The organism is [Clostridium] scindens ATCC 35704 (genome assembly GCF_004295125.1).
Classification (GTDB): Bacteria; Bacillota; Clostridia; order Lachnospirales; family Lachnospiraceae; genus Clostridium_AP; species Clostridium_AP scindens.
On record NZ_CP036170.1, the window covers coordinates 1,124,102 to 1,181,772 of the forward strand.

General features: G+C 43.2%; 54 protein-coding genes, 1 tRNA gene and 3 pseudogenes (1 of these 58 cut by a window edge). 19 read left to right on the forward strand and 39 right to left on the reverse strand.

Annotated elements, in window-relative coordinates; genetic code table 11:
* Positions 1 to 40: 40 nt before the first annotated feature.
* The 6 genes from HDCHBGLK_RS05775 to HDCHBGLK_RS05815 all read left to right on the forward strand — a co-directional run bounded on the left by HDCHBGLK_RS05775 (position 41) and on the right by HDCHBGLK_RS05815 (position 4,844).
* Positions 41 to 226, forward strand: a complete 186-nt coding sequence (locus HDCHBGLK_RS05775; protein ID WP_004607970.1) for a cysteine-rich KTR domain-containing protein — start codon at positions 41 to 43, stop codon at positions 224 to 226.
* Complete coding sequence (gene rlmN, locus HDCHBGLK_RS05780) at positions 227 to 1,216, forward strand: 23S rRNA (adenine(2503)-C(2))-methyltransferase RlmN (RefSeq protein ID WP_004607971.1); 990 nt, start codon at positions 227 to 229, stop codon at positions 1,214 to 1,216. It begins immediately after the preceding gene.
* A 536-nt stretch (positions 1,217 to 1,752) separates the two neighbouring features.
* The gene (locus tag HDCHBGLK_RS05790; protein WP_009255547.1) at positions 1,753 to 2,184 is read left to right on the forward strand and encodes an RNA polymerase sigma factor; all 432 of its coding nucleotides are present in this window, start codon (positions 1,753 to 1,755) and stop codon (positions 2,182 to 2,184) included.
* Entirely contained in the window at positions 2,165 to 2,425 is a 261-nt protein-coding gene (locus HDCHBGLK_RS05795) for a helix-turn-helix domain-containing protein (RefSeq protein WP_002590583.1), read from the forward strand. Before HDCHBGLK_RS05790 ends, HDCHBGLK_RS05795 begins: the two co-directional genes overlap by 20 nt.
* 414 nt (positions 2,426 to 2,839) lie before the next feature.
* Entirely contained in the window at positions 2,840 to 3,067 is a 228-nt protein-coding gene (locus tag HDCHBGLK_RS05810; RefSeq protein WP_004607973.1) for a transposon-encoded TnpW family protein, read from the forward strand.
* 100 nt (positions 3,068 to 3,167) lie between these two features.
* A complete protein-coding gene (locus HDCHBGLK_RS05815) occupies positions 3,168 to 4,844 on the forward strand; it encodes a recombinase family protein (RefSeq protein ID WP_002569190.1) in 1,677 nt (558 codons plus the stop codon).
* A gap of 63 nt (positions 4,845 to 4,907) precedes the next feature.
* Here HDCHBGLK_RS05815 and HDCHBGLK_RS05820 read toward each other — a convergent pair.
* From HDCHBGLK_RS05820 to HDCHBGLK_RS05930, 22 genes and pseudogenes are all read right to left on the reverse strand, one after another.
* Positions 4,908 to 5,099, reverse strand: a pseudogene (locus tag HDCHBGLK_RS05820) (recombinase family protein); the annotation flags it as partial.
* A 54-nt stretch (positions 5,100 to 5,153) separates the two neighbouring features.
* Positions 5,154 to 5,345: a hypothetical protein gene (locus tag HDCHBGLK_RS05825; protein ID WP_001820669.1), complete on the reverse strand. Its 192-nt coding sequence runs from the start codon at positions 5,343 to 5,345 to the stop codon at positions 5,154 to 5,156.
* Positions 5,346 to 5,416: 71 nt separating this feature from the next.
* Entirely contained in the window at positions 5,417 to 5,647 is a 231-nt protein-coding gene (locus HDCHBGLK_RS05830; RefSeq protein WP_001206986.1) for a YdbC family protein, read from the reverse strand.
* A gap of 45 nt (positions 5,648 to 5,692) precedes the next feature.
* On the reverse strand, positions 5,693 to 6,547 hold the full coding sequence (locus HDCHBGLK_RS05835) for a ParB/RepB/Spo0J family partition protein (RefSeq protein WP_000743700.1): 855 nt from the start codon (positions 6,545 to 6,547) through the stop codon (positions 5,693 to 5,695).
* An 8-nt stretch (positions 6,548 to 6,555) separates the two neighbouring features.
* Positions 6,556 to 7,521 (reverse strand): MobV family relaxase, encoded by a 966-nt coding sequence (gene mobV, locus HDCHBGLK_RS05840; RefSeq protein ID WP_001820668.1) that lies wholly within the window; start codon positions 7,519 to 7,521, stop codon positions 6,556 to 6,558.
* 517 nt (positions 7,522 to 8,038) lie between these two features.
* A pseudogene (locus tag HDCHBGLK_RS05845) lies at positions 8,039 to 9,071 on the reverse strand (AAA family ATPase).
* A gap of 154 nt (positions 9,072 to 9,225) precedes the next feature.
* Positions 9,226 to 9,700 (reverse strand): annotated as a pseudogene (locus HDCHBGLK_RS05850) (RNA polymerase sigma factor).
* Positions 9,701 to 9,783: 83 nt separating this feature from the next.
* Complete coding sequence (locus tag HDCHBGLK_RS05855; RefSeq protein ID WP_000323895.1) at positions 9,784 to 10,209, reverse strand: RNA polymerase sigma factor; 426 nt, start codon at positions 10,207 to 10,209, stop codon at positions 9,784 to 9,786.
* Positions 10,210 to 10,303: 94 nt separating this feature from the next.
* Positions 10,304 to 10,813: a sigma-70 family RNA polymerase sigma factor gene (locus HDCHBGLK_RS05860; RefSeq protein WP_105116765.1), complete on the reverse strand. Its 510-nt coding sequence runs from the start codon at positions 10,811 to 10,813 to the stop codon at positions 10,304 to 10,306.
* Between the two features lie 490 nt (positions 10,814 to 11,303).
* On the reverse strand, positions 11,304 to 11,477 hold the full coding sequence (locus tag HDCHBGLK_RS05875; protein ID WP_002779755.1) for a cysteine-rich KTR domain-containing protein: 174 nt from the start codon (positions 11,475 to 11,477) through the stop codon (positions 11,304 to 11,306).
* Positions 11,478 to 11,528: 51 nt separating this feature from the next.
* Entirely contained in the window at positions 11,529 to 13,448 is a 1,920-nt protein-coding gene (tet(O), locus tag HDCHBGLK_RS05880; protein ID WP_000691758.1) for a tetracycline resistance ribosomal protection protein Tet(O), read from the reverse strand.
* Between the two features lie 366 nt (positions 13,449 to 13,814).
* Entirely contained in the window at positions 13,815 to 14,189 is a 375-nt protein-coding gene (locus HDCHBGLK_RS05885; protein ID WP_001129922.1) for a TnpV protein, read from the reverse strand.
* Positions 14,170 to 19,956, reverse strand: a complete 5,787-nt coding sequence (locus HDCHBGLK_RS05890; RefSeq protein ID WP_334290411.1) for an LPD25 domain-containing protein — start codon at positions 19,954 to 19,956, stop codon at positions 14,170 to 14,172. The genes HDCHBGLK_RS05885 and HDCHBGLK_RS05890 overlap by 20 nt, the downstream gene beginning before the upstream one ends.
* Positions 19,957 to 20,444: 488 nt before the next feature.
* A complete protein-coding gene (locus HDCHBGLK_RS19960; protein ID WP_334290410.1) occupies positions 20,445 to 20,897 on the reverse strand; it encodes a TnpV protein in 453 nt (150 codons plus the stop codon).
* Between the two features lie 754 nt (positions 20,898 to 21,651).
* On the reverse strand, positions 21,652 to 21,876 hold the full coding sequence (locus tag HDCHBGLK_RS05895; RefSeq protein WP_004607977.1) for a hypothetical protein: 225 nt from the start codon (positions 21,874 to 21,876) through the stop codon (positions 21,652 to 21,654).
* A 12-nt stretch (positions 21,877 to 21,888) separates the two neighbouring features.
* Positions 21,889 to 22,581, reverse strand: a complete 693-nt coding sequence (locus HDCHBGLK_RS05900; protein ID WP_004607978.1) for a hypothetical protein — start codon at positions 22,579 to 22,581, stop codon at positions 21,889 to 21,891.
* 1 nt (position 22,582) lies between these two features.
* Positions 22,583 to 23,179, reverse strand: a complete 597-nt coding sequence (locus HDCHBGLK_RS05905; protein WP_039909917.1) for a hypothetical protein — start codon at positions 23,177 to 23,179, stop codon at positions 22,583 to 22,585.
* The gene (locus HDCHBGLK_RS05910) at positions 23,172 to 23,354 is read right to left on the reverse strand and encodes a hypothetical protein (RefSeq protein ID WP_004607980.1); all 183 of its coding nucleotides are present in this window, start codon (positions 23,352 to 23,354) and stop codon (positions 23,172 to 23,174) included. The genes HDCHBGLK_RS05905 and HDCHBGLK_RS05910 overlap by 8 nt, the downstream gene beginning before the upstream one ends.
* A gap of 9 nt (positions 23,355 to 23,363) precedes the next feature.
* Positions 23,364 to 23,669, reverse strand: a complete 306-nt coding sequence (locus tag HDCHBGLK_RS05915; RefSeq protein ID WP_002607887.1) for a hypothetical protein — start codon at positions 23,667 to 23,669, stop codon at positions 23,364 to 23,366.
* A 147-nt stretch (positions 23,670 to 23,816) separates the two neighbouring features.
* Positions 23,817 to 27,962 (reverse strand): SpaA isopeptide-forming pilin-related protein, encoded by a 4,146-nt coding sequence (locus HDCHBGLK_RS05920; protein ID WP_004607981.1) that lies wholly within the window; start codon positions 27,960 to 27,962, stop codon positions 23,817 to 23,819.
* A gap of 180 nt (positions 27,963 to 28,142) precedes the next feature.
* Complete coding sequence (locus HDCHBGLK_RS05925; protein ID WP_004607982.1) at positions 28,143 to 29,087, reverse strand: ParB/RepB/Spo0J family partition protein; 945 nt, start codon at positions 29,085 to 29,087, stop codon at positions 28,143 to 28,145.
* Positions 29,041 to 29,868 carry a ParA family protein gene (locus tag HDCHBGLK_RS05930; RefSeq protein ID WP_004607983.1) on the reverse strand — a complete coding sequence of 276 codons (828 nt, stop codon included), beginning with the start codon at positions 29,866 to 29,868 and terminating at the stop codon, positions 29,041 to 29,043. Before HDCHBGLK_RS05930 ends, HDCHBGLK_RS05925 begins: the two co-directional genes overlap by 47 nt.
* A 161-nt stretch (positions 29,869 to 30,029) precedes the next feature.
* Between HDCHBGLK_RS05930 and HDCHBGLK_RS05935 the strand changes: the two genes are divergently transcribed.
* Positions 30,030 to 31,211, forward strand: a complete 1,182-nt coding sequence (locus tag HDCHBGLK_RS05935) for an IS91 family transposase (RefSeq protein ID WP_039909242.1) — start codon at positions 30,030 to 30,032, stop codon at positions 31,209 to 31,211.
* 35 nt (positions 31,212 to 31,246) lie between these two features.
* Complete coding sequence (locus tag HDCHBGLK_RS05940) at positions 31,247 to 31,441, forward strand: hypothetical protein (protein ID WP_004607984.1); 195 nt, start codon at positions 31,247 to 31,249, stop codon at positions 31,439 to 31,441.
* Positions 31,442 to 31,579: 138 nt separating this feature from the next.
* Here the strand turns inward: HDCHBGLK_RS05940 and HDCHBGLK_RS05945 are convergent, their stop codons facing one another.
* The 8 genes from HDCHBGLK_RS05945 to HDCHBGLK_RS05980 form a co-directional block, all read right to left on the reverse strand.
* Entirely contained in the window at positions 31,580 to 31,918 is a 339-nt protein-coding gene (locus HDCHBGLK_RS05945; protein ID WP_004607093.1) for a hypothetical protein, read from the reverse strand.
* Positions 31,911 to 32,105 (reverse strand): hypothetical protein, encoded by a 195-nt coding sequence (locus tag HDCHBGLK_RS05950; RefSeq protein ID WP_004607094.1) that lies wholly within the window; start codon positions 32,103 to 32,105, stop codon positions 31,911 to 31,913. Before HDCHBGLK_RS05950 ends, HDCHBGLK_RS05945 begins: the two co-directional genes overlap by 8 nt.
* A gap of 371 nt (positions 32,106 to 32,476) precedes the next feature.
* Positions 32,477 to 32,553, reverse strand: a tRNA-Arg gene (locus HDCHBGLK_RS05955).
* 190 nt (positions 32,554 to 32,743) lie between these two features.
* A complete protein-coding gene (locus HDCHBGLK_RS05960) occupies positions 32,744 to 33,622 on the reverse strand; it encodes a DUF3881 family protein (RefSeq protein ID WP_004607095.1) in 879 nt (292 codons plus the stop codon).
* Between the two features lie 18 nt (positions 33,623 to 33,640).
* On the reverse strand, positions 33,641 to 34,927 hold the full coding sequence (serS, locus tag HDCHBGLK_RS05965) for a serine--tRNA ligase (protein ID WP_004607096.1): 1,287 nt from the start codon (positions 34,925 to 34,927) through the stop codon (positions 33,641 to 33,643).
* A 40-nt stretch (positions 34,928 to 34,967) separates the two neighbouring features.
* A complete protein-coding gene (locus HDCHBGLK_RS05970; RefSeq protein ID WP_004607097.1) occupies positions 34,968 to 35,507 on the reverse strand; it encodes a DUF4446 family protein in 540 nt (179 codons plus the stop codon).
* 4 nt (positions 35,508 to 35,511) lie between these two features.
* Positions 35,512 to 36,426, reverse strand: a complete 915-nt coding sequence (locus HDCHBGLK_RS05975) for a ParB/RepB/Spo0J family partition protein (protein ID WP_004607098.1) — start codon at positions 36,424 to 36,426, stop codon at positions 35,512 to 35,514.
* 16 nt (positions 36,427 to 36,442) lie between these two features.
* On the reverse strand, positions 36,443 to 37,207 hold the full coding sequence (locus HDCHBGLK_RS05980; RefSeq protein ID WP_004607099.1) for a ParA family protein: 765 nt from the start codon (positions 37,205 to 37,207) through the stop codon (positions 36,443 to 36,445).
* Between the two features lie 478 nt (positions 37,208 to 37,685).
* Between HDCHBGLK_RS05980 and HDCHBGLK_RS05985 the strand changes: the two genes are divergently transcribed.
* A complete protein-coding gene (locus HDCHBGLK_RS05985; RefSeq protein ID WP_004607100.1) occupies positions 37,686 to 38,645 on the forward strand; it encodes an alpha/beta fold hydrolase in 960 nt (319 codons plus the stop codon).
* An 81-nt stretch (positions 38,646 to 38,726) separates the two neighbouring features.
* On the opposite strand, the gene rsmG is transcribed toward HDCHBGLK_RS05985, so the two are convergent.
* The 8 genes from rsmG to rpmH all read right to left on the reverse strand — a co-directional run bounded on the left by rsmG (position 38,727) and on the right by rpmH (position 45,499).
* Positions 38,727 to 39,440, reverse strand: a complete 714-nt coding sequence (gene rsmG / locus HDCHBGLK_RS05990; protein WP_004607101.1) for a 16S rRNA (guanine(527)-N(7))-methyltransferase RsmG — start codon at positions 39,438 to 39,440, stop codon at positions 38,727 to 38,729.
* A gap of 53 nt (positions 39,441 to 39,493) precedes the next feature.
* The gene (gene mnmG / locus HDCHBGLK_RS05995) at positions 39,494 to 41,398 is read right to left on the reverse strand and encodes a tRNA uridine-5-carboxymethylaminomethyl(34) synthesis enzyme MnmG (protein ID WP_004607102.1); all 1,905 of its coding nucleotides are present in this window, start codon (positions 41,396 to 41,398) and stop codon (positions 39,494 to 39,496) included.
* Positions 41,364 to 42,779, reverse strand: coding sequence for a tRNA uridine-5-carboxymethylaminomethyl(34) synthesis GTPase MnmE (gene mnmE, locus HDCHBGLK_RS06000; RefSeq protein WP_004607103.1), 1,416 nt, complete (start codon positions 42,777 to 42,779; stop codon positions 41,364 to 41,366). Before mnmE ends, mnmG begins: the two co-directional genes overlap by 35 nt.
* A 64-nt stretch (positions 42,780 to 42,843) precedes the next feature.
* Positions 42,844 to 43,644 (reverse strand): RNA-binding cell elongation regulator Jag/EloR, encoded by an 801-nt coding sequence (gene jag, locus HDCHBGLK_RS06005; protein WP_004607104.1) that lies wholly within the window; start codon positions 43,642 to 43,644, stop codon positions 42,844 to 42,846.
* 12 nt (positions 43,645 to 43,656) lie between these two features.
* Entirely contained in the window at positions 43,657 to 44,724 is a 1,068-nt protein-coding gene (locus HDCHBGLK_RS06010) for a YidC/Oxa1 family membrane protein insertase (RefSeq protein ID WP_009248424.1), read from the reverse strand.
* A gap of 30 nt (positions 44,725 to 44,754) precedes the next feature.
* On the reverse strand, positions 44,755 to 44,967 hold the full coding sequence (gene yidD / locus HDCHBGLK_RS06015; protein WP_004607106.1) for a membrane protein insertion efficiency factor YidD: 213 nt from the start codon (positions 44,965 to 44,967) through the stop codon (positions 44,755 to 44,757).
* Positions 44,968 to 44,973: 6 nt separating this feature from the next.
* Complete coding sequence (gene rnpA, locus HDCHBGLK_RS06020; protein ID WP_004607107.1) at positions 44,974 to 45,315, reverse strand: ribonuclease P protein component; 342 nt, start codon at positions 45,313 to 45,315, stop codon at positions 44,974 to 44,976.
* Positions 45,316 to 45,364: 49 nt separating this feature from the next.
* Positions 45,365 to 45,499 carry a 50S ribosomal protein L34 gene (gene rpmH / locus HDCHBGLK_RS06025; protein ID WP_004607108.1) on the reverse strand — a complete coding sequence of 45 codons (135 nt, stop codon included), beginning with the start codon at positions 45,497 to 45,499 and terminating at the stop codon, positions 45,365 to 45,367.
* 341 nt (positions 45,500 to 45,840) lie between these two features.
* Here rpmH and dnaA point away from each other — a divergent pair, with 341 nt between their 5' ends.
* The 6 genes from dnaA to gyrA all read left to right on the forward strand — a co-directional run bounded on the left by dnaA (position 45,841) and on the right by gyrA (position 54,327).
* The gene (gene dnaA / locus HDCHBGLK_RS06030) at positions 45,841 to 47,226 is read left to right on the forward strand and encodes a chromosomal replication initiator protein DnaA (protein ID WP_004607109.1); all 1,386 of its coding nucleotides are present in this window, start codon (positions 45,841 to 45,843) and stop codon (positions 47,224 to 47,226) included.
* A 247-nt stretch (positions 47,227 to 47,473) separates the two neighbouring features.
* The gene (gene dnaN / locus HDCHBGLK_RS06035) at positions 47,474 to 48,583 is read left to right on the forward strand and encodes a DNA polymerase III subunit beta (RefSeq protein ID WP_009248426.1); all 1,110 of its coding nucleotides are present in this window, start codon (positions 47,474 to 47,476) and stop codon (positions 48,581 to 48,583) included.
* Between the two features lie 10 nt (positions 48,584 to 48,593).
* Entirely contained in the window at positions 48,594 to 48,803 is a 210-nt protein-coding gene (locus HDCHBGLK_RS06040; RefSeq protein ID WP_004607112.1) for an RNA-binding S4 domain-containing protein, read from the forward strand.
* On the forward strand, positions 48,793 to 49,884 hold the full coding sequence (gene recF, locus HDCHBGLK_RS06045; protein ID WP_004607113.1) for a DNA replication/repair protein RecF: 1,092 nt from the start codon (positions 48,793 to 48,795) through the stop codon (positions 49,882 to 49,884). The genes HDCHBGLK_RS06040 and recF overlap by 11 nt, the downstream gene beginning before the upstream one ends.
* 10 nt (positions 49,885 to 49,894) lie before the next feature.
* Positions 49,895 to 51,829 carry a DNA topoisomerase (ATP-hydrolyzing) subunit B gene (gyrB, locus tag HDCHBGLK_RS06050; RefSeq protein WP_004607114.1) on the forward strand — a complete coding sequence of 645 codons (1,935 nt, stop codon included), beginning with the start codon at positions 49,895 to 49,897 and terminating at the stop codon, positions 51,827 to 51,829.
* An 11-nt stretch (positions 51,830 to 51,840) separates the two neighbouring features.
* The gene (gene gyrA / locus HDCHBGLK_RS06055) at positions 51,841 to 54,327 is read left to right on the forward strand and encodes a DNA gyrase subunit A (RefSeq protein ID WP_004607115.1); all 2,487 of its coding nucleotides are present in this window, start codon (positions 51,841 to 51,843) and stop codon (positions 54,325 to 54,327) included.
* 86 nt (positions 54,328 to 54,413) lie between these two features.
* Here gyrA and HDCHBGLK_RS06060 read toward each other — a convergent pair whose 3' ends face one another.
* Positions 54,414 to 54,875, reverse strand: a complete 462-nt coding sequence (locus HDCHBGLK_RS06060; RefSeq protein WP_009248427.1) for a C-GCAxxG-C-C family (seleno)protein — start codon at positions 54,873 to 54,875, stop codon at positions 54,414 to 54,416.
* Positions 54,876 to 55,074: 199 nt separating this feature from the next.
* Here HDCHBGLK_RS06060 and HDCHBGLK_RS06065 point away from each other — a divergent pair, with 199 nt between their 5' ends.
* From HDCHBGLK_RS06065 to HDCHBGLK_RS06080, 4 genes are all read left to right on the forward strand, one after another.
* On the forward strand, positions 55,075 to 55,428 hold the full coding sequence (locus HDCHBGLK_RS06065) for a DUF2975 domain-containing protein (protein WP_004607117.1): 354 nt from the start codon (positions 55,075 to 55,077) through the stop codon (positions 55,426 to 55,428).
* Positions 55,429 to 55,439: 11 nt separating this feature from the next.
* Complete coding sequence (locus tag HDCHBGLK_RS06070) at positions 55,440 to 55,658, forward strand: helix-turn-helix domain-containing protein (RefSeq protein WP_004607118.1); 219 nt, start codon at positions 55,440 to 55,442, stop codon at positions 55,656 to 55,658.
* Entirely contained in the window at positions 55,642 to 57,225 is a 1,584-nt protein-coding gene (locus HDCHBGLK_RS06075; RefSeq protein ID WP_004607119.1) for a DUF4153 domain-containing protein, read from the forward strand. The genes HDCHBGLK_RS06070 and HDCHBGLK_RS06075 overlap by 17 nt, the downstream gene beginning before the upstream one ends.
* 87 nt (positions 57,226 to 57,312) lie before the next feature.
* On the forward strand, positions 57,313 to 57,671 hold the beginning of the coding sequence (locus HDCHBGLK_RS06080) for a fumarate hydratase (RefSeq protein ID WP_004607120.1). Its footprint extends 484 nt past the window's final position; the window shows 359 of its 843 coding nt (coding positions 1–359); it begins with the start codon at positions 57,313 to 57,315; its stop codon lies beyond the right edge, outside the window.

Below are 57,671 nucleotides of genomic sequence, written 5' to 3' on the forward strand. Positions count from 1 at the left end.
AGAATTGACCTGTATTTTTTTGCACAAAAGGAGAAATATTATGCTTGAAAAATATTGGATAAAATGTCCAATTTGTAACGGAAAGACGAGGGTTCAAGTATTTTATAATACGGTATTAAGAAATTTTCCTCTTTTCTGCCCTAAATGTAAATTAACACATATCATTGATGTTGAAAAATTAGAAATCATAATCAAAAACTCTGAAAAACAAAAGGAAGGATATTAAATGAAACACTTACCTAAAAGTACACTTACGGAAATATTGAATGACCCATACGGATTTACTTACAAAGAAATGTCGGAAGTAATTGGAGAGGATAAAGCAAGAGCCTTATATGCGGAATTGTATAAACAGCCATTTCACAAAAAAAATCTATCAATATCAACAAAAAAAGTCTATAAAAGTAGCGATACTGAAAAGTATGTTTATGAATTGAAAGACAACAGGTATATCGAAACGGTTTTTATTAAACGGCGAGATGGTGGGACTGTTTGCGTAAGTACGCAAGTTGGTTGTTCTGTTGGCTGTATTTTTTGTGAGTCCGGACGCAATGGTTTCGTTCGTAATCTAACACCATCTGAAATTGTGCAACAGGTCATATTGATACGTCAAAAAGTAAATCGTATCGTTTTTATGGGAATGGGAGAACCTTTATTCAATTACGACAACTTGATTGCAGCAATCCATATTCTTCGAGATAGAAATGGACTTAACTTTCCAACCGACGGCATTACCGTATCAACAGTTGGTCCAGTTAATCAATTAAAAAAATTGCGCGAAGAACATCTAAAAATTCAGTTGACAATATCTTTACATGCAGCAACACAGGCTGCGAGAAACTGCATCATTCCTCATATGCACATGTACGCTATTGAAGATGTTGTTAAGCAAGCATTGTCCTATTCACAAAGGCATAATCGAAAAGTGGTATTTGCGTATTTGCTTTTACCAGGTATAAATGACCGTTCCTCAGATATAAGGCAACTTGCAAAATGGTTTAAGGGCAAAAATGTTATGATTAACGTGCTGCAATACAACCCGACGAGTAATTCAAAAATTAGAGCACCACAAAAACAAGAAATGGTTGCGTTCAAACATCAATTAGAGCAAACAGGACTTGAAGTTACCATGAGAGTTTCTCATGGTAGAGAGATTAAAGCAGCTTGTGGACAGTTAGCTAATACATATAATAAAGCCAAAAAACAACAAAAATAATTTAATTAAAAGAGCCAGACGCACAGACGCAGAGCCGATAATATGCAGTTTGAAATACTGCTGTTATCGGCTCTTTTTTGATTTAATTTGTGCCCCCAATAACCATATTGGAGCAAAATCAGAACTGTTGCTTGTCGTTCTTTGATTTCCGCAGCAGCTTTGAAAAACCAAAGCCGCCGTTTCTTTTTATCTTCTAATGAAATGACGCGGTATCACTGTTAAAAGCGGCGGCTAAAAGGAGGTAGCCGCCATGAAGCACATACCATATCGACAAAATCCGACGGTCATTGACACATCAAAAAAAGCCCGACCACCGCCGGGGAAAACTACGTCTATCAATATGAACTGTCTAATCATCTGAATACCGCTTACAATACCTATACGTCTGTCCGGGCTTTTCGGACAGGCGTATTTTGCTGCTCAAAAAATTTTTTGAAAAAAATCCGAAAATCTTCGGCGTTTTTTTCAAAAGGCAGTATTGCCCCGCGAAAAGGGGGAAGCACCACCAACTTTCCAACGAGAAAGGGGGTGAGAATGTGGAACCTAATCGCAGGGAGTTTATAAAACAGTGCGCTTTCCAGAAGTTTTGTAATACGGTACTGCACAATGAAGCGTGTGACGCTCACAAAGAGCTGCACAGGCATAAGGCAAGGGAGATTACCTTTTCCGACTTGACCTTAGAAGAAGCGCGGCAGCTTCATACCTTTGATGAATATTTCAAAGGGGAAATCGCCTTTGAAAGAGCCGGGAAGAAAATCACGCCGAAGCTGCTTCTTGAAGCAATCCGTACTTTGCCGGAAGAAAAGCGCAAAGCCGTACTCCTGTACTATTTCGAGGGAATGAACGACACCGAGATTGCGGAGCTGTTCGATACGTCGAGAAGCACGATACAGTACAGGCGGACAAGCTCTTTTGAGCTGCTAAAAAAATATCTGGAGGAAAATGCTGATGAATGGGACGAATGGTAACGAACCCGGCTACCCGGAAAAAGCCCTTGTTCCCTATCCTGTCATTTTGGCAGCGACAAAGGGCGACCCGGACGCTATGAAGATTGTCTTGCAGCATTTCAGCGGCTACATAGCCCGCCTCTCCATGCGGAAGCTGTACGACGAGCGCGGGAACGTCTATTTTGGCGTAGACCACGACATTCGGGAACGGCTGCAAGCAAAACTGATGATGGCTGTCCTCACCTTTAAGGCAGAGGAATAAACCGCAGCGGCGGGACGCTTTCTCTCTCCCCCTTTTCCGTTCCGCTGCTGACGCGGCAGCAAAGCCATTCTGAACCTTGACAAAGAAAGCGGCGCAAGATAACGGCGGCGCAGCATAGGGCAAATCGGATACGTTCCTTTTGCGCCGAGCCATACGGTGGGTGCGCCATGACGCTATCCGGGTGAGGTTATCCCCGCCCGGACAGCCGAGCGACCAACACCGCGCCGGAAAGCAAGTGTAGCGGCTTGCGGGCGACGACACGCAAAATATACAATGATACTTCCTTACAGCCACAGTCCGAGCGTTAAGAGCGTCGCAGGCAATGGGTAGGGCTGCATGAGAACCATGCCGGGGTGAAATTCCCATGAGGTTATGCTAATAACCGTCCGATTAAAGCCTTTGTTTTCTTGAATAGTGGACTTGCTGCTATTCATAGACTGTATTATATGTTTGCGAAAGAAAGGGGGATTTTCTTTGACGCAAAACCAGACGCCCGTTACCACAACGGAGCATAAAATCGGAAAAGTTACTTACCTTGTATGTTCGTCCGCAAGTGAACGCGCAACGGACACACTGGATAAAAAGATAAAGAAGCTCATTCGCAAGGACATGGAGCTGAACCCCGCAAACGCCCGGAAATAGGGCGTTTCTTCACATTTTATACATGACACAGGCAGCGGTATGTGGTATAATATAGACAGTACAAATACCATGCTTGTCTGTCGTCGGAAAGGAGGACAAAATGTTACAGACAGACAAGATTACCGCTTTATATTGCAGATTGAGCCAGGAAGATATGCAAGCCGGGGAAAGCGAAAGCATACAGAACCAAAAACTGATTTTACAAAAGTATGCTGACGAACACCACTTTTTCAACACACGCTTTTTTGTAGACGACGGATTTTCCGGCGTGAGCTTTGAGCGTGAGGGGCTTCAAGCCATGCTGCATGAGGTTGAAGCCGGGAACGTGGCGACCGTCATAACAAAAGACCTTTCCCGTCTGGGACGTAATTATCTGAAAACCGGCGAACTGATAGAGATTGTTTTCCCCGAATACGAAGTGCGCTACATTGCCATTAACGACGGTGTAGACACAGCGAGGGAAGATAACGAGTTTACCCCTCTGCGGAACTGGTTCAACGAGTTTTACGCCCGCGACACCTCAAAGAAAATCCGGGCTGTCAAACAGGCAAAGGCACAGAAAGGCGAGCGCGTCAACGGCGAAGCTCCTTACGGCTACCTTATCGACCCGGATAACCGCAATCATCTGATACCCGACCCGGAAACGGCACACGTCGTAAAACAGATTTTTGCAATGTATGTACGGGGCGACCGTATGTGTGAAATCCAGAACTGGCTGCGGGACAATGAGATATTGACCGTCGGGGAACTGCGCTACCGCAGGACAGGGAGCAAACGCCACCCCCGCCCACAGCTCAACGCATGGTACAACTGGCCGGATAAGACACTGTACGACATTCTGACAAGGAAAGAGTATTTAGGGCATACCATAACCGGGAAAACCTACAAGGTATCTTATAAGTCGAAAAAGACGAAAAAGAACCCGGAGGAAAAAAGGTATTTCTTCCCCAACACTCACGAACCTTTGATTGATGAAGAAACCTTTGAACTTGCACAGAAGCGGATTGCCACCCGGCAACGCCCGACAAAGGTTGATGAAATTGACCTGTTTTCCGGGCTGCTCTTTTGTGGGGACTGCGGCTACAAAATGTATGCAGTACGCGGAGCCGGGACGCTTGAACGGAAACACGCCTACACTTGCGGCAACTACCGCAACCGGGCAAGAAATGATATGCTCTGCACTACGCATTATATCCGCAAAAGCGTATTGAAAGAACTTGTCCTTGCAGACTTGCAGCGAGTAACGTCTTATGTGAAAGAGCATGAACAGGAGTTTATCGAAACCGCCAACGAGTGCAGCGCAAAGGCAGTACAAAAGACGCTGACACAGCAGCGGAAAGAACTTGACAAGGCGCAGAACCGTATTAACGAGCTGAACATCTTATTCCGCAAGCTCTACGAGGACAACGCTTTAGGGAAACTTTCAGATGAACAATTTGCTTTTCTGACTTCCGGCTATGATGAAGAAAAAAAGACGCTGACCCGGAGGATTGCGGAGCTGTCACAGGAAATCGACAACGCCACCGAGCGCAGCGCGGACGTAAAAAGGTTTGTCGCACTGGTACGCAGATACACAGCGATTGAAGAACTGACCTACGAAAACGTCCATGAATTTATTGACCGTATTCTTATTCACGAACTGGATAAGGAAACGAACACCCGCAAAATCGAAATCTTTTATAGCTTTGTCGGCAGAGTTGATACAGGCGACAAGCCTACTGAAAGTATCTCCTATTTCAGACAGATAGGAGCCGACGTAAAGAGTTATGCTATCTAACATACATCAAAAAGAGGTAAGATAACACCCTCTGCAAAAAAGGTATCGTTATCTTACCTCAACAAAATTTGTACCAGAATAACCATCGTCCACATACGTTTTTGCTATGTGCCATCCCTGCTTTTTCACATAATCCGTGAGGATGGATTTCTGTGTCGCAATGCTCGCACTCTCGTTATCCGTACCATCGTCTTTAGATAAGCGGCAATAAATGCCGACTAAATAGATTTTCTTTTCTTCTTTGATTCCTGCCATACTGTAAAACCTCCGTATCTGTCCTATCTGTTTTCATGTCCCATTGCGTACATTCTAAGCGGACAGCCCCTCATTGTCGAAGGTGTCGCCCTCGGCAATCTTCTTCCGAATATCCTCGGAGATAATCGGGACAAACGCTTCTGTAACGGTCTGTGTGCCGACATATTCACGGCTGATTATCATCTGCACTGGTGCTTTTGGCACGATACGCTTTCTCTTTTTATCTGCTTTCTTATCCTCGCCCATACTTAAATCTTCCTTTCCAGACAGGGCAGGGAAGAGTTTGGAAATGTCCCCGCCCTGCCAATCAGATACCATTAATCCTCGCTGTTTAATTCTTTCTGTAATGCTTTAAGGAGTGCCGCCGCTTCATCAGCGTTCAGCGTGATTCCCTTGCCGCACTTTTCACGGTTCGGGGAAAAGCTGCGGATGTCATACTTCGGCTCTTTCCCATTCCATGAAATGAGATTGATTTCCTTTGTGTAGCCACTGTCGCCCGTAGACAATACTGCGATTTCCTTTACGATTTCATACTGGATTTCTCTCATTCTCCATACCTCAACTCTCTGTATTTACTTCCCGAAAAAAGAAGATTAGCGGCTGTCACGGTTGCGTTTCCTCTGCAACTCACGCTCCAAAAGTTTGATGATGGTTTCCTCCATCTGCTTCGGCGTTGTGTTCTTCGGAAAGTATTTTTTCAGCTTGCTTGTGTTGATTTTCAAGGTTTCTTTCTGGTTGCCCTTTTCCTCCGTCATAATCGCAAATATCGTATCCATGTCAAGCCGCCCGCTCTGGCTTAACTGTTTCATCCGCTGTGCCTGTGAGAGTGAGGGCGTTGCTTCTTCGCTCTCCATCGTGGCAAAGAGGTTTTCCTGCTCGTCTTTCTTCAAGAAGGACAGTTCCACCGCAGGCGTGAGGGCGATTTTCCCCTCGTCCACCATCTGCAAAATCGGCGGTATCAGTTCCGTCAGGCGGATAAAACGCTGCACGGTCATCCTGCCCACGCCGAAGCCCTGTGCCACCTTGTCGTCCGTCCGCAACTTCGTCACAACTTGTGACGAGGTTAAGTCTGTGCGGAAACCCTGCCGCTTCATGGCTTCGGATTTCATCTTGTAAGCAAACGCCCGCTCCGATGGCAGGATATTCTCACGCTGCAAATTGCTGTCTACAAGGGTGATGATGGCTCGGTCACGGTCTAAGGGCAGGACAAACGCAGGCACGGTATTTATCCCTGCAAGTTCAGAAGCACGGACACGCCGCTGTCCTGCAATCACTTCATAACCGTCCCCGTCCTCTTTCGGGCGTGTGATTATCGGCGTGACAATGCCAAATTCCTTGATGCTTTCCGCTAACTCTGACAGTGTTTCATCTTCTGCCACATGAAACGGATTGTCGGGGAACGGGTACAAGTCTTTGGTCTTTAACACCTTAAAATCCTGTTTCTTCATTCACATATCTACCTTTCTTTCGCTCTGCTTCTATGATTTTTCTGCAATTCTTCCAACACTTCGGGCGGTATTTTTGACAGCAGCCGCCCCATCTGCTCGTTGGTTCTCTGCAATTCAAATATCTTCTGATTCGCTTTCTGCACCTTTAGTTCCTGCTCGTACTTTTCATCACGCATACGCCCCGCATAGTCTGATTCCTGCCCAATTCTCTCTTTCAAACTGTCGATATACGCCTGCTGTTTCCCGATTTCCTTAGAGAATTTCTCCACGTCTGGCAGCCATGCAGAGAGTAAATCTAACGCTTTATCCCTTTTCTTCCCTGCGTTAAAGGCGTTGATGTCGGATAGGGCAGACACGATTTCTTCATACTGTTTATCAAGCCTGCCGCCTAATTTATAGAGCCATGTGGGGACGTGTTTCCGCTTGGTTTCCATTGAGGACTGCCCCCGTTCAAGCTGATTCCACCGTGAGGACATCCGCTCATGGTAGGCGGTCTGCCACTCGGATAATGATTTCTGGTTGCCTAAGATAGCTTTCGCTGACAGCTTATTGTCTGGCGTAATCGGCACAAAGCAGAGGTGCATATGGGGCGTTCTCTCGTCCATATGGACGACAGCGGAGAGGATATTCTGCTTTCCAACACGCTCCGAAATGAAGTCAAGAGCCGTCTGGAAATACGCTTTTTGTTCTTCGGGCGGTAACTGGTTCATAAATTCTGGTGAAGCTGTGATGAGCGTTTCCACCATCATCACGCTGTCTTTCCTTGTCCTGCACCCCGCTTCGGCTACCATGCGGTTAATCTCTTTCTTGTAGGTGTACTTTGGTGGTGCTATGAGATGGTAATTGTTTTTAGAGCGTTCCATATCTATATCTGGGTTGCTTTTGTAGGCTTCTTTCTTCCGCTCGTTGTGGCGTTCACAAGCCGCAACGCCGCCCGCTTTTCGTTTCTGGAAACGCAGGATTGCATAAGGCATAGGCGGATTCCTCCTTTCTTTCGGCGGGTGACCGTCCTTTGGGGTGACAGCGGTGACGGTGGTGACAGCAGTTTTGGGATACCCCCTGCCGACTGCCGCAACTGTCACCCTCACCCCCTGCATGACGGTCATGTCGATGATGACGGTGTTTTTGGGATACCCCCCTCGCAAGAGCCGTCACCGTCATGCCGCCATTCTTTTATCCGAAGCCGTAAGGCGTAGGATAGCAGGGCACAGCCCTGCCTTAAGGGAGTCCAGAGGGAACGTCTGGCACACGACTTTGCAGGGCAAAGTGTAGTGTGTTACACCCTGTAAACGCAGTCGGAAAAATCGGAATGATTTTTCTGACCGCAGGGGTGGTTTTACACGACCGAAAAGGGCGAGTAAATCTCACGCCTGCATTTTGCGTTTACGGGGTGTTCTCCCGTAGGGATGACAGCGGCAGGGTATCCTAAAATCACTGTCACCACCGTCACTGCTGTCACCCGCAGGGCAGAGCCGCCAGCTTTACATGGCTTTAAGCGTCAATGACAGTAACAGGGGGGTATCCTAATATCGCTGTCACCACCATCACCGCTGTCACCCGCCCTCCTTGCAAGGGCAATCCGCCTGCCGTCTTTCCTGCGGCTGTACTGGTAGCAGATACGGTTCTCGCTTAAAAATGTGGTGCGGTATTCATTCAGCCATTTCGTAATCACCGTGGGTATGGTTTCCGTTTCCCCCATAGCGGCTAACAGTTCCGTTGCCGTGCCTATCCATTCTTCCTTATCCCTCATAAAATCCACCAACCGAAAAAGGACATCTGGTATCGTTTCTTTCGCAAGCTGCTCCTGCGTTTTCCGCTCCACAAGCTCCCAACGGCAATCACGGAAACGCAGCGTGTATTCCTGATAAGGCGTGTCCCTGCCCGTCACATACAGCTTGGCGGTGTCAGACGCACGTTTCTCCTTTTCCAGAACAAAGGTAGCGTCCGCACTCCCCGTTAATCCTGTCGTCCCAGACACCTTGTTGAACACGTCGCTGTCATTCTGCTTTCGGATGTGGTGTACGACAATGACCGCCAGAGAGTGCCTGTCGGCAAAGTCTTTGATGAGGGAGATGTCCCCATAGTCGCTTGCATAGGCATTGTCTTTTGAAGCTGTACGGACTTTCTGCAAGGTATCAATGACAATGAGCCTGCTGTCTGGGTAATCTTTCAGATAATCTTCAAGCTGCACGATAAGACCGTCTGACAGCTTGCAGCTTGCCACGGCAAAGTGGAGCCGCCCGCTTGCTTCGTCCGTCAAACGAAATAACCTGTCCTGTATGCGGCAGAACGTGTCCTCAAGGCAGAGGTAAAGCACATCGCCCTCCATTGTCGGCATATCCCATAAAGGGATTCCCTGCGACACGCATAAGCATAGCTTCAGCATGAGCCAGCTTTTGCCTATCTTCTGTGAGCCGCAGAACAGCGATAAGCCTGTCGGGATAAGGCTGTCCACCACAAAGGATGGTTTCTCAAGCGGTTCATAAAGGAGCGTTTCGGCGTTGACTGTCTGTAACTTCTGCATGGCTTTCCTCCTTTCGGGCGGTGTCTTTGTTTTCGTTGCACATAGGCGTTGACCTCCTTAAAAATAGATTTACTCCCACGGAAAAAAGTGAGAGTATGTAATGCCGCCAATCCCACACAAATAAAAAACAGATTTCTTTTTCGGGCGGTGTCGGTCACGGTTGGAGATATTTCTTCAATTTCCGCCTTTACTTTCTCCTTTGCAATCGCAACAGATTTCTGTATTGCCGAAGCGGTGCAATGCTCCATAGCGGCGATTTGGTAAAAATTGAACTCATACTCGTAGTAGAGCAGGAAACGCCGCCTTTGTATCTCTGGAAGGCTCCCAACCGCCTTATAGAGCGTTTCATTCCGTTCTTCCTCAACCATGCGTTCATCAAGGCTCTTAGGCACACGCAACGCCCGTCTGTAAAGGGTTTCGTCCCATACCTCGTTAAACTCCCTGTGCCGCTCGTCCCATTAGAAAAGATTCCTGTTCCTGCGCTCCATCTGCCGAAACTCCATAAAGAACTGTTCCGACACTTCCAACTCGTGGGATTTGCCCTGCCCGTCCTTAAAGCTGATAAAATACCTTGTGCCGCTTTCCGTGGATTCCTCCCGAAGCGTGTATGCCTTAACCCTGTATGCCATCCTGTTGTCCTCCTGCAAAAAATGAGTGAGGGGATTTCCATCCCTCACCCAGTAGCCCGCAGGATGGCAGGCTGTTTTAGAAGCTATAAAATTTTCCGCAGCTTCTTCCGCAGATGGTCTAACCTCGCATAGATGGCACCAGTCGTCAAATGCACAAGCGGGGCAATCTCCTTTGTGGAATACCCCTGCATTTTCAGCAGGACGATTTTCAAGGTACGCCCGTCCACCGTGACTAATACTTGATAGAGATTTTCGCTCTCAATCTCTTCCAGTAACTCCGCAACCGTACCCACTTCCGCCTGCCGCTCCCTGCCTGCCATGTCCTCAAGATATTCCGCAACGTCATTCGTCCATCGGTAAAACCGCCTGTTGGAATTGAAGTCTGCCCTGTCCGCCATGCGTATCTGCTCAATGGTCGCTTCATCAACGCCGCACTCACGCAGCAGCTTTTCCTCCGCTTCTTTCCAGATACGCCATTTCCTGTCCTCCCGTCCGTGGTTGTATGCCATTCTTACTTCCTCCAATCAGAATTGATTGAGAGGGCAGAGAAAAGCCCCCTCATCTTCCCAAAGGAAAAAACAAGGGGGCTGAACGCCTTAAATTTTAATTTTCTATTATCTTTCTTAGTTTTATTAGGATTCTGGCTTTGCGTTTGTTTACAACGCTCTGGGTTATGCCCAACCTCGCCCCGACTTCACGCTCGGAAAGTCCGTCAAAAAAGATTGCCTGTATCAGCTCCTGTTCACTATCCGACAGCAAAGGCAGGGCGGCTTTCAGCCTGTCCACCATGACCGCATTGACAACGGTTTCTGCAATGTCCACCGCTTCATCAGTGATAAAGTCCAGAGGATTCCCCTCGCTGTCCGTAAATCCGTCGAGAGATAGCAGTCTATTCTTTGTATCTAATTTTTGCAGATAACGCCACCGTTCCTTGTCACGGTAGAAGTCTGTGTATTGCTCCCTCACGACTTCAAGCAGACAGCCTTGAATGGGGATAAACAGCTTGTCCATATAGGTCTGGTCGGATTCCCTGCAACGGCAGAACTCCGTGTAGGATAATTCCACATAGCCGCCACTTTCTCTGATATATACCTTTCTTGGTGCATATTTCACCATAAATACCTCCCATCTGAATTTTTGAAATGTAAAAAATCCAGATGGAGAGGCGGAGAACGACACCGCATATCAGAAACAGCCCTACGGCACTTTCCAACAAAAATCGACAAAAGAAAAACCGCAAAGGCTCTGTGACCTTTACGGTTATAGGAAATAGTAATTCTATTGTATGGAGATTGTACTTCTACTTTCAAGGTGAGAAGTACCGTTGCACTGGCAGAAATTTTTTTAACTGGTTTCCTGCCGTTCTCTGATATGCTATGTATTGATAAATTTTGCTTCGTATGAGCAGATAGATAACTGCCCGAAAAAAGGACATAAAAAAATCCCTCCAAATTTAAAAACAAATTCAGAGGGTAATTTAGGGTATAACAAAATAACCCACCCGAATATCGTTTTTTTTATTTGGTGAGTTTGTTCTTTCAAATACGAAACAAAAAGAGCCGATGATTCGTGAATTGTTCCACAATTTCATCGGCTCTGCGTCTTAAGCGTCTGGCTCTTTGATGACAGTTATCTTCAAGTTGTCAACTTTAATCAATCTTTCTTGTCTGCATTTTGGACAATAAAGGGGATAATTCTCCAAAACAGTGTCCTTCCTAATTTTATTACGGGTTTTGCTCCCACAAACAGGACACAATATCCATTCGCATTTCATCATAATTAGTCTCTAATCCTTTCAAATCTCATTTTATATGACTTTTGCAAGCTGTTAAGCTAACTTGTGGAACATATGCCGAACCTTATCTATACGGCTATTCGGGCGGCGGGGTTGGCAAATAAATTTACCAATAGCTGGCTGGTATCCTTTTAACTCTGTCAAGCAGACTCCCTGCCCATTTGTGAAATAAGTTAAATCGTTCCTGTATTCTTGAATACATCTAGCAGGGATTTCTCCTTTCAGAATGACCTCGTCATTCTTTATCTGAGTACTTACAATATCTGCACAATACCTTGGAGCATCATGATACGCCCGTGAGAGATATTCCTGCGGTGCATAAATTTCAAAGTGGAGATATGGCTCTAATAGTTCTGTCCCTGCTTTTTTTAAAGCCTGCTCCAATACGATAGGGGAAAGCAGCCGAAAGTCTGCGGGGGTACTTACAGGACTATAATACAATCCATATTCAAAACAGATTTTACAGTCTGTCACTTTCCATCCATACAGCCCCTGCTCGCAGCCATAAAGAACCCCCTCCATAACCGCATTTTGGAACGATTGATTTAAATATCCAAGTGAAACTCTGCTTTCATACTGCACTCCGCTTCCAATAGGGAGCGGCTCTATGGACAACCCGACAGAAGCCCAGAAAGGATTTGGCGGGACTTCTATGTGGATGGTATATTCTGCTTTTCTAAGCGGTCTTTCCATATATATAACAGTAGGCTCTTTTATTTCTGCCTCCACATGATATTTTTCCTCAAGGATGGCACAAATGACTTCCATCTGCACATTCCCCAAAAAAGAAAGTATAATCTCATGCGTTGTAGTATCCACATAATATTTTAAAAGAGGGTCGCCATCTGAAATTTCTGTAAGTGCCCCAAGCAATATTTCCCGCTGTTCAGATTTCTTTACTGCAATCGTTGTTTGGAGCATAGGGAGAGGATTTTCAATAAATTTTCTCTGCGGCAACAGTATTTCGTTCCCCAAAATACTGTTTAGCTGCAAAACATCATTTGGTAAAATTACAATATCACCAGAGCAGGCTGTATCGGATGAATATAATTCACCGTTTGTCGGAACACACATCTCTGTGATTTTTATTTTCTCTTTTTCAGATATTCTAATAACATCCCTCAAATGCAATGTTCCGCTATATATACGCACATAAACAAAACGCCGCCTTTTCTCTGAATATTCAATCTTAAAAACCTGCCCGCATAGTTCAGATTGACCTTCAGGCGTTGATGAATAAAATTTACTGGCAATTACTTCTATAAGCTGCCGAATCCCCAGATTGTTTTTAGCGCTTCCGTGATAAACGGGAAATAACGTTCCGTTTTGGAATCTCCTGTTTTCTTCCTGTTCCAGTTCTGACATTTTAAACGGTTTCCCTGACATATATTTCTCTAATAGTTCATCGTTTCCCATAATTACCGCATCCCACTGTTCCATATCGTCATTGTCCGTTACATTTATATGGGGATGCTGCCCAACCTTTTGCTTCACTATAATTTCCGAAGAAAGCTTTGCTTTCATTTCCCGATATACCATTGGCAAATCAATCCCCTCTTGGTCAATTTTATTGATGAAAAAAATTGTCGGAATCTTCATTATCTGTAGTGCATGAAACAGTATACGGGTCTGTGCCTGTATGCCATCCTTTGCAGAAACTAATAATACTGCTCCGTCTAATACGGATAAAGAACGGTATACTTCCGCCAAAAAATCCATATGGCCTGGCGTATCTATAATGTTGACTTTTACATCCTCCCACTGAAAAGATGTCACTGCTGTCTGGATAGTGATTCCCCTTTGACGCTCCAAATTCATTGTATCTGTCCTTGTTGTGCCTTCATCTACGCTCCCTAGTTCTGCAATTGCACCACTGGTATACAATAAACTTTCCGTTAATGTTGTCTTTCCTGCGTCAACGTGAGCCAGAATGCCTAAGTTAATTATTTTCATGTGATTTTCCTCCTATCAACACCCAAAAAAGGGCATAAAAATACCCAGTGATAAATACTCCTATCACTGGGTAAATAACTCCAATAGCCCCAAAACACTTATATGTTTTCGGGCATATAAAATTACATGATAAAAGTATTCTTAAACTGGGTACAAAAAACTAAGCCCCATATTAAAAGTGAAACGGGACTGCTACTTTTTGTTCCCACTATCAAATTGACAGTTTATTTAAGAATACCTTGCCGCATATTTATTAACTCCTTGTATAATACTGAATCTAATTATATTCCTTAACCCTTTATTTGTCAAGCTGACAAACTAAAGCAGAAAAAGCGGCAGGATTTCCCCCTGCCACTAATCATCTGTTTATGCAAAAATAATTTCCTTTTCCACAATCTCCCTCGCACAAGCCCTTATGTTATTGAGGCATCCTGTCCATTCTAAGGCGTTTTCTGCCTTTAGCTGTTCCGTTATGCCCTGTGCCTGTTTCATACCCTCTATGAGCCTTTCAAAGCGTTCCTGTGCCTGTCTGTTGATGTCGGCAAGGTAGGCGTTTAGCCTGCCGCTTGTAAGAAGATTGGTGTATGTAACTTTACGGTACTGTTTTAGATAATCTAAATGCCGTTGCCCCCAGATGCCTATTGCCTGTTCTTCTTCGGCGGGTACAGTTAAGCACGGTATCAAATAATCCCCTTGCCTTTCGTATTTGCCGCCCAGTTCCTCAAATAATGATTTTGCCATTGTCTGTTACCTCCACATTCTTTTTTATTTTGAATGTCCGCAAAATCCGTCCTACATCGGATGGCCGCCACGGGCAATCCAGATTATGAATGGCAATGAGTCTGTCCTGTACATTGGTACCTGCGCCCATCTTAGGGGTTGAACCCAGCAGAACACGGACTTCGCCGCTTCTGACCTTTGCAAACAGTTCCTTTTTCTGTGCGTCACTGGTAGCTTCATGGATAAACCGTATCTGTTCGGCAGGGATACCACGGGCGATCAGCTTTTCCCGGATGTCATCATAGACATTAAAAGTCCCGTCATTTTTCGGGGTAGACAGGTCGCAGAACACCAGCTGGGTTGCTTTCGTATCCGCATATTCTTCCCAGATACGATACACGTTGTCCACACAGGCATTCACCTTGCTGTTTGGATCATCCGGCAGCATGGGGTCGATCATCCTCTGGTCAAGGGCAAGTTTTCGCCCATCGTTGGTAATCTTGAGCATGTTGTCCACATTCGGCTCCACAAGCCTTGCACGGACTTTTTCTGCTCGTTTGGCAAGAGAAGCGACCAGTTCCGTCTGGATTTCACTTGGCTTGGTCTTGATGTTGTGGTACTCGACCGCCGGAACAGGGAGTTTCAGCATATCGGCAGTCTGAATATCCGCCACCTCCCGGAACATCAGCATCAGCTCCGGCAGGTTGAAAAACTTGGCAAAGCGGGTTTTCGCCCGGTAATTGGTTCCCTCCGGAGCCAGCTCCAGAGCGGTGACTGTCTCACCAAAGGTGGATGCCCAGCTGTCAAAATGCTGCAAACCATTCCGTAAAAGCGCATCATACTGCAGGTAGCGCTGTACCGAATACAGCTCCACCATGGAGTTGCTGATCGGGGTTCCCGTGGCAAAGATCGTTCCCCGGTTGCCTGTGATTTCATCCAGATAGCGGCACTTCATAAAAAGGTCGCTGGATTTCTGGGCTTCCGTCTGGGCGATCCCGCCTACATTTCGCATCTTGGTATAAAGATACAGGTTCTTATAAAAATGGCTCTCATCAATAAAGAGCCTGTCGATGCCGAGCTGTTCAAAATCAATGACGGTATCCTTTCGCTTGGTGTCATTGAGCTTATCCAGTTTTGCCTGAATCGCCTTTCTGGTTTTCATCAGCTGCTTGACCGTGAACTGTTCGCCTTTGCTTGCCTTCACATCGTCAATCCCACGCTCAATGTCATCGAGCTGGCGCTGAAGCTGTTCTCTCTGTCGCTCAATACTCATAGGGATTTTCTCAAACTGACTATGCCCGATAATGACCGCATCGTAATCGCCGGTGGCAATGCGGGAACAGAACTTTTTCCGGTTGCCCGTTTCAAAATCCTGCCTGCGGGTTACAAGGATATTGGCACTTGGGTACAGCCTAAGATACTCGGAAGCCCATTGCCCCACAAGATGATTGGGGACAACGAACATCGACTTATTGCATAATCCAAGGCGCTTGCTTTCCTGTGCCGCAGCAACCATTTCAAAAGTTTTTCCTGCGCCCACCTTGTGGGCAAGGAGTGTGTTGCCGCCATACAGGATATGGGCAATGGCATTGACCTGATGGGGCCGGAGTGTGATCTCTGGGCTGATACCGCCAAATACGATATGGCTTCCGTCATACTCACGGGGGCGGACGGAATTGAACGTGTCGTTGTAATACCGCACCAGTCGGCTCCTGCGTGTCGGGTCTTTCCAGATCCAATCCTGAAATGCCTGTTTGATTGCTTCCTGCTTTGCCTGCGCTGCCGTGGTTTCTTTGGCATTGAATACGGCTTTTTTATTTCCGTTTTCATCATATACATAATCAAAAATACGGGTATCACGCAGGTTTAAGGTGTCCTCAATAATACGATAGGCGGAAGCCCTTTTTGTACCATAGGTGCTGTCCGCCTTGACATTTCCGAAATCGGAACTCTTATTTTCAATAAACCAGTCGCCATTCATTGGGGTGTAGCGCACTCGGATTCTTCCTGCCGCATAGCTGGAAGGGGTCAGAAGCTCCATGACAAACCGCTGAATATCCTCCTGCGGTATCCAGGTTGTACCCAGACGGACGGAGATTTCTGCCGCTGACAGGTCTTTGGGGATCACCTGCTTTAAGGCTTCTACATTGATTTCATACGCCGGATCTTCCTTTGCCGCAGCCTGTGCGCTTAGAAGTTTTGTCCGCACATTGCCGGACAGATATTCGTCAGCAGTCACATATTTTGCCGGTTCCAAAGCAGGGATACGAAAGATCACGCCCTGCAATTCCTGTACCAGCTCCTCCTGGGGTTTCCCTGTAAGCTGCTCCATATAAGGCAGGTCAACGAGAGCCTTTTCCCCAATAGAAAGGGCAAGGGCTTCGCTGGCTGTTTCCACAGAAGTAACTTCCCGATGGGGCTTGATCGTCCGCTTCGTGAACATATCTGCTTTTCGTTTGAAATTGCCCTCATCATCCAGCACTTCCAAAGAGCATAACAGGAAGTAGCTCTCATCCGATGCAAAGGCCAGATAGTTGCCACGGCTGTTGATCAGCCCGTATTTTTGGGAAAACGCATCATACAGCCGGTTCAGATTTTCCTGTTCGGTGCGTATCATTTCTTCTGGATAATCCTCCGTCTGATACTCGATGAGCTTTCTGACACAGTCACGGATCTCGATCAATCCCTTGATGCGGCTCTCTGCGGTCATAGATACTGCAGCCGGGGTCATGCGGTCATTTTCCCGGAAGTAGACTTTTCCATCCACCAAGGTAAAGGAAAAATTGCGCACATTCGGATCGGCAGGAACAGAAGCGTCCGGTTCATCCGAGATTTCATCGATCCCTTTTTCATACTCCGGGATTTCTCCCTGAATGTTCTGGACAGCTTTGCTTAACAGATCCGCAAGTGGAATGTCTTTGTATGCCTTGCAGGCAGAGTCAAAACCAAAGCGGGTACTTTCCATTTTCATTTCGCCCAGAATCATTTCCGGGTGCTGTACAAAATAGCTGTTCATCGTGATCCCGTTCTCATCGGTATCCAGGTGTACCCAATCCGGTTCCACATCTGCAATGCGGTCACGCTTCTGCAAAAAGAGGATGTCACTGGTGACCTCTGTCCCTGCATTGGCACGAAACGTATTGTCCGGCAGGCGGATGGCTCCTAAAAGTTCCGCCCTCTGTGCGATATATTTCCGCACCTCCGGGCTTGTTTTGTCCATCGTTCCCTTGGAAGTAATAAAGGCCACTACGCCGCCGCTGCGGACTTTATCCAATGCTTTCACAAAGAAATAATCGTGGATCAGGAATTTCTGGGCGTTGTAACGGCTGTCATTGACCTTAAAATCGCCAAACGGTACATTTCCCACAATGACATCAAAGTGGTCATCGGGAAGTTTTGTCTGCTCAAATCCCTCAATGGCAATGCTGGCTTTCTGGTAAAGCTGCTTTGCAATTCTTCCCGTAAGAGAGTCGATTTCTACACCGTGAAGCGTTGAGCCTGCCATACGATCGGGGATCAGGCCAAAGAAGTTGCCGGTACCGCAGGACGGCTCCAGAATCGTACCGCCGGAAAATCCCATATGGTCAAGGGCTTCGTACATGGCTTTGATGACAACCGGCGGGGTATAGAACGCTGTCAGAGTAGACTCCATGGCTGCCCGGTATTCTTCCGGGGAGAGGCTGGCGTTCAACTCCTTAAATTCTTGCGCCCAGGCAGCATTGTTCTCGTCAAAGGCCATGGATAGACCGCCCCAGCCAACATAACGGGCAAGAACTTCCTGTTCTTCGGGGGTAGCAAGACGATGTTCCAGTTCCAGCTCATGGAGCAGCTGGATGGCTGCCATGTTGTTTCTGAATTTTTCTTTTGCGCCGCCGACACCTAAAGTATCTTCTGTAATCCGATAATTGTGTCGGTCAGAAGAAGGAACAACTGCTTTTTCTGTCTTTTCTTCGGGCTGTGATTCAAGCGGTTTCAATCGTTCAACCTGTTCTTCTGCCTTTGCTACTAAGTCTCCAAATTCCAGATCAGAAAGACAGCGTTCAATCATATCCGAAAGACCGTTGAACCTTTCTCGATGAGTCAGGCTGCTGTCGATATAAATATCCAGTGTACAATCCACCAGATCCGCATTGATCTGAAGATCATACTCCTCATTCTCGGAAGTAGTATAGGCAAGCCCTACGCTGTGCAAATCCTCATAATCTGCCCCTAATTCGCTGTCGTATTCTTCATGGATAAATTCATCGATCAGGGCTTTCGCCTGTTCCAGTAGTTCCTCCTGTGGCTGTTGCTGTTCCAAAATCCTGCGGATATAACTGTTCTTTTCCACACGATTGATCGGGAAACCAACATGGTTCTGGAACGTGATGTCACGCATAGACACATCACCGCTGATTTCTCCCACGCTTTCAATCCGATATCTGCGGTTGTCGATCACGATTTCCTTACCGATCAGGTCGGAAGAACCCTGTGAAACTTCAGATTGTTCTTTTTCTTCCTGTCCGGCAGTGGGCTGCAATTCAGCAATGAGCTGTCTGCAGATCTCTTTTTGTTCTTCATCCTCCAATTCTTCCTGCCACTGCGTCAGCTGTTCCACATAACTTTGCACATGCGCCGGATCAGCTAAATCTGCCTCGATTTTCTGAATGGTATCCTCTTTGGTTTCTCCAACTTCCAAAGCGTCCTGATACTCATATGGATCAACTTCTTCAATGAAGTCCACCAAACGCCCGGCAAGGCTTGTGTTCTTATCCTTCGGGACACGGAACCAGTCATTTTCGGTTGCCATGATTTCCGCAAAGAGCTTCTCGTCCTCTAGCGTCAGCGTCTTATGCTGTTCCAGATAGGGAAGGAATACATCTCGTCCCCATTGCAGGCTCTCTAGTTTCTCACGATAGAAATCCTCTCCCTGTTTCTTCCATTCAGGAATAAATGGGCAGTTGGGGGAAAGGGAGTATTCATAGAAGTTTTTGATATGGGCAATCAGATCGCCCTCGCCATCTCCAATGTCAAAGCGTCCCTCATAGTGAAAATCCTCGCCGCCGATAGTGGCCGTAATCTCAAAATCGGTCTTGTGATACCATCCAACATGATTTTCTTCCGCCTGTCTTTCCCGGTGCTGCTTCTCGTCTAAAACACCCAGAAGATAATTGCCAAGGGCAAAGCTCAGGTCGGTGTATCGATCCTTCAGTTCCCGGTCATAAAAGGCGGGGTGTTCCGAAAAGCCGATAGAAAATACCAGACGGTCAGGCTTTGTTTCGGCAGGTGTTTCCTTGCCCTGCATTTCTGTGATGATGACCTTGAGGTGGTCATTGGCAGGATTTTCACGGAGCTTTTCTTCAAAATCCGTCCGGCTCATTTCTTTTCCAAACAGGGGAAATTCAGGATTTTGAAGGGATACAGCAGTTTCATCAAAGGCAGATACTTCATATTTATCTGCTCCCAGATACACCATATCTCCCTCGTGATAGAGGTAGCGGACAGGGTGAAGCTCCAGAAGTTCCTGGGAAAAGCGCCATGCATTGCTCCGGCTGTAAACGCTGACGGTCTGCCTCTGCACTTTCGTCAGAAAATCAAGCATCTGCTGGACAGTGGCAGGCTCTGAAAGGAGCTGCTCCATCTGTTCGGCAGAAACATCGGCAAGATCGGCAAGATCCAATTCTTTAAGCAGATCCTTTTCGTAATGATCCAGATCACGGATAAAATCAGACAGCCGCAAAGAAAGGGTATCTCTCTTATCGGCAGGCGGAAGGTCACGGTGAGCATCAATAAAACGCTGCCTTGCCATTTTCCGCTGTGCATCAATTTCATACTGGGGAGCTTCCACACTTTCCAGATATTCAGGATAGTGATCTTTTTCCTTGGCGTTGAAATAACGGTCATTTTGAATCAGTTCCCCGATCCGTTTTTCTACCTTAGACCACGAAAGTACAAGGTCGGGCTTTGTATAGGAACCATGCTTTTCAATTCCGATCCCTTTACTGTCATGCCATGTCCCGCCCTGTGTCCCATCGGGATAACTGTGCGTACCGCCGCCGGTGCCGTACTCATTTTTAAGAAAGGCAATGTTGGCTTTCTTATCCTCATACTTCTGAAATTGACGGTAGATGCGGTACTTGCCATTTTCAAAGCCGCTTCCTCTTACCAGGACAGAGTCAATATCTTCCTGTGAAACAGAAAAAGCAGAGGATTTTTCGTCCTCTGCTTCTGCAATCTGTTCGATTTGTTCCTCTACGGTAGGAAGATTGGCTGTGACCTCTTCTTCATTGGCTGTGCTTAGCGGTAGATCAGCTCGTTCAGGATCAGCTCCTCCGCCTGACTGCGAATGTTGTTCATCATTCCCACCCACTGCATCGGGGCTTTCTCTTTCAGTTCCTCCGTCACGCCCTGCTCGGCTGACAGCTGCTTCGTCAGAAGTTCCAGCCTCTGGAGCGCTGTCTGTTCCGTCTGGTACAGATGCTCGTTCAGCCTGCCCTGTGTCAGAAGGTTGAGATAGGTCACTCTCTTGTGCTGCTCCAGATAATCCCGGTGCATCAATGCGTATCTGCCAAGCGGAAGTTCTGGCTCTGTCGGTAATGTCAGGTCGGGAATAAGATAATCCCCCTGACGGGTATATGTGATGTTCTCCATGATGATCGCTCCTTTCGGGTTGTTTTCTGCTTCTATCATACGAAGATTGTGTTTCCTGCGCAAAGGTGCGGGACTGTGTTTTTTCTGCCACCTGCACATCCCGGATCGTTTGTGAGATTTCCCGGAGTGCCATTTCCGCAATGTCACTTGTTGCAATGCCAAGGGCGTTAATAGTGGCAGGGGTATTAAAGTTCACAATGTCCTGAAAATCCTCACGGTCAAAGTATTCGCCCGTATCCAGACCGCAGCGGCTGACCAGCATAAATGCCACACTGTTTACGGCCAGCCGCTGGTACATGACCTCAATATTCAGGTCGTCCAGTTCCTCTAAGAAACTGTCCGCCGTCACATCTTTGAGCTGTGCAAGATAGTCCTGCAGATGATCTTCCACGGCATTTTTCGCTGTTTCCATCAGGGCAGAAGCAAGATCGGTACTTTCCAGTTCTCCAAACCTGTCAGAAAGCCGTTCCATCACAGGCTGCTCGTATCGGGTTTCCATCTGCCATATCGGAACAGGACGGCTGCCGTAATAACCTTCGTGTGTGTCTGACACATCAAAGTAATATTTCAGGGTATTCCTGCGGCCTTTGGGGTCAAATACCGCAATCCCTTTGCTGTCTTTATTTACCCAGCGCCGGAACTGTTTGTTCCAGGTTTCAAGCTGTGCCACGGCAACCGCATCCGGGCGCTGGGCAAAGATTAAGAGCTGTTCGTCAAAGCGGCATTTGTAATTCCGGCAGACAGCGGCAAGAAAGTTCTGCCATGTCTGCGGGTTCTTGGCTACCGCAATTTCTGTACGCCGATACAGCTCGGTAATCAGCTGATACTTTGCAGCCATTTCATTTCCACCTCCTTATTGATTTTCAGGATTATTCCTTGTCCTCTCCGTCAAAAAAGAAATCACCCTGTTTGCTTTTATACTTTTCTGCAATTCATTGATGAGCGCAATCTCCGCTACAGTAATGCCTTGGATAGAGAGAATATCATCCATCGTCATGGCGGAGATTGCTTTTTCATCGGTAAAACCAGCATCCAGAATCTTATTGATGACTTTGACCGCTTTCTGGTTGATCGCCATTATCTATCCTCCTTATCGTTCATATTCTTTATGCCTGACGGTTTTATGTGGTGGTTCCTGGGGTTTGGGTTCATAAGTGTGGCCGTTTCTTTCCATACGCTCGGCAAATTCACAAATGTGATAGATATTTCCGCCGATCTCTGTATGGTATTCATCAATAAAGCGGCAGGAACGTTCCGCAGTTTCGCCCCATGATAAATGAAGAATAATTTTCCCGCCGTCAGGAATACGAAACAATTCTTTGTAATGCGGATCAATAAACCGAATCCCTTGTGCTGCTTTCTCCATATGTCTGTCCAGCCATTCTTTCACATAACAGTAACAATAGAAGTTATAGTCACCCTTTGTCGGATTGCACCGGAATAAAAAGGCATATTTCTCCGTGTCCATCCGAAACCCATATTCTGTGCAGTAATTTCCCTGTAAAGCACTGGAAGGATAGCTCTTTGCGAAAGCCTTCATATCATATCGGTTATGCAATAATCCGTGATTTTCCCGCAGGGTATTCACTACTTCATCAAGCTCATTCTTAAATTCTTCTGATTTCCATTGCGGTCTGGTATCAAACCATGTGGTATAGAAACCATATCCAGAGTCAGCAAAATCGCCCCGCAAATGGCCAATATTGCCGGTCTGTCCGCTGATTTGAGAACTCTGTGAATACACATAATTTTGTTCAGCCGCAGTTAATGGTCTGATTTCCATATCAACGTTCCTCCCGGCTGTGTTTCGCTTTTTGCTCTTTCTGGATGGTTTTCAAGGCATCCTTGGCCCATTGGGGCATACGCTCCGGCTTGATCTCACCCAGGACATCATATCGTTCCCATCGGCTATGTTCGCCGGTGGCAAGGCAGGTGCCAAAGACTGCCTGACCTCTGCCGCCGGTGGCACCGTTTCCTCCTTCCGCAAGTACAAGCTGGTAAGCAGCGTGCTGATATTCATATCGCTTCGGCTCTGCATTGATTACAACCACCTTGCCCACAATGCTTTTATTCCTCATGTCAGGGATACAGTCAGCGACTGTAAAGGGGGTAGGGTCAAACTTGAATTTTTCCTGTTCGGCCCGTGTCTGTTCGATCTGTGTCTGCACACGATCACAAAAAAGCTGCATGGCTTCCAGATAATCCTCTGTTCCTACGGCTTCTGTTGGCCATGGTGCGGAAAACGGATTATTGTAATCGCAGTAGCAGACTACATAAGGATGTTCCGCCCGCTTATCGACACAGAAAACAACTTCTTTCTTTCCGATGTGGATACTCTGTTCCACAGTATAGTTGCCGATCATCCTTTTCTCGTCATTCATCAGCATCATCCTTTCTTTGCTTTTTCCTGTTCTGCTCGTCTAAGATCTTTCGGATACAGACATCGCAGAAAATCATTGACCTGTCCTTATATCGGGGATAGGGGCAGGTCGTACAGTCATATTTCTTCTTTTTACCGTTCACGGTCATCACCGCTTTTCTGCTTTCTTCATTCATAGGCAGACCTCACGATTCTTTCGCATAGCTGCGATAATCTTTTTCTCCTTTGGCACGGACACGGCGCACATGGCTGCTCCCCGCAAGCTCCGGGTGCTTTGCCTGAAGTTTTCTCCGTATCCTGCATACGCTCTCAAAACTCGGTAAGCCAAGATATTTGTACTGGGTCATGACCTCAGCCAGAGGCATCGCCCCGGCATCTTTCAGATAGGCATTGCACACCTTCAGGTAGAGCAGCATATCATCATCCCTGGTTTCCTCGTCTTTTTTCAGGATGGCTTTAATCTTGCCCTCCATGGTTTTCAGATTTTCCATTGGATACCTCCATAAAGGAAAGGGGCGGCATGTTTTGCCGCCCCTCCACGATCACTTCTTATTTCTGTGGCGGATGTTCAGCCAGATGGCTCCGCCTGCAATGAACACAACAAGTGCGATTGCAAGGATTGTTTTTACCTCCATGCTTTAATCCTCCTTTTTCTTTTTATTCTTAAAGCCAACAAAACCTAAGACACCAGCACCAAGCATGGAAACCGCCGCCAGCCCGATCCAGAGAGCAGGATTGAAGTCATCCCCTGTTTTCGGTGTTTCTCTCAGTTCGTTGTGCATTTCTACGGTAGCTGTTTCATCCACCTTGATGGTTACCTGCTTATCGGCAGGCAGGATATATCCAGAAGAAACACTGTCGCTGACCTCAGATACCGTGTATTCGCCAATTCGCAGACCTTCGATAAAGATCTCACCGTTTTTATCGGTCTTAAAGGTCTGGTCATATCCGTTTGTTCCTGTCACACGGAAGGAGAAGCCTTCTACCTTTTTGTCAGAAGAAGTTTTTACGATCTTCAAAGAGCCTTTCTGCGCTCCATTGATAAATCCAACACCTGCTTCGTTTTCAACCGTATAGACCTTTCCATCTTCCTCAATGGACACCGGATAAACATTCTCATCCAGCAGGAATCCTTCCGGCGCTGTCTTTTCACGGACAAGATATTTTCCATAGCGAAGGTTGCTCATCTGGTAAACACCATCGCCCAGTTCTCCCATTTCTCCCAGCAGTTCATCGCCGTCATCCAGTTTTCCGTCACCGTTTTTATCTGCATAAACTTCAAAAACAGCACCGGTCAGCTTATTGTCAGGATAATCTTCATCCACCTTTGTCAGCTCGATGCTGCCGGTAATAAACGCATTGACCAGTTCAATTTCCACAACCTCGTCTACCTTGCTGATGGTTACAGGAATTTCTTCATCGGAGAGTACATAACCCGTTGGGCTTTCAATCTCACGGATGATCCAGTTTCCATATGGCACTTTGGCAAAAGAAAAACTACCGTCATCTTCCGATGTGGTAGTTGCAATCGCTGTTTCGGTTGTAAATTCCTCGGTACCGGTCTTAAAGATACCGATAAGCGCACCGCCTAAAGCATTTCCATCCTCATCGGATTTCTTTCCACTGACAGATCCATAGATCAGATCATTTTCAATGGCTTCGCCCTCATTGGCAGTAATGGAAACGACAGCGGTTTCCTGACCGGCGTACTCGAAGACAACCGGGTATTTGGTTTCATTTTTCAGATAGGCCGCATTGGTATTGATTTCCTGTACATAATAGCTGCCCATCGGCAGGTCGCTGACTGCCTTACCGTGTCCATTCTCATCAAGGGTAATCACCTCGATCAGACCGTCAGCCGGAATGGTCGTTCCATCAGCGGCGGTCAGTTCCTCGGCTGCATAAAGCCCAAAGGAAACATCAAAGATCTCGCCGTTGTTTCCAACGCCATAATCCTCATCGACTTCAAGGCTCTTGGTCAGGTCAATTTCAACTTTCTGCCTTTCGTTGTAGAAGCTGGTGGAAGTTTCGGTCACCGCTACTTCCTGACCGGCATAGATAAGCTCAACCGAGTGAATTTCGTCATTGAGAACCATGCCATACGGAGCCGTGATTTCCTTTACTTCATATTTGCCAAGATACAGTTCCTTGCTGGTTGCCGTCCCGTCTGCACCTGTGGTAATGGTATCCACAACCTCGCCCTTAGAAGCCCGAAGAGTTCCATCCAGCGTATAGATGTCCTCGGCTGCGGTGATCTCATATACCGCACCTTCCAGACTGCCGACTGCAAAAACAGGCTGATACATTCCTCCGGCTTCCGTAACAGAGCTGAACACTTCACCGGACTTGGAAACGGTAATGGTTCCTTTCTGCGCTACGTTTTCCCTTACCACCTCAATGACGGTAATGCCGCTTTCCTCAGAAGAATCCTCCTGTACCACATCGAAATAGACGGGTTCATAGTTCAGAACATAGCCGTATGGAGCCTGTACTTCAACCAGGGAATATCCGGTTCCATACTCCAGTGTCTGCGGAGTGATCAGTTCGCCGTCTGCCGTAGTATAGAACGTGTCAATGGTTGTGACTTCCGGGTAAGTGAAAGTCATCGTTACCAGCTCGCCGTTCGGGTCATAGATCTGGAAACCGGCACCGGCATACGGGATGGTGTTGCCTGTTTCAGCGTCTTTCTTCACGATCTTGATATAGCTTTCAAAGTTGGCATTGTTGATGAGATAGCGGTAAATCTGTCCATCCGAATTGATAAACACATCAAACGGTTTCATCAGCTCACGGCCTTCCCAGCCGGATGTCTGCTTGACCGTATAGATCCCGTAGGGCAGGTCTTTTGTCTGGGCAAAACCATTCTCGTCACAAGTCAGAAGATCACGCTCACTGTCTTTGGCGTCGGCATAACTGTTTGCCGATTTCAAATAGACTTCAAATACTGCGCCTTCTTCGGGTGTTTCAATCTGGGTTTCTCCGTCATCGGTGTGTTTGATGATCGCAATCTTTCCCTTGATTACCTGTTCATTCACATCGTTGGCAGTGCTGTTCAGCTCTACGGTATAAAGCTCCGGCTCTGCCCCTACATGATGGATGGTTTCATCGAGCAGATAGCCTTCCGATGGGCTGATCTCACGGATACTCCAGTCATTGCCGCACACATAATAGTCTGTGGTAAACTGTCCGTTTCCGTCTGTGGTGTAAGTGTCAATCAGTTCCTCGCCCTTATAGATGCCATAAACTGCACCGGCAAGGGAAGCATCCCCCTGGGGTGTCCCGGTTTCAGCGTCTGTCTTTGTGACAGTTACATTGAATTTTTTGAGGATGTTGGTAAAGCTGCGCTCTGTGACCTTATTCCATTCCACCGGAGCGGTCTGGCTTGCCGGAACCACATAGCGGATGGCGGTATCTACTTCCTCAAGGACATACGGGGTATTGCCGCTGATCAGGATATTTTCAAATTTTGCCACACCCTCGGCATCGGTCACAGCATACTTATCTACCGGTAAGCCGCTTAATGATGTTCCGTAGAGGTGGAACGTCACGCCCTCAACCAGACTGTCCTCAGAAGTTTTTACAACCTCAAGGCTTCCTCTTTTCAGCGTATTGTTGAAGTTGACTGTGGTGGTCTTGCCGCCGATCAGCGTGATGGTCTGGGTTTCCTGCGGCTCATACTTATCAATGGACTGTTCCGTAATGGTGTAAGTGCCGGGGAACAATCCCTCCACAGTCAGATTGCCGTTTTCGTCTGTGGTAACGGTTTTGTTGAACTTCTCGCCCTTGATCGTAAAGGAAATACCTGCAACGACGCCATCTTCAGAAGTCTTTTTCAGTGCGATTGTACCGGTAGGTGTCTCCACATTCAGATATGCCTTTACTGCATCTGCATTTTCCACACCGGTCACAACATCCTGCAGGCTGGGATCACCATAGGCGATCAGTTTTGCGCTGCTGCTGACCGTTGGCACATTGCTTCTTGTGGCGGTGATCCTTACAGAACCGTCAAAGGCTGTTTCGGATGTGATCGTCAGCTTATTGCCGGATTTGGACACACGCACTTTACTGTCGGATGTGGCAAAGGAATAGTCAGCAAGGACACCATTGTTATCCGTCAGTGTCATAGTGTATTTCCCGTCCTGATAGGAAAGCTCTTTTGTGATGTCATCCGCACCACCCGACATAAAACTCGGAATGGTATTGTGTTTGGACAGCAGAGAAACGATCTGGTTATACACCTCAGCAGCACCGCTGTTGGGATAATTGGAACCAAAGTGCAGGCTGTACGCTTTCTGGCTGGTCTGCTGGTAAGCCCCTGTGGACTCACGGCATCCCGTCACAAATTCCCAGACAAGGGTCTGTGTGGCAAGCCATTTTTCATCATCACTTCCCGAAAGATGACTGCGGTTTCCCTGATAGCCATAGAGCAGGGCAAGTCCTACTGCTTTTTTCTGGCTGGAAGAAAGGGCATTCCATGTCTGGGAAGAATTTTTCTTGAGGGTATTGCCTGTTTTCAGCGGTACACCCGGCTGAATACAGAACGCATTATCACCGTCTACATACATACGGTACTTGTAACTGCCTGTTCCGCCTGCGGTATAACCGTCAAACACTGCACTGGAGTTATAGCGCATGGCATTTCCATTCCTGTCATAAGTGAAGTCAAAGGAAATCGTGCCAATATCTCCCGCAGCAAATGCTGTTGTCGCTGGCAGCACAGAGAAGGTTGTGACCGCAGCCATGACAAGGGCCGCAGCCTTTTTGAATAATTTGGGGAATTTCATACATTACCTCCTACTTTTTGTTTGTGAGTTTCTTTACTAACCGAAAAAAGCAGTCTATAACGATTGCCAATTTTTTCTTTCGGATAGTTTTGGTAGTAATTAGGGGGTGAGGTGTGGAGAGGGGGAAAGCGAAAATATGGCTATCCACACCAACAGGCAGACCTCGCCCTCGATGTGTGGCTATCGTTCCCGGTCTTTGTTTCGCTGCAGGTAGCGGTTGTAAAATTCCAGCGCCTTGACAACAAAATCCGATTCCCTGCCTCTGGGAACGCTCTTGGGAATGAGCTTGGTGATCCGTTCATCACGGAAAGCAGGTTTTTCCCTCTGGTTTGGCTTTTCTTCCTGCATGATCGACTGGATAACCTCATCTGTGAGTTTTCCGTCCTGCATGAACTTTTTCATTTTGATAGCCTGTGCAAGTGATGGGGTCGCATCGTTATACTGCATAGCTTCCAGAAGGGAATACTGCTGTTCATCGGACAGATAAGAGATTTCTACCGCCGGGCGAAAAGCAATCTGACGTTCATCTACCATCTGCAAAATTTCAGGAACAAGCTCGGTCAAGCGAATATATCGGAAAATCTGGTTTTTACTTTCACCAACCTTTTCGGCAAGTTCATCACTAGATTTTCTTCCTTGCAACTTGTTTCCCACTGGGGAACAAGTTAAATCTGTGCGCTGTCCTTGTCGATTCATTGCTTCCAGACGCATTTTATAGGCAAAGGCTTTCTCACTTGGTAAAATAGTTGATCTTTGCAGATTGGACTCCACCATCACAATAATGGCTTCGTCACGGGTCAGTTCCTTCACCTCGCATTTCAGAGTTTCAAGCCCGGCAATCTCACATGCCTTTTTGCGTCGGTGGCCGCTGATAAGCTCATACCGCCCATCCTCTTTCAGCCGAACCGTTGCCGGGGTCATCACTCCATTTCGCTTGATACTCTCAACAAGCTGTTCCATGTCCTCGTCCAGTAAAACTTTGAACGGATGATCTGGAAACTCGTCAATCTCCGCAATCGGAATGTCCCTTATCTTGCTCAGTTTGGCTTCCGCACGGCTTTCATCCGTCTGGAAAAGGTCATCGTATGCGGTCAGCTCGATTTTGTGTCCGTTGCTTCTCGCCAATTTCTGCCACCTCCTTTCCTAATTGTTCATAGGCAGCGGCTACCTTTCCGCTTTTGTCATAAGCAAAAATGCTCTTTCCCTCTGCGGTAGCTTCTACCGCACGGATAGAATGAGGGATTTCGGTATCAAAAACTTTGATCCTTTGCCCGTATGCACTTTTCACCGAAGCGGTAATTTCTTTTGAAATGTTGGTGCGGGGCATTACCATTGTCATCAGGATACCGTCTATCCGCAGTTTGGGATTGATCTGCCGCTTGACCATAGAAACCGAGCGAAGCAACAGCTCCAGACCTTTCGCTGAAAGATAGTGGGGCTGTGTTGGGATAACCACACTGTCAGCTGCCGCCAGAGCATTGATGGTGATCATGCCAAGAGAGGGCATACAGTCAATCAGTACATAGTCGTAATTCTTTTTGACCTCATTTACATAGGTTTTCAAGACACGCTCACGGCTCATGGCATTGATCAGCCTGACTTCAAAGCCAGACAGCTCAATATTAGACGGAAGCAGATCCACGCCCTCATGGTGATGCAGGATGCCTTGTGAAACATCAAAGGCTTTATCGTCAATAATGCTTTGCATCATGGTGGAAAGGGTTATAGGAATATCATCTGGTCTGCTGTACCCCAGGGCCATGGTTAAGTTAGCCTGTGCATCCGCATCAATCAGCAGAACTTTCTTTCCTTGCTTTGCCAGACTGACCCCCAGGTTGACTGCTGTGGTTGTTTTGCCCACACCGCCTTTTTGATTGGTCAGAGCAATCACTTTGCAATTTGACATAGGTGCATCCTCCTTTCTTTTAGATTTAGCCGCTTTGTCAGGGCGGCTATGTAAAGTTCCCCAGAACGTAAAAATAGTGTCTTCGACACTTCAACTCCCCTGCCCCTCAATCATGAGGGATAGGGGTTTCTTTTTGCTTCATTTTGCTTCATAATGGTCTTATGAATATCTTACAAAAAATTTTTATCGAACATTATGAAGAAATGATTTATCTTCAACATCCTCGTGATGCTATTGTTGAGAATGTAGAAAAAATGATTCATTGTGGCGATCCATCTTATGGTGGCGCCATGTATATTTGTCCCAATTGTGGTAATTTCAAATTTACTGCTTTTCGTTGTCATTCTCGCTTCTGTCCAACTTGTGGTAACATGTATTCCATTGACAGAACTACTGCTATGTCTTTTAAGATTATTGATGTACAACATCGGCATTGTGTTTTTACCATTGATGATTCTTTGCGGCCTTTTTTTCTTAAAGACCGTTCTCTTCTTAACTGCCTTTTTTCGGCAGTCAACAGCGTGATTTCTCGTATGTTCCATAAAGAAAATAAATCTGAATTATTTACTCCTGGATTTATTTGCGTCCTTCATACCTTTGGCAGAGATTTAAAATGGAATCCTCACATTCACTGCCTTGTTTCTGAAGGTGGTGTTGGTAATACTCTTTCCTGGCGACACTTCAAACATTTTAACTATCATTTTTTACGTGATGCGTTCCAAACTGCTCTTTTAAATGAACTCCATCAAAAAATAGGTCCAGCTTTCAAAAAAGTAAAATCTGCTATCTATGCAAAAGATAAAAATGGTTTTTATGTTCGCGCCATGCCTAACAAGTGTAATCCTTCTCAGGTTATCAAATATATCGGTCGTTATCTTGGCAGACCTGTTATTGCTACTTCTCGCATTGATTCTTACGATGGTGATTTTGTCACCTTCCATTACAACCGTCATGAAGACAATAAACTTATTACAGAAACTGTTCCTGTTTTGGAATTCATTGACCGCTTAACACAACACATCCCTGAAAAACATTTTAAAATGATTCGCTATTATGGTATTTACGCTCGTCACCGTAATTCTGACAATTTTTTACGAAAAGCCATTTCCAGAGAAAAACATAACTTTTTTCTTTCACTCAATAGGTGGCGTGATTCAATCTTACATTCTTTTGGTTACGATCCTTTAAAATGTCCGAACTGTGGAAAAACCATGCTATTTTTAGAACTATATTTTAATCATAATCCTGTTCCTTTGCATGAATTATACGAAAAGGCTATGCAAAAACATAGATGTCGTTCGCCTGCCTCGTTTTCATATCTTCCAAAACCTCTTTTCTCATGATAAACTCAATATATCTTAAGAACGGAGGCCACACTATGAAACGTATAACAGAAGCAGAACTCGCAAAGGAACTAAGGGAACAGTACATTAAAAATCCACCAGAAGGTATGACTTCTAAAGAAGTCCATGACATGAGTGACGACGAACTTCTGGATATGGATTATTTCTTACATGAATTTGATAACCTTGATGATGACGATTTTGGTGAAGAGGGCTTTTACATCTTTTAATCCAAACCGTCTGATTCACTATGCCCGCTTTTGAGCGGGCTATTTTAGTCCCCAAGTTCTCCGAAAGGAGAACTTTCCTATAAAGCAAAAAAGCCGACTGGTTTTTATACCAATCGGCTATGTAATAATTCTCCATATTCAGTTCTTAACCTTTGCAGCAAACAGCTCCCGTATGTTATCTGTATCCCACTGATCTGGAAACAGCACCGCCATAATCCGAAAAGCATCGTAGAGTCCTGCTATATATGCGTGGGTGGCATATTCACAATCTTCTTTGTCCCGGCACTCCAATAGGTGGTTGCAGACTTCCCGTTGTTCCTTTGTTAAATCCAACCGGAGATACTCCATTTCCGCAATTCCTTCGTTTTCAGAGTCTTTCTGATAAGTCATATCTGCTTCCAATAGTGAACGGATTGTTTGCTCCCGTAGTGTTTCAACAGCTACTTTGAATAATTCTTTTAGGTCTATTTCATTCATCCTGCCCTCCCACATAAACTGTTTTTATTTTTTTGAGAGGAGCATTGATTACCTTAAAAATCAGTTCATCGACACAATCTGTATATCGGCCTTGTTGGATCAACAGATTTTTCAATTCTACAAGGCTTTGAAGTAAAAGACTTCTATCGTGGCTATCCACATAAACATGAAATGTTTTTTCTCTCATACGATGCACCTCCTTACAGCATCATTATACGAGAAGCGCTGTACCCACTCAAATATGCCAGCAAAAGGACGGAATAAACTTCAAAAAAAAGCCTTTTACTCGGTAACATTCGCCCATCCAATTAGCAAGGCTTTTTGCATGATTTTTCGGCAAATTAGCAGGAGAGGCAATTTGATTAGCAAAAATCGAGAATTTTCTGCTAATCATTAGCAAGCTAATCGGTGACAAAAATCAATCGTTCGAGTTAAGCAAGGTTGCTTCCGATTAGCAAAAATGCTTCCTGCTAATCGCTGTTTGCTATTTGTTCTATTTTCCTCGGAAAATAGAAAACGCCGAAAACCTTGAAAAATCAACGTTTTCGGCGGAGTTTTTGGCGTCGCTAAGAGGATTTGAACCTCTGACCTACCGCTTAGGAGGCGGTCGCTCTATCCAGCTGAGCTATAGCGACATCTAGAAAATCTATATTTAATTTTACTTGTTACCTGTTCCCTTTGCCTCCAAGGTGTATGTTTCAACACTTTCTTAGGAGGCACTTGTTATATCCATTTAACTAAGGGAACATGTACTATTTTGTTTATTTACTCAGGAGAGCACCTTAGTGCCCTCCTATTATACTTCAAACTGGTATCAATTGTCAATTACTTAAAATTAATCCTTCCCTGCATCCATATATTTCCTTTGAATCTTCTCCCCACTGCAGGCTCTCCTACTACGTCCTTTACAGGCACGCATACGTCAAAAGTCAGTTCATTGACCTCCAGCTTCATGATATACAGTTCCTCTTTTGTATACTCATTTTCCATCTGCTGGAATTCAAGAATCTCTCCCATGATAGAATAACAGTCGCATTCCACCCCATAGGGCATGATATATGTATCCACAATACTGAATACATCTTCGCTTATCAGCCTTCTTGATACTTCTGAGTATGTATCAATATCATCGAGAGTCAGGCTTTCAATTGCCACGGGGTCGCCGCTTTTGGCCGCGCTTAAGAGCATCATCCTGTTATGCGTCTCCTCCTGCTGTCTCTTTTCCTGCTCCTTATCCTTTGATACAGGGAACAAGACTGTTCCCCCATTACAAAGGCCTGACAAAGTCACGGAAGTATATTTGATGCTGTTTTTGGACAGTTGTTTTTCCTTTAAATATTCCACCGTATTCTGAAGGTAGAATATCAGGCTGATTCCTATCTTGATATCTTCGCATATCCCTACATATGCTTCCCGGTCCATTCTTCGCTCTACAAAAACATCTGCATGAGAGGTTATTCCTGTACCGAAAAAGTATGGATAGTAATATTGACGGTCAAACCATTCATCTATATCCATGTCGCCGCATAGGGCCAGGCCTATTCCCGCGCCAAACTCTTTCTGGTATTCGCAGAAGTCCATTTCGTCTCCCCTGGATATAAGGTTATGCTGGGTAAATGACTCTTCTGTCAGCCTTAGGATTGCATTTAATTCTCTTTTGCTTTTGATATTTCCAAATCCAATTGCTTTCAGGTATTGATGCATATCATATTCCTTACAAAATTATTTTTTAGGTATGAGTCTTGTAGTTCCACCCATATATGGCTGTAAAACTTCCGGAATCTTAACGGATCCATCTGCCTGAAGATTATTTTCAAGGAATGCTATCAGCATTCTCGGAGGCGCAGCTACCGTATTATTCAGCGTATGTGCGAAATATTTGCTATCCTCGCCTTTTACGCGGATTCCAAGTCTTCTTGCCTGGGCATCCCCGAGATTAGAGCAGCTTCCCACCTCAAAATATTTCTTCTGTCTTGGGGACCATGCTTCTACATCGCAAGATTTTACTTTCAGATCTGCCAGGTCACCGGAGCAGCACTCAAGAGTACGTACAGGAATATCCATTGAACGGAACAGATCTACCGTATTCTGCCATAATTTATCGTACCACATCTTGCTTTCTTCCGGCTTGCAGACAACTATCATTTCCTGTTTTTCAAACTGGTGAATTCTATATACTCCACGTTCCTCGATTCCATGAGCGCCTTTCTCCTTACGGAAGCATGGAGAATAACTGGTTAGTGTCTGTGGAAGCTGGTCTTCTGTAAGCATAGTATCAATGAATTTTCCAATCATGGAATGCTCGCTTGTTCCGATCAGATATAAGTCTTCTCCTTCAATCTTATACATCATGGCATCCATTTCGGCAAAACTCATAACACCGGTAACTACATTGCTGCGGATCATGAATGGCGGAATACAGTAGGTAAATCCGCGGCCAATCATAAAGTCGCGTGCATAAGACAGCACAGCAGAATGAAGCCTTGCAATATCTCCCATCAGATAGTAAAAGCCATTTCCCGCAACCCTTCCTGCACTCTCAAGATCGATTCCGCTAAAACTTTCCATGATTTCTGTATGGTATGGAATCTCGAAATCTGGTACCACCGGCTCGCCAAACTTCTCTATTTCAACATTTTCGTTGTCGTCTTTTCCAATTGGTACGGAAGGATCAATGATATTCGGAATCGTCATCATGATCTTCTTAATCTTTGCTTCAACGTCCTTTTCTTCTGTGGAAAGAGATTCTAATCTGTCAGCATTCTCCTGAACCTTTTTCTTTAATTCTTCTGCCTCATCTTTCTTTCCCTGTGCCATGCATGCGCCGATTTCCTTAGAAATCTTATTCCTGTCAGCACGAAGCGCTTCTACTTCCTGCTTAATATCCCTGTTTCTCTTATCCAATTCCAGCACTTCGTCAACTAATGGCAGTTTTTCATCCTGAAATTTCTTTTTAATATTTTCCTTTACTACATCAGGATTCATTCTTACAAATTTAATGTCTAACATATATATATCCTCCTCATTTCTTATATATTATCTCTTTATCCTATTTTCCTTTAATATTTTTAGCGTCTATATCGTAGGCATCCTTGAATATAGCCTTATCAAGCGCTTCTGCCTCTTCTTCCGCTAATTCTACATAACTTTCTCCCTTTACGATCTCTTTAACATAGGTGTAGCAGCCCTCTCTGCTGTGCATAGCGTTAATGACCCATCCGCTATTATTGCCATCCAGCATTGCCAGCGCAAAACTTAATTTGCCACCCATTTCATTAAAAGCGTCATATTTGACAATTCCTAATTTCTGATAATCGTTCTCCATCTTTTTGCTGATTTCCCTGATATCAAGACGGTTCTGCTTGGTAATTTTAAGGATGGCATCTACCTCCGAGAACTTGTCCTTCATGCTCTCTTCTAAAGTCTTTCCATCTTTCCCACGCATAAACGAGGCATAACTACTTTTTAATCTATTATACTTCATCGTCACGTTCACGTATAGCACAAACAGCACGACAATCAAAATCAGTATGAACAGGAAAATGAATGCCGGATCTATTGCTAATTTCTTAAGTATACTACTTTCCATATATTTATTCTTCCCTTCTAATACTCATTATCATATCGAACACACGTTCTAATTCTTTATCCGAATAATATTCTATCTCTATCTTACCTTTACCCTTTCCCTTCGAAGCTATACTTACTTTTGTCCCCATAACTTCTTTCATCTTCTCTTCCAGGTCATTGTAGATAAATACGTGTTCGATCACCTTCTTTTCTTTTGGTTTTTTGGGGTTCTTAATATCTTTTATAAGTTTTTCTGTCTCACGAACGCTTAACTTCTCGTCAAATATTTTATTTGCCAATATGTATTGCTGTTCTTTATCATCTATAGCCAGCAATGCTCTGGCATGTCCTGTAGATATCATATCGTCTATGATCATCTGCTGCACTTTATCATTTAATCTTAGGAGACGCATAGAATTTGTTACTGCTGTCCGGCTTTTCGATACTCTCTCAGCTACCTCATCCTGTTTTAAGCTGAACTCTTCAAGAAGTTTCTTGTATGCCATAGCCTCTTCAATCGGATTCAGATTTTCCCTTTGAATATTTTCTATCAATGCTATCTCTACTATTTCCTGTTCAGAATAATCTTTTATAATTACTGGCACTTCTTTTATACCAGCCAATTTTGCTGCTCTCCATCTTCTCTCACCGGCAATTATTTCATAATAATCCTTATTCTTCCTCACCAACAAAGGCTGTAATACTCCAAATTGCTTGATAGAATCCGCTAATTCCAGCAGCGCATCTTCTTCAAAATTCTTTCTTGGCTGATCTCTGTTAGGCTCAACCATATTAATCTTCATCATTTGCTCTCCAGATTTTAATTCTGGCTGCTTCACCTGTTCTGTCGATATATCCGGATTAGCAGGTTTTACATTTCTGTTGTTTGGAATCAGGCTGTCAAGTCCTTTTCCCAGTCCTTTTTTATTTACTGCCATCGCATCCTCCTATAGTTTACAATCCTTTACTTATTACTTCATCGGCAAGTCTCATATAACTCTCGGAACCTGCTGACTTTGGATCATATTGATTAATCGGCATACCATAACTCGGTGCTTCAGCAAGACGAATATTTCTTGGTATGATTGTTTTATAAATATTTTGTTGAAGATTGTCCTTTACATTCTCCACAACCTGTAATGACAAGTTTGTTCTGGCATCATACATAGTAAATACTACGCCCTCTATTTCCAAATCCGGATTCAGTCTGTCTTTTACTAATTCCACTGTATGGATTAATTGGCTTAATCCCTCCAATGCATAGTATTCACATTGGATAGGAACTAAAACAGAATCTGCCGTTGTCATTGCGTTGATTGTCAGCATGCTCAGCGACGGCGGACAATCGATAATAACAAAATCATAATTATCCCGTATCTTCTGAATAGAATTTCTAACAATAAATTCCTTATTTTCAACGTCAATAAGTTCTATTTCCGCTGCCGATAAATCTATATTTGTAGGAAGTACATCCAGATTCTCCATTGTCTCTTTCTGCAGTACTTCCTCTATATCAGATTCACCGATTATCATATCATATACCGTTTTTTCTAAAAACTCTTTATCCAGTCCCAGACCGCTGGTCATATTCCCCTGAGGATCCATGTCTACGGCAAGAACTTTTTTACCTTTATCGGCAAGACAAGCGGATAGATTAATTGCAGTCGTTGTTTTACCTACTCCGCCCTTTTGATTGGCGATAGCTATAATTCTTCCCATTTATTAATCACCTTTCTTTTTAGCATAGATTTAGTATAACACTTTTTATAGTACTTATCTACAAAATGTTTCACGTGAAACATAGTTTTTCTATTATTCATAAATGTTTCACGTGAAACATATTATATTTGGTTAATTTTTTCAAGGAATGTTTCACGTGAAACATTTTTAGTTTAATTTCTCATACTACTATTTCTTATATTTGTCTATTTAAATATTTTTTATTGTATTACCGTATATCAAAATATTATTTATAAAGTCATTTCATTTCTAATTTCACTTATGGTAGTTAATAGTTTTATCATTTTAATTAACCCGACTCGGAATATTCAATCATATATACTTTTCTTGGTAGTAGAATGTTATTAATATATAAGTCCTTTAGTGTTTCACGTGAAACATTTACATAAAACTTAATCTGTAGTATAATAATATTATCTTTTCATACAGAGATTATTATAGAAAGAGGGGTATAAGTATGAGTTGGAAGAAAAAACTTGCAGCCGGTACAGCATTACTTGGATTATCCACACTAACGATACATATGATAAATAAATTTGTATATTTTTCAGCAACGCTTGATAACTTATTAAGTAACCCATCAGGTTCATACTATGAATGGAAATTTGGAAAAATATATTATACCAAAAAGGGCAATGGAAAACCTCTACTGTTAATACACGATTTAACCACCTCCAGTTCTGCTTATGAATGGAATAAGGTTATAGATAAGTTTTCAAAAACCAATACTGTTTATTGTCTGGATCTTTTAGGTTGTGGACGATCTGATAAGCCTAATCTTACTTATACTAATTATTTATATGTACAACTTTTAACTGATTTTATTAAGCATGTAATTGGAAATAAAACGGATATTATTGCAACCGGTGAGTCTGGCTCATTTGCCATAGCTGCCTGCCAAAACGACCCGACAATAATAGACCAGATTGTTCTTGTGAATCCACCTAACATCAAATTATTGTCAAAGATACCATCTAAAAGAACGAAGGTACTTACCGGATTTATTAATCTACCAATCTTCGGAACATTCTTATACAATATGTTGACAAGAAAGAAAAATATTGATGAAACGTTTAGAATGAATTATTATTATAATTCTGAAGATATTGATGAAAGTATAATAAATACTTATTATGAAACCGCCCATTCTGGAAATGCACTGTCCAAATATTTGTTTGCCAGTCAATGCGGTCACTATAATACAGTAAACATCTCTCACTGTCTGAAGTCTTTAACAAACAGTATTTTCATAATTACTGGTGATGGAAATCCAGAAAATATGAGTGTAGCAGATATGTATAAGAATATATTACCTTCCATAGAAATCGAAGGCGTAAAGGAAACTAAGCACCTGCCTCAATTAGAAAAATCCAGCGATTTTGTAGATAAGGTAGATATACTCCTTGGAAATTGTTGATAATCGGAGAAAATAATTTGAATAATAAAGAGTGAAGTAACAGAATCAATTATACTGCTACCTCACTCTTTGTTTTAATCTTTACTTTAGTGGTTCCTTTGATGGTAAACCTGCTTTTCTTGGAAATTTCTTGCCTGTACTCTTTATCTTATTAATCTTCACAAAAGACCTGCCTATATCTGTACCTGGAAGTTGGAATCTATAGATATCTTCCAGTTCACCGCCAAGTATTCGAACCGCTTTTCCAGATTCATATATTTCCTTATCTATATCCCCGGACTTATAGGAAATAAATATACCCCCTACCCGTATATACGGCAGACAATATTCGCTGAGCGTAGCAAGATTTGCTACTGCCCTTGAAACGCATAAATCATATTTTTCACGGTATTCTGCCTGTCTTGCATAGTCCTCCGCTCTTCCATGAATTGTATGAATATCCTTCAGTCCAAGTTCTTTGATGACCGTATCAAGAAACTTAATCCTCTTATTTAGAGAATCCAGCAGTGTAATTCTAAGGTGGGGAAATGCAATCTTCAAAGGTATGCCTGGAAATCCTGCTCCTGTACCCACATCTATTACATGATTTACATTCTCAAGATCCAATACTTCTACCAAGGAAAGACTATCTACAAAATGCTTTTCCACCACTTCCCCATATTCCGTAATCCCCGTAAGATTCATCACTTTATTCCATTCAACCAGAAGTTGGTAAAAATCATCAAACTGTTTTCTTTGAATTTCATTGATTTGTATTCCTAGTTTTTCTAGTTTTTCTTCTAATAAATGTTCCATTATACTCTCCACTATTTTTCATCACCGCCATTTGCTTTAAATACATCAAGACTTTATCTCATCTCAAGATAAACCAAAAGCACTGATATATCTGCAGGCGATACGCCAGATATTCTCGATGCCTGTCCTATGGAAGCGGGGCGATACTCTTTTAATTTCTGTAAGGCTTCTAAACGCAGACTCTTTACCAAATTATAATCAATGTCTTCCGGAATCTTCTTATTTTCAAGTTTTTTAAACTGTTCCACCTGCTTTTTCTGCCTGCTGATATATCCATCATATTTGATGGAAATATTAATCTGCTCTACAACCTCTTCTTCCAATTCCTCCGGAAGTACTGGCCTGCATTCATCTATATCTGCCAGCATTTCATAAGAAAGTTCCGGCCTGCGGATTAATTCTGCGACGGTAGATCCAGATGACAGCGGAGTACTTTCATACGACTTAAGCAGATTCTGAACTTTTTCATTCGCGCCGACACTGGCATGAGTTAGGCGCTTTACTTCTTTTTGAATTAATTCTTCCTTTTCAAGCAGGCGATGGTATCTCTTCTCTGATATAAGGCCTACTTCATAGCCTATTCTTGTAAGCCTCTGGTCAGCATTATCCTGTCTCAGAAGAAGGCGGTATTCTGCGCGCGATGTCATCATTCTGTACGGCTCATGGCTTTCTTTTGTTACCAGATCATCAATCAACACTCCGATATAGGCCTGAGATCGGTCCAATATTATGCTCTCTTTTCCCTGCAGCTTCCTGGCTGCATTTATGCCGGCGATCAGCCCTTGAGCCGCCGCTTCTTCATATCCGGAACTTCCATTAAACTGCCCTCCGCTATAAAGGCCGCTGATATTTTTAAATTCAAGGGAAGGTCTAAGCTGTCTGGCATCAATACAATCGTATTCTATCGCGTATGCGTTCCTGACAATCTTAACATTTTCAAGTCCTGGTACTGTCCGATACATTTCATATTGAACATCTTCCGGCAGCGAGCTGGACATTCCCCCGATATACATTTCATTCGTTTCCAGGCCTTCCGGCTCGATAAATACCTGATGCCTGTCCTTGTCTGCAAACTTTACCACCTTGTCTTCTATAGAAGGACAGTATCTGGGTCCGGTTCCCTCAATCATACCAGAAAATAGAGGGGAACGATCCAGATTCTTCCTGATGATCTCATGAGTTCTTGGATTCGTATATGTCAGCCAGCAGGATGACTGATCTATCTGTACATCTTTTGGATCAGTGGTAAATGAAAAAGGAATCACCTTTTCATCTCCAAACTGTTCCTCCATTTTGCTGAAATCTACAGAATTTTTATCTATTCTGGCAGGCGTCCCTGTTTTGAACCGATACATTTTGATTCCTAAATCCTCCAGGCAGTCTGTCAGATAATTAGCCGCCTGCAGCCCATTTGGCCCTGTATAATTGCTTACGTCTCCATAGATGCAGCGGGAACGAAGATAAGTACCTGTACAAAGAATGACCGCCCTGCATGGATATATTGTCCCGGAAAAGGTCTGAACTCCGGTAACCTTGCCCTCGTCTACTAATATTTTGACAACCTCATCCTGTTTTATATCAAGATTATCCTGATTCTCCAGAACCTGTCTCATTGTTCTGCTGTACCACGCCTTATCTGCCTGGGCTCTGAGAGAATGAACCGCAGGTCCCTTTGACTTATTGAGCATCTTCGACTGGATAAAGGTCTGATCAATTACCTTGCCCATCTCTCCTCCAAGCGCATCTATCTCGCGAACCAAATGTCCCTTAGAACTGCCGCCTATATTAGGATTACAAGGCATTAATGCTATACTTTCTACACTGACGGTAAATACCATTGTCTGATATCCTAGCCTTGCCGTCGCGAGGGCAGCCTCGCATCCCGCATGTCCGGCTCCAATTACTACTACATCATATCCATCTTTATTTACCCATACAGAATTTGCTGAATATTTCATTTACCAAATCTTCTCCTATCGTTTCACCTGTAATGCTTCCGAGAGATTCATAGGCATCCATCAAGTCAATGCTGTAGAAATCCTCAGGCATCCCGGCATCAATACTTTCCGTTACTCTTTCCAGCGCATTATAAGCATCCTGAAGCGCGGTCTTATGACGAATATTTGTTATATATATCTCATCATTAAATGAAAGATTTCCTTCAAAAAACATATCCTTTAGTTTTTCTTCCAATTCATCAATTCCCTGTTTATTTTTGGCAGAAATCTCAATAATAGGTATTGGTTCGCCACTTTTTTTTGCAGGATTACTTGCAAAATATGCCTCCTGAACCTTTTCTTTTGTTACTATCATATCTAAATCCGATTTATTTAGCAATATGATAGAAGGTTTTCCTTTTATTAGACTTAATATTTCATAATCATTTTCATCTAATTCTGTTGATGCATCAATCACGTAAATAATCAAGTCTGCCTTATCTGCATGACTTTTTGCTTTTTCTACGCCAATCTTCTCCACCACATCTTTTGTATCCCTGATTCCTGCAGTATCCATAATATTTAAAGATATCCCTTGAAGATTAATATGTTCCTCCAGCACATCCCTTGTGGTTCCTGCAATTTCCGTCACTATCGCCTTATCCTGCCCCAGCAGTACATTAAGCAAGGAAGACTTTCCGGCATTCGGCTTTCCTAATATTACCGTCTGAATTCCTTCTTTTATAAGACGTCCATCATCACATGTACGCAATAGTTTCTCAATATCATTTCTTAATTTCCGGACAACAGATTCCAATTCTTCCCCATACTCATCAACACTGATATGTTCAGGATCATCCAATGCTGTCTCAATAAATGCTGTATGGTAAATTATTTCTTTTCTTATGTTATTTATTTTATTCTTAATACTGCCTTTTAACTGGTTTATTGAACTTTGCAACGCATACTCGTTCTGGGATACGATTAGATCGCCGACTGCTTCTGCCTGGGATAAGTCCAGGCGCCCATTCAGGAATGCGCGCTTGGTAAACTCTCCGGGTTGTGCCGGCCTTGCTCCATTTTCAATCAGGAGTTCCAGAATCTTCTTCACAATATATACGCCGCCATGACAGTTAATCTCTATTGTATCTTCCCCCGTATAGCTATGAGGACTTCTCATAATCATTACAAGGACTTCATCAATCTCTTTCCCTCTATCTGTAATATATCCATAATGAATCGTATGGGATTGCTGCTGGGAGAGCTTCTTATTCTTCTTTCCCTTATATACCCTGTCCGCTATATCGAATGCATCACATCCGCTCATTCTTACAATCCCTATTCCTGCATTACTCATGGCTGTAGAAATAGCAGCAATTGTAGTATCATAATGATTATTCATGATCTCCTCCTGTTCTAATATAGAAAAAAATAGGGGTCATATCCTAACCCCTACTTTCTTACTTTTATTTACGTACAAGAGTTACGACAACTCTTCTATAAGGCTCTTCTCCCTCACTATGTGTGGATACTGCCGGATCCCCCTGAAGCGCGGAATGTATAATTCTTCTTTCATATGGATTCATCGGCTCTAAAGAAACGGTTCTTCTCGTTCTCTTTACCTTGCTTGCAATATTCTTCGCAAGATTTTCCAAGGTTTCCTTCCTTCTTCTACGATAATCTTCCGTATCAAGCTTTACACGGACATATCCTTCCTGCATCTTATTGGCGACTCTGTTCGTAAGATACTGAAGCGAATCAAGAGTCTGTCCACGCTTGCCAATAAGAATTCCCATGTTGCTTCCTTCCATATCAATCGAAAGAGCACCTTCTTCATCAACGACGGATGTCACCTTCACGTCCGTCATATCCATTGCCTTCAATACATCATAGATAAACTTTTCGCAAGCCTCGATTGTCTGGCTCTCGACCTTTGCCAGATCTGCCTCCTTCTTTGCCGGCTCTTTCTTTACTGTCTCTTTTTTTATGGTTTCCTTCTTCGCAATTTCTTTCTTTACAGTCTTGGGCTCTTCCTTTTTCATAACAGCAGGCTCTGACTTTACATCTTCCACAATCTCTGCTTCCGGCTCTTCGACGACTTTTCTGCGTGCTTTGATGACTGCCTGCTTCATTCCTATACCAAGGAAGCCTGCACTGCCTTTTTCAATAACTTCATATTCCAGCTGATCGCTTGTTACGCCTAATTGAATTAATGCTTCGGTAATTGCATCATCCAACGTTTTTGCTGACACAGTAATGTATTCCATGATAGCCGCCCCCTAATCATTTTCATTAAATTTCTTAACCATGTTTGCTTTTGATGCAAGGCTTCCGGCTTTTGCATTCTTGGCATTTTCCTTTGCCTTTGCTACCTTTTCTTCTTTTTCCTTCTCGCTTATGCTTGATACGTTACGCTTAGCGGTTTCCCTTATGCTCTTTGTATTTGTCTGAGCCATAGCATTGATTCTCTCTGCCTTCTCGCCCCGCTTCTCACGTTTCTTAGCAGCTTTTTCCCTGTTCTTTTCAATCAAGTCATCCACGGACATCTTAGAAAGATGCTTGTTAATCATCAACTGCTGTACACAACGTACTACCGCACTTATAATCCAGTAAAGACCAATACCTGTCGGCAGTGTGAATACCATGAAGATGGAGAACAAAGGCATTGTCATATTCATTGTCTTCATTGTTCCAGCCATCGGATTATCCTTGTCCAGCTGCTGGCCTGAGATAGACTGTGAAAGCCTGATACTCAGATATTGCGTAAGACCCGATATAATTGGAAGCAGGATTGCCGTTACAATGATTACCGCAGCCGGAAGACCATAATCTCCGCTGTTCTTAATCATAACTGTAGGCGAAACTGTCAGATTCGGAATGGTAATAAATCTATTTACAGCGTCCGGAGCATTCTTGATTGCCGGTACATAAGTCTGAATATCATAGATAACCGGGTACAAGGCAAACAGGAACGGCATCTGTATTAATAAAGGAAGACATCCGCCTGTCATTGATGTTCCATATTTGTCATATACCTGCTGCATCTCTTCCTGCTGCTTCAGCATGGAAGCCTGATCTCTTTTATTCTTATATTTCTTCTGAATCGCCTGAAGTTCAGGATTCATAACAGAAGACATCTTTGCTGTCCTCTGCTGCTTAATTGTCAGCGGCATCATGCATGTATATACTAATATTGTATAGATAATGATTGATAATCCGACAAGCCCGCTGTCACTTGGCAGAATACTATCTAATATGGTATAGATAAAGTTCATAACTTTACCTAATAACCAGCAAATCTGACCGACAATAGGCCAGTTTGCAGCAGTCAGTAAACTAAACGTCATTCTCTCTTCCTCCATTGTAGTTGTAAATCATTAAGGAACGGGGTCATATCCACCCTTAGCAAAGGGATTACAACGCAATATTCTCCAAACCGCCATAAGTCCTCCCTTGAAAGCGCCATACTTTTCAATTGCTTCTACAGCATACTGAGAGCAGGTTGGAAAATAGATACATGTAGAATAACTCTTCAGGCCAGATAAATATTTCTGATAAAACCTGATTAAGCCTAACATAATCTTTTTCATAATACGTTACCCCAAATCTATAATTTCATGAAGACGTCCCAGATGAAGCAATGCGCTCTCAATGTCTTTATAGGTTCTACCCTTTGCGCCTATTCTTGCTATTACAACGATATCTATTCCACATCTGAATCTGTCTTCTTGCAATCTATAGCTTTCTCTAATTAATCTAGTCAATCTGTGTCGTACTATACTATTTCCTACTTTTTTACTTACAGATATTCCCAATCGGTTCTTTCCGGTATTATTTTCCTTAATATACATTACCAGATACTTATTCGCATAAGATTTTCCACACTTATAAACAAGTTGGAAATCCTTATTTTTCTTCAGTGATTCGGAATATTTCATTGCCTGATTCTCCTAATTTTTAGAGAAGAAAAGGCCACATATATGCGGCCTACGCTGATAATCTCTTTCTTCCCTTTGCTCTTCTGCTAGCAAGTACTTTTCTTCCACCTGCCGTGCTCATTCTTGATCTGAATCCATGAACTTTAGCTCTTTGTCTCTTTTTTGGTTGGAATGTCATTTTCATAGATATCCACCTCCTTATATTTTATAAGGGAATACCCCTACTTTTTTTTCTAAGACATCAGTTTTGATTATATTAAAAAAATGGCTCTACGTCAAGCAAAACCTGGATTTTTATAAATTATTTTATCCACAAATTGTGGATAACCTGTTAATTTTAGGTGGATAATGTGTGGATATTAAAATATTTTTGATTTTATTTGTTTAAAACAAGCCTTTTTAAACTGTGAATAAAGTTATCCACATGGATTAAAGATTGCTTAAATCCTTATTTTGATGTAGAATATATGAGAGTGGGTCTTTATTTAAAAAGCCACGAATTGGATAGATTAGGAGTTTGCTGAAATGAACATAGTACAGGAAAAATGGCCGGAAATTATCGAACATCTTAGAATAGAGCATGAATTATCCAATGTATCTTTTACAACCTGGATACAGCCTTTAAAAGTATATGATGTAATTGATAATACGGTATTTATATTAGTAAATATGAATGCCAGTGTTGAATATATTGAAAAGAAGTATCTTCTTCCTCTTAAGGTGTGTATCGCAGAGATTACAGGGACTGAATTTGAAGTAATGTTCATTTCAGAAGACGATGACAAGCTGGATGAGATCCAGAATATGGCCATCGAGGCCAGCCAGAAGAAAAAGACAAAGACCGCAGCTGAAAAGGCAGGACTGAATCCCAAGTATACATTTGATACATTTGTAGTAGGAGGAAATAACAACTTTGCCCACGCTGCCTCGCTTGCTGTTGCAGAATCTCCTGGCGAGGTATACAATCCATTATTCATATATGGAGGCGTAGGACTTGGCAAGACACATCTTATGCATTCCATCGCCCACTTCATATTAGATAAGAATGCTAAAAAGAAGGTATTGTATGTCACAAGCGAGACTTTTACCAATGAACTGATCGAGGCCCTTAAAAATGGAAGGACTGCCGGCAATGAATCCGCTATGTCCAAGTTCAGGGACAAGTACAGGAATAATGATGTCCTGCTTATTGATGACATCCAGTTTATTATCGGTAAAGAAAGTACTCAGGAAGAATTCTTCCATACTTTTAACCACCTCCACACTTCTGGAAAGCAGATCATTATCTCCAGCGATAAGCCCCCTAAAGATATTGAGACGCTGGAAGCAAGGCTTAGGACTCGTTTCGAGTGGGGCCTGATTGCAGATATATCTGCTCCTGATTATGAGACCAGGATGGCTATCCTGCAGAAGAAGATTGAACTGGACCATTTGGAAAAATATAACATCCCGAGAGACGTGCTCCAGTATATCGCTGAAAATATCAAGACCAATATTCGTGAATTAGAGGGATCTCTAAATAAACTGATAGCCCTTTATAAGCTGAATAACAACGATGTGATCGATATTTCTCTCGCATCAGAAGCACTTAAAGATATTGTATCTTCACAGAATAACCGCAAAGTGACGCCAGAACTTATACTCGATATCGTATCGGATCATTTCGGCATCTCTATCGCAGATCTTAAAAGTAATAAAAGAAGCGCGGACATTGCCAATCCAAGACAGATTTCCATGTATCTCATCCGTACTATGACAGAGGTTCCATTAAAAGGAATTGGCATTATTCTTGGAGGAAAGGATCATTCAACCGTAAAATACGGTGTAGAGAAGATTACTAATGAAATGAAAAGAAATGAAACACTTTCCAATACCATTAATATTATAAAAAAGAAAATAAATCCGGCATGATGTTAATAAAAATGTGGACAACTCTTGGATAACTTGTTCTTCGAGAAATTAAATCGTGAAAAAGGAAAACTTATCACCATCATGTCCACAACCACATCCAACACAATCCACACAATTTTAAAAGTCGGAAACACTGATAAATAGAGGGGTGGAAGTAGTTTTCCTCTTTTCCACAGCCCCTAATAAGAATAAGACGGAAATATTTAATATAAATATCTATTCCCGCTTCGCGAAAGGAGTTATACACATGAAAATAATTTGCAGCAAATCTAATCTTGTAAAAGGAGTAAGCATCGTATCCAAGGCCGTTCCCTCTAAAACAACCATGCCAATACTGGAATGTATTTTGATAGATGCTACTACCGACATTATCAAACTGACAGCAAACGATATGGAACTTGGAATCCAGACTGAGATCGAGGGACAGATCACGGAAAGAGGAATGATTGCTATCGATGCAAGAATCTTTTCCGAGATTGTACGTAAACTTCCTGACAATGAAGTAACCATTGAGACTGACAGCAATCTTCAGACGGTTATTACCTGCGAGAAAGCAAAGTTTGATATTGCGGGTAAGCCAGGAGAAGAGTTCTCCTATCTTCCAATCATAGAGAAAGAGGAGTCTATAGAAATATCCCAGTTTACGTTGAAAGAAATTATCAGGCAGACCATATTTTCTATTGCTGATACGGAGAGTAATAAATTAATGACTGGAGAATTGTTCGAGATAAAAGATAATATCTTAAGAGTCATTTCATTGGACGGACATAGAATTTCCATCCGCAAGATCGAGTTAAAGGACCAGGTGACCGATAAAAAATTGATCGTTCCCGGAAAGACCTTGATTGAAGTCAGCAAGATATTGTCCGGAGAGATTGAAAGCATGGTCAATATCTCTTATACCAATAATCACATTGTATTTGAATTTGACAATACCATTGTGGTCTCCAGATTGATTGAAGGAGAATATTTTAAGATTGACCAGATGCTTTCAAGCGACTACGAGACTAAAGTAAGAATCAACAAGAAAGAGTTGCTCAACTGTATCGACAGGGCGACCCTTCTTGTCAAAGAAGGAGATAAAAAGCCGATTATCATTAACATTGGGGATGAGCTTATGGAACTTAAGATTAAGTCCCAGGTTGGCTCCATGAATGAAGAAATATATATAAGCAAAGAAGGAAAAGACCTGCTGATCGGATTTAATCCTAAGTTTCTTATTGACGCGCTTCGCGTAATTGATGATGAAGAAGTAACCTTATATCTGATGAATGCAAAAGCTCCGTGCTTTATCAAGGATGACGAAGAGAATTATATCTACCTGATATTGCCGGTAAATTTTAATGCGGTAGCATAGGGAGGCTTAGATGGAAGTAATTAAGTTAAGAGATGACCACATTAAGCTGGGGCAGGCATTGAAAGCTGCAGGTCTTGTGGAATCAGGCGTAATGGCAAAAGAAGTAATTGTGGATGGCCAGGTGAGAGTCAATGGTGAAACAGATACGCGAAGAGGCCGCAAGCTTTATGCAGGAGATATCGTAACTTTTAATGGGGAAGAAATAAGAATTGAAGATTGAGTCTTTAAAATTAAAGAATTTCAGAAATTATGATCTTTTAAAACTTGAATTTGATGAAGCCACCAATATATTTTATGGAGACAATGCACAGGGCAAAACAAATATACTGGAGGCTGTATATCTGTCCGGCACCACCAAATCGCACAGGGGTGCCAAAGACAGGGACCTGATAAAGTTTGACCAAAATGAATCGCATATTGAGGCTATTGTCGAGCGAAACGGCATTAACTATCAGATTGATATGCATTTGAAAAAAAATAGCCCCAAAGGCATTGCGATCAATAAGATGCCTATCCGGAAAGCAAGCGAATTATTTGGAATCGTGAACCTTGTATTTTTCTCCCCGGAAGATCTGAATATTATCAAGAATGGGCCTTCTGAACGACGAAGGTTTGTAGATCTGGAACTGTCCCAGCTTGATAAAGTATATCTGAATGACTTGTCTAATTATAATCGGATTGTTAATCAAAGAAACCATTTATTAAAAGATATGGGGTTTGGAAAACAGCAAGATCTAATGGATACTCTGGATATATGGGATTTGCAATTAATCCAATATGGTACTAGAATAATAGACAGAAGGAAAAAAATCGTGGAAGAAATAAACAAAATCATTTCTTCCATTCATGGAAAGTTGACTGGTGGAAAAGAGAACCTTCAGGTGATCTATGAACCAAGCAATGGAAGCCTTACTTTGGAACAGGCGCTTGCCAGAAATCTGGAAAGGGATCTTAGGATGAAAAGCACGTCGGTCGGTCCGCACAGGGACGATATCTGCTTTATGGCAGGAGACCTTGATATCAGGCGTTATGGTTCCCAGGGACAGCAGCGGACGGCAGCCCTATCCTTAAAACTTTCTGAGATAGAACTAGTAAAACAGGCAATACATGATACGCCTGTTTTATTACTTGATGATGTATTGTCTGAACTTGACAAACACAGGCAAAACTATTTATTAGATAGTATTCATGATATACAGACGCTTATTACCTGTACGGGTGTAGACGAATTTGTAAATCATCGTTTTTCTATAAACAAAGTATTTCATGTCCAAAATGGGCAGGTAGCGAAAGAAAACTAGGAGGATTAGAATGGGTACAGAAAAAGTACAGCACGAATATGGTGCGGATGAAATTCAGATACTGGAAGGTCTGGAAGCTGTAAGAAAGCGTCCTGGCATGTATATCGGTAGTACTTCATCCCGCGGACTTCATCATCTGGTATATGAGATTGTTGATAATGCTGTGGATGAGGCATTGGCAGGATTCTGTGATACTATTTTGGTAAGTATTAATAAAGACAACTCTATAACGGTTGTTGATAACGGACGTGGAATTCCGGTTGGAATCAACCATAAGGCAGGACTTCCGGCAGTAGAAGTTGTATTTACCGTACTTCATGCAGGCGGAAAGTTTGGAGGAGGAGGCTACAAGGTATCCGGAGGCCTTCATGGCGTTGGAGCCTCTGTCGTAAATGCTTTGTCTGATTGGCTGGAAGTTGAGATATTCAGTAAAGGAAAGATATACAAGCAGCGTTATGAACGCGGAAAAGTGGCACAGAAACTGGCAGTCATTGGGGAATGTGAGCCGGATAAGACCGGTACTAAAGTTACATTCTTCCCGGATGACACTATTTTCGAGGAAACCGAGTTTGATTATGATATCCTCAAGCAGCGTTTCCGCGAGATGGCGTTCCTCACCAAGGGGCTGAAAATCATACTTAGGGATGAAAGACCGGAGGAAGAGCCAATTGAGAAGGTATTCCATTATGAAGGAGGAATCAAGCAGTTTGTTGAATATTTGAACCGCAGCAAGACTCCTTTGTACGAAGATATTATTTATTGCGAGGGAATGGCAAATGGCGTAGCGGTCGAAGTGGCAATGCAGCATAATGACTCCTACAGCGACAATACTTATGGATTTGTAAATAACATAACGACGCCGGAGGGGGGAACCCATATCGTCGGTTTTCGTAATGCATTGACAAAGACGTTTAATGACTATGCAAGGAAGAATAAGTTATTAAGGGACAACGAGCCTAATCTCTCAGGAGAAGATATTAGAGAAGGGCTTACCGCTATTATCAGCGTTAAGATCGAAGACCCGCAGTTTGAGGGACAGACGAAGCAGAAACTTGGCAATAGCGAGGCCAGAGGGGCTGTAGACAGCATCGTCAGCAATCAGCTGGTCGTATATCTGGAGCAGAACCCATCTATTGCTAAGATGACGATTGAGAAATCCGTCATGGCCCAGAGGGCAAGGGAGGCCGCAAGAAAGGCAAGGGATCTTACAAGAAGAAAATCAGCGCTCGATGGAATGTCTCTGCCGGGCAAGCTTGCAGACTGCTCGGATAAAGATCCGAAAAACTGCGAGATCTATATTGTTGAGGGAGATTCCGCAGGGGGCTCCGCAAAGACGGCAAGAGACCGTGCGACTCAGGCAATCCTTCCTCTTCGTGGTAAGATATTGAATGTAGAAAAGGCAAGGCTTGACAAAATATATGGCAATGCGGAAATCAAGGCTATGATTACGGCATTTGGCACAGGAATTCATGATGATTTTGATATCTCAAAACTTCGTTATCATAAGATTATCATTATGACGGATGCGGACGTGGATGGCGCACATATCAGTACATTATTATTAACGTTCCTTTATCGTTTTATGCCTGATCTGATCAAGGAAGGATATGTGTATATGGCACAGCCGCCTTTATATAAGCTGGAGAAAAACAAAAAGGTATGGTATGCATACAGCGATGAAGAACTGGATGGCATCCTTACAGAAGTAGGACGTGACGGCAATAATAAGATCCAACGTTACAAAGGTCTTGGAGAGATGGATGCGGAACAGTTGTGGGATACCACGATGGATCCGGAACATAGAGTGCTGCTTCGGGTTACAATGGATGAAGAGACCACCTCAGAACTGGATCTTACATTTACGACGCTTATGGGAGATAAAGTAGAGCCAAGAAGAGAGTTTATTGAGGAAAATGCAAAATACGTTAAGAACTTGGATGTGTAGGAGGATAGAGAATGGAAGATAATATATTTGACAAAGTCCATGAAGTGGACCTGAAAAAAACAATGGAAACCTCCTATATCGACTATGCGATGAGCGTGATTGCTTCCCGTGCATTGCCGGATGTAAGAGACGGACTTAAACCGGTCCAGAGAAGAATCCTGTATTCTATGATCGAGCTGAATAACGGGCCGGATAAGCCGCACAGAAAATGTGCCCGTATCGTTGGAGATACCATGGGTAAATATCATCCTCATGGAGATAGTTCCATCTATGGAGCACTGGTAAATATGGCTCAGGAATGGTCTACCAGATATCCGCTTGTAGACGGACATGGAAACTTTGGCTCCGTAGATGGAGACGGCGCGGCAGCGATGCGTTATACAGAAGCAAGATTAAGCAAGATTTCCATGGAACTGACTGCTGATATCAACAAAGATACGGTTGATTTTGCTCCTAACTTTGATGAAACGGAAAAAGAGCCTGTAGTATTGCCTGCCAGATTTCCGAATCTGCTGGTTAACGGAACATCAGGAATTGCCGTAGGAATGGCGACTAATATACCGCCCCATAATCTGAATGAAATCATTAATGCAGTGGTGAAAATCATTGATGATCAGATTGAGGATAAAGAAGAGACTACCATTGAGGAAATTCTTAAGATTATTAAAGGACCTGATTTTCCTACAGGCGGAATGATCCTTGGCACCAGAGGGATCGAAGAGGCATACAGGACAGGCCGTGGAAAGATCCGCGTGCGTGCTGTCACCGATATAGAGACGATGCCCAATGGAAAAAGTCGGATTATCGTTACCGAACTTCCTTACATGGTAAATAAGGCAAGACTGATCGAAAAGATTGCCGAGATGGTAAGAGACAAGAAGATTGATGGCATTACAGATTTAAGCGACCAGTCAAGCCGCGAGGGAATGCGTGTAGTAATTGAATTGAGAAAGGACGTTAATGCCAACGTGCTTTTAAATCAGCTCTATAAGCATACCCAGCTTCAGGATACGTTTGGCGTGATCATGCTAGCTCTTGTGAATAACGAGCCAAGAGTAATGAACATTCTGGATATGCTCAACTATTATCTTCAACATCAGGAAGAAGTAGTAACACGCAGGACAAAATACGAATTAAATAAAGCAGAAGAAAGAGCCCATATTTTACAGGGCTTGCTGATCGCTCTGGATAATATTGACGAGGTAATCAGGATTATCAGAGGATCCCAGACAGTTCAGATCGCAAAGGCCGAATTGATGGAGAGATTTGGACTTTCAGAAGTTCAGTCACAAGCAATCGTGGATATGCGTCTGCGCGCGCTGACCGGATTGGAAAGAGAGAAGCTGGAAAACGAGTATCAGGAACTGATGAAGCAGATCAGAGAGTTAAAGGCTATCCTGGCTGATCGAAAACTGCTTCTTGGAGTCATCAAGGAAGAGATACTGATCATTCGGGATAAATATGGGGATGAGAGAAGGACGTCTATAGGATTTGATGAATTTGATATCTCCATGGAAGATCTGATTCCGAAGGAAGATGTTGTCATTACTATGACTAAGCTTGGATATATCAAGCGTATGTCGCATGATACATTTAAATCGCAGAACCGTGGCGGCAAAGGCATTAAGGGAATGCAGACTCTGAAGGAAGATTATGTGGAAGAGTTATTCATGACGCATACCCATCACTATATCATGTTCTTTACCAATACAGGAAGGGTATACCGTATGAAGGGATATGAGATACCTGAAGCAAGCCGAACTTCAAGAGGAACGGCAATCGTCAATCTTCTGCAATTGATGCCTGGAGAAAAGATAAGCGCAGTGATTCCAATCGAGGAATATAAGGATGGAGAGTATCTGTTCATGGCTACCAAGAAGGGGCTGGTCAAGAAGACGCCTATCACGGAGTACGCGCATGTGAGAAAAACCGGGCTGGCCGCAATCACGCTTCGTGAAGAAGATGAATTGATTGAAGTCAAGTATACGGATAACGACAGGGATGTGCTTCTTGTAACAAAATATGGACAGTGCATCCGATTTGATGAGAAGGACGTTCGCCCGACGGGAAGAACTTCCATGGGTGTCAGGGGAATGAATCTGGCAGACCGGGATGAAGTGATCGGCATGCAGCTTGATTCCCAAGGATGTGACCTTCTGATTGTATCAGAAAAGGGCATGGGAAAACGAACTTCCATCGAAGAGTTCACCTGCCAGAATCGTGGCGGGAAAGGCGTAAAATGCTACAAGATAACGGAAAAGACCGGTAATGTAGTAGGCGTCAAGGCTGTCAATCATGATGATGAAGTGATGATCATCAATACGGAAGGAATCATTATCCGTATGAAGTGCGAGGGAATCTCCGTGCTTGGAAGGGTTACATCTGGCGTCAAGCTGATTAATCTCCAGGAGGGCGACATTGTCGCAAGCATCGCAAAGGTTCGAAAAGGCGATGAAGAACCTATAGATAGTGTAGAAGATACCGATGAGGAATCATAGTTTGATAATGTGGTAAATATCAATCGTACAAAGAAGCCAGAAAATCTATGCAGATATGCGTCTGATTTTCTGGCTTTTAAAATGAATTATTTGGATTCTTCATCCTTTTTTAATTCGCGTATCAGAATTTCTGCGATTTTCTTTACCGTTAACTCCACGAAACGATTGCACTGTGCTTTTCTTTCCGGAGAATTTCTCTCCATGCCTTTTGTAAGAATGCGACAGCAAGTAGCTCCGCAAGCCTCTTTAAAATAGTCGTGGAATTCATTGGTCAGTTCAAAACATCTGGTAATCTTAGAGTCGCCGGGCGTCGTCCTTCCGAAGAAATATCCAATGCACATTGTTCCACCTGCTAATGCGCCGCAGATACATCCGCCGCCCCCAAGTCCCCATGGAAATCCTGAACTCATAGCAATCGCTTCGTCTGGAATATCCACTTCAAAATGCTTGCGGATTGCATAGATGACAGATTCCGAACAGGCGAATCCTTGGTTGAAGATATCAACCGCGTCTTTCTGTATTTGCTCCATGTCAATATTTGTATTCATATGAAAACCTCCTCTGCTATTATCCATTTTATCTCAATATGACAGATTTTTAAAGTAAAAACTAAACTCTGGTCTCTAAAAATATTTTTATCGAAAAACAATAAAAATATATTGAAATTCAATAAAAACCATGATATAGTATTTTCATACAAGAAAAGTATAAGACACAATTAAAAAATAGCAAAAGGATGTGGAATAGATGGATACAGGATTTATAAAGTTTACTAAATATGTGCTTGATATTATGTATTTCGGAGGATTTGTCGTACTAATAACACTTCCAGCAACTATAAAATTTCTTGGTAAATATTATTCTTCGGTAATCACCAAGAATTTTGCACTTATGCTCTTTGTATTTGTAATATCTGGTATTTTGGGCATTTTGATTATTGGCATTGTCATCATGTTCATATTCAAGTTATTTTTTGTTCCAACTCCCGCTACAGGGATTATTATACTGGTTTTCTTTATTGCAGCCTTATTTAGCCAGGTTTTGGCAGATGTATTTGAAAAATCAGTAAATTATAAAGAAGAAAACGATCTTACAATATAGGAGGTGCCGTTGTGGGAATAAAGATTAATCTGGATGTCATGATGGCACAGAGGAAAACAGGGCTTGTGGAACTTGCAGGAAGGATAGATATTACCCCCGCAAACTTATCCATTCTAAAAAATAATAAGGCAAAGGCTATCCGGTTTTCAACCTTGGAGGCTATTTGCAAAGAGTTAGGATGCCAGCCGGGCGATATCATAGAATACTGTACGGATGAAGACGACAAATAAAAGCAATCATATGGAGGTGCTGTTTATGAATGTAACGGAGAGGCCATTAATCGCTAAGATGAGAGAAAATTACAGGTATTTTGGAGGATTAAGCTTATTATATGGAATAATATTCGCATTCTGCCTGTATAAGAATATGCATGGAATCACATTTCCTGTATGTGTAGCTATTACAATTGTATTTGCAGTATTATTTCTTAAGAAGATTAACTACAGGATCATGAAGCAGTCCTTGCCTTATATTGTAGGCATGATATTGCTGTCTATATCTACCGTACTTACCTCTTCCTTTTTTCTTCATTTTTTTAATCTGGCAGGTATTATTCTGCTCTTCTTTGTGTTTATGATCCACCAGTTCTATAATGATAGAGACTGGAATTTTCCTGCCTATTTGAAACGGATCTTTATCCTGGCTGGGACGGTGATAGAGTCAATTCCGAAGCCTTATGCACATGGGGCGGAATATCTTGGAGGAAGCAAAAATAAGAAGAACCATATCATTATTGCTATAGCTATTGGCCTATGCATAGCCATCGGATCTTTATGCGTGATTCTTCCTCTCCTTCTTAATTCAGATATTATATTTGCAAAGTTTTTTGGAGAGATGCTAAAATACATTAATTTCAGAACCATATTTGGAATTGGCCTTACTGTAGTCATAGGATTTACATTGAGTTATGCGTTTTTCTGCGGCCTTTGCAAATATAATTTTCCAGAAGGTAAGGAAAGAAGGAGAAAATACTATAATCCTGTAATCGGAATTACATTTACAAGCGTCATTTCCTTTATATATCTTATCTATTGCCTGATTCAGATTATGTATTTATTCATAGGAATCCAAAAAGGCCTTCCATCCGACGTCACTTATGCCCAATATGCAAGGACTGGATTCTGGGAACTGCTGACGGTGGGAATGATCAATTTTGTCATGGTATTGTTATGCATGTATCTGTTCCAGGATCATATCGCAATGAAGATTATACTGACAATTATATCCGGATGTACATTTATCATGCTGTTTTCCGCAGCCTATAGAATGATGATGTATATTGGCGCATATCATTTGACATTCCTGAGAATCCTGGTTTTATGGTTCTTGATAGTTCTGGCATTGATTATGGGAGGGGTAATCATAAGCATCTATAAGGGCAGGTTTCCATTATTCCGATATATTATGGGCGTAGTGAGCATTATGTATATAGGCCTTGCATTTTCCAGGCCCGATGTTGTTGCAGCCAAATATAACATTGCTCATGAGGAGAAACTGAAAGTTGAAGATGTACGTTATATGATGAACCGAATGTCCATAGACGTAGCTCCTATCATTGCGGGTATTGATCCTAGGTCTGATGTAGACTATAATTCCAAAGGAATATATGAGAATGCTGACAATCTGGAACAAAGCATGTACTACTACTTTTCTGATATTGCTCAGGGAAACGAGGGAATCTTTTTCAGAAAGGCTAATTATTCCAGAATCCGCGCCAAACTGGCTGCAGACAAATATTTAGAATTAAATGACAGGAGCAAAGAATATGACTTTGAGTATAGAGACTATAAATATTAGCAGACATATTTTGACAGAATTGTCCGGAACATTTATACTAAGATAGGCGGTAGATGCCATATCCTATTTTGATGCGGGAGGAAAAGAATGCGAACGATAGATGTCAGCGAGATTACAGAGAATATAAAAGAGATGTGCATGGAAGCGAACCATTATCTGTCAAAAGATATGGATAATGAAATGAAAAAGGCGGTAGAGACAGAAGAATCCCCCTTGGGAAAGCAGATACTTCTTCAGCTTCAGGAAAATCTTCAGATAGCGGCAGAAGATAGGATTCCCATCTGCCAGGATACGGGAATGGCTGTGATATTTATAGAAATCGGTCAGGACGTGCATTTTGTAGGTGGAATTCTGGAAGATGCCATAAACGAAGGCGTCCGTCAGGGATATAAGGAAGGATATCTTCGAAAGTCTGTCGTAGGAGATCCCATAATCCGTGAGAATAC

What these genes read in the sequence shown, in the direction of transcription:
- HDCHBGLK_RS05775 (WP_004607970.1), top strand. Translation starts at nt 41, where the DNA reads ATGCTTGAAAAATATTGGATAAAATGTCCAATTTGTAACGGAAAGACG.
- rlmN (WP_004607971.1), top strand. Translation starts at nt 227, where the DNA reads ATGAAACACTTACCTAAAAGTACACTTACGGAAATATTGAATGACCCA.
- HDCHBGLK_RS05795 (WP_002590583.1), top strand. Translation starts at nt 2,165, where the DNA reads ATGAATGGGACGAATGGTAACGAACCCGGCTACCCGGAAAAAGCCCTT.
- HDCHBGLK_RS05815 (WP_002569190.1), top strand. Translation starts at nt 3,168, where the DNA reads ATGTTACAGACAGACAAGATTACCGCTTTATATTGCAGATTGAGCCAG.
- HDCHBGLK_RS05825 (WP_001820669.1), bottom strand. Translation starts at nt 5,345, where the DNA reads ATGGGCGAGGATAAGAAAGCAGATAAAAAGAGAAAGCGTATCGTGCCA.
- HDCHBGLK_RS05830 (WP_001206986.1), bottom strand. Translation starts at nt 5,647, where the DNA reads ATGAGAGAAATCCAGTATGAAATCGTAAAGGAAATCGCAGTATTGTCT.
- HDCHBGLK_RS05835 (WP_000743700.1), bottom strand. Translation starts at nt 6,547, where the DNA reads ATGAAGAAACAGGATTTTAAGGTGTTAAAGACCAAAGACTTGTACCCG.
- mobV (WP_001820668.1), bottom strand. Translation starts at nt 7,521, where the DNA reads ATGCCTTATGCAATCCTGCGTTTCCAGAAACGAAAAGCGGGCGGCGTT.
- HDCHBGLK_RS05855 (WP_000323895.1), bottom strand. Translation starts at nt 10,209, where the DNA reads ATGGCATACAACCACGGACGGGAGGACAGGAAATGGCGTATCTGGAAA.
- HDCHBGLK_RS05875 (WP_002779755.1), bottom strand. Translation starts at nt 11,477, where the DNA reads ATGATGAAATGCGAATGGATATTGTGTCCTGTTTGTGGGAGCAAAACC.
- HDCHBGLK_RS05885 (WP_001129922.1), bottom strand. Translation starts at nt 14,189, where the DNA reads ATGGCAAAATCATTATTTGAGGAACTGGGCGGCAAATACGAAAGGCAA.
- HDCHBGLK_RS05890 (WP_334290411.1), bottom strand. Translation starts at nt 19,956, where the DNA reads ATGGCAAGGCAGCGTTTTATTGATGCTCACCGTGACCTTCCGCCTGCC.
- HDCHBGLK_RS19960 (WP_334290410.1), bottom strand. Translation starts at nt 20,897, where the DNA reads ATGTGCAGGTGGCAGAAAAAACACAGTCCCGCACCTTTGCGCAGGAAA.
- HDCHBGLK_RS05895 (WP_004607977.1), bottom strand. Translation starts at nt 21,876, where the DNA reads ATGGCGATCAACCAGAAAGCGGTCAAAGTCATCAATAAGATTCTGGAT.
- HDCHBGLK_RS05900 (WP_004607978.1), bottom strand. Translation starts at nt 22,581, where the DNA reads ATGGAAATCAGACCATTAACTGCGGCTGAACAAAATTATGTGTATTCA.
- HDCHBGLK_RS05905 (WP_039909917.1), bottom strand. Translation starts at nt 23,179, where the DNA reads ATGAATGACGAGAAAAGGATGATCGGCAACTATACTGTGGAACAGAGT.
- HDCHBGLK_RS05910 (WP_004607980.1), bottom strand. Translation starts at nt 23,354, where the DNA reads ATGAATGAAGAAAGCAGAAAAGCGGTGATGACCGTGAACGGTAAAAAG.
- HDCHBGLK_RS05915 (WP_002607887.1), bottom strand. Translation starts at nt 23,669, where the DNA reads ATGGAAAATCTGAAAACCATGGAGGGCAAGATTAAAGCCATCCTGAAA.
- HDCHBGLK_RS05920 (WP_004607981.1), bottom strand. Translation starts at nt 27,962, where the DNA reads ATGAAATTCCCCAAATTATTCAAAAAGGCTGCGGCCCTTGTCATGGCT.
- HDCHBGLK_RS05930 (WP_004607983.1), bottom strand. Translation starts at nt 29,868, where the DNA reads ATGTCAAATTGCAAAGTGATTGCTCTGACCAATCAAAAAGGCGGTGTG.
- HDCHBGLK_RS05935 (WP_039909242.1), top strand. Translation starts at nt 30,030, where the DNA reads ATGAATATCTTACAAAAAATTTTTATCGAACATTATGAAGAAATGATT.
- HDCHBGLK_RS05940 (WP_004607984.1), top strand. Translation starts at nt 31,247, where the DNA reads ATGAAACGTATAACAGAAGCAGAACTCGCAAAGGAACTAAGGGAACAG.
- HDCHBGLK_RS05945 (WP_004607093.1), bottom strand. Translation starts at nt 31,918, where the DNA reads ATGAATGAAATAGACCTAAAAGAATTATTCAAAGTAGCTGTTGAAACA.
- HDCHBGLK_RS05950 (WP_004607094.1), bottom strand. Translation starts at nt 32,105, where the DNA reads ATGAGAGAAAAAACATTTCATGTTTATGTGGATAGCCACGATAGAAGT.
- HDCHBGLK_RS05960 (WP_004607095.1), bottom strand. Translation starts at nt 33,622, where the DNA reads ATGCATCAATACCTGAAAGCAATTGGATTTGGAAATATCAAAAGCAAA.
- serS (WP_004607096.1), bottom strand. Translation starts at nt 34,927, where the DNA reads ATGTTAGACATTAAATTTGTAAGAATGAATCCTGATGTAGTAAAGGAA.
- HDCHBGLK_RS05970 (WP_004607097.1), bottom strand. Translation starts at nt 35,507, where the DNA reads ATGGAAAGTAGTATACTTAAGAAATTAGCAATAGATCCGGCATTCATT.
- HDCHBGLK_RS05975 (WP_004607098.1), bottom strand. Translation starts at nt 36,426, where the DNA reads ATGGCAGTAAATAAAAAAGGACTGGGAAAAGGACTTGACAGCCTGATT.
- HDCHBGLK_RS05980 (WP_004607099.1), bottom strand. Translation starts at nt 37,207, where the DNA reads ATGGGAAGAATTATAGCTATCGCCAATCAAAAGGGCGGAGTAGGTAAA.
- HDCHBGLK_RS05985 (WP_004607100.1), top strand. Translation starts at nt 37,686, where the DNA reads ATGAGTTGGAAGAAAAAACTTGCAGCCGGTACAGCATTACTTGGATTA.
- rsmG (WP_004607101.1), bottom strand. Translation starts at nt 39,440, where the DNA reads ATGGAACATTTATTAGAAGAAAAACTAGAAAAACTAGGAATACAAATC.
- mnmG (WP_004607102.1), bottom strand. Translation starts at nt 41,398, where the DNA reads ATGAAATATTCAGCAAATTCTGTATGGGTAAATAAAGATGGATATGAT.
- mnmE (WP_004607103.1), bottom strand. Translation starts at nt 42,779, where the DNA reads ATGAATAATCATTATGATACTACAATTGCTGCTATTTCTACAGCCATG.
- jag (WP_004607104.1), bottom strand. Translation starts at nt 43,644, where the DNA reads ATGGAATACATTACTGTGTCAGCAAAAACGTTGGATGATGCAATTACC.
- HDCHBGLK_RS06010 (WP_009248424.1), bottom strand. Translation starts at nt 44,724, where the DNA reads ATGACGTTTAGTTTACTGACTGCTGCAAACTGGCCTATTGTCGGTCAG.
- yidD (WP_004607106.1), bottom strand. Translation starts at nt 44,967, where the DNA reads ATGAAAAAGATTATGTTAGGCTTAATCAGGTTTTATCAGAAATATTTA.
- rnpA (WP_004607107.1), bottom strand. Translation starts at nt 45,315, where the DNA reads ATGAAATATTCCGAATCACTGAAGAAAAATAAGGATTTCCAACTTGTT.
- rpmH (WP_004607108.1), bottom strand. Translation starts at nt 45,499, where the DNA reads ATGAAAATGACATTCCAACCAAAAAAGAGACAAAGAGCTAAAGTTCAT.
- dnaA (WP_004607109.1), top strand. Translation starts at nt 45,841, where the DNA reads ATGAACATAGTACAGGAAAAATGGCCGGAAATTATCGAACATCTTAGA.
- dnaN (WP_009248426.1), top strand. Translation starts at nt 47,474, where the DNA reads ATGAAAATAATTTGCAGCAAATCTAATCTTGTAAAAGGAGTAAGCATC.
- HDCHBGLK_RS06040 (WP_004607112.1), top strand. Translation starts at nt 48,594, where the DNA reads ATGGAAGTAATTAAGTTAAGAGATGACCACATTAAGCTGGGGCAGGCA.
- gyrB (WP_004607114.1), top strand. Translation starts at nt 49,895, where the DNA reads ATGGGTACAGAAAAAGTACAGCACGAATATGGTGCGGATGAAATTCAG.
- gyrA (WP_004607115.1), top strand. Translation starts at nt 51,841, where the DNA reads ATGGAAGATAATATATTTGACAAAGTCCATGAAGTGGACCTGAAAAAA.
- HDCHBGLK_RS06060 (WP_009248427.1), bottom strand. Translation starts at nt 54,875, where the DNA reads ATGAATACAAATATTGACATGGAGCAAATACAGAAAGACGCGGTTGAT.
- HDCHBGLK_RS06065 (WP_004607117.1), top strand. Translation starts at nt 55,075, where the DNA reads ATGGATACAGGATTTATAAAGTTTACTAAATATGTGCTTGATATTATG.
- HDCHBGLK_RS06075 (WP_004607119.1), top strand. Translation starts at nt 55,642, where the DNA reads ATGAAGACGACAAATAAAAGCAATCATATGGAGGTGCTGTTTATGAAT.